At 68.1% G+C, this 55,361-nt stretch carries 57 protein-coding genes (2 of these 57 running past the window's edge); 26 read left to right on the forward strand and 31 right to left on the reverse strand.

What is annotated here, in order from left to right:
- A protein-coding gene (locus J2753_RS00875; protein WP_209489528.1) for a hypothetical protein crosses the window boundary here: on the reverse strand, positions 1 to 155 show its 5' end (the start). The gene continues 367 nt to the left of window position 1, outside the view; only the first 155 of its 522 coding nucleotides appear in the window; it begins with the start codon at positions 153 to 155; the stop codon falls past the left edge of the window.
- A 39-nt stretch (positions 156 to 194) separates the two neighbouring features.
- Positions 195 to 1,313: a pyridoxal phosphate-dependent aminotransferase gene (locus tag J2753_RS00880; protein WP_209489530.1), complete on the reverse strand. Its 1,119-nt coding sequence runs from the start codon at positions 1,311 to 1,313 to the stop codon at positions 195 to 197.
- A gap of 223 nt (positions 1,314 to 1,536) precedes the next feature.
- Here J2753_RS00880 and J2753_RS00885 point away from each other — a divergent pair, with 223 nt between their 5' ends.
- Genes J2753_RS00885 through J2753_RS00895 form a run of 3 tightly spaced genes read left to right on the forward strand, consistent with a single transcriptional unit; the run spans position 1,537 to position 4,111 of the window.
- Positions 1,537 to 2,577, forward strand: coding sequence for an ABC transporter substrate-binding protein (locus J2753_RS00885; RefSeq protein ID WP_209489532.1), 1,041 nt, complete (start codon positions 1,537 to 1,539; stop codon positions 2,575 to 2,577).
- Positions 2,574 to 3,359, forward strand: coding sequence for an ABC transporter permease (locus J2753_RS00890; protein ID WP_209489534.1), 786 nt, complete (start codon positions 2,574 to 2,576; stop codon positions 3,357 to 3,359). Before J2753_RS00885 ends, J2753_RS00890 begins: the two co-directional genes overlap by 4 nt.
- On the forward strand, positions 3,356 to 4,111 hold the full coding sequence (locus J2753_RS00895) for an ABC transporter ATP-binding protein (RefSeq protein ID WP_209489536.1): 756 nt from the start codon (positions 3,356 to 3,358) through the stop codon (positions 4,109 to 4,111). The genes J2753_RS00890 and J2753_RS00895 overlap by 4 nt, the downstream gene beginning before the upstream one ends.
- 17 nt (positions 4,112 to 4,128) lie before the next feature.
- On the opposite strand, the gene J2753_RS00900 is transcribed toward J2753_RS00895, so the two are convergent.
- Genes J2753_RS00900 through J2753_RS00910 form a run of 3 tightly spaced genes read right to left on the reverse strand, consistent with a single transcriptional unit; the run spans position 4,129 to position 5,299 of the window.
- Positions 4,129 to 4,569 (reverse strand): RDD family protein, encoded by a 441-nt coding sequence (locus J2753_RS00900; protein ID WP_209489538.1) that lies wholly within the window; start codon positions 4,567 to 4,569, stop codon positions 4,129 to 4,131.
- A gap of 60 nt (positions 4,570 to 4,629) precedes the next feature.
- Entirely contained in the window at positions 4,630 to 5,112 is a 483-nt protein-coding gene (locus tag J2753_RS00905; protein WP_209489540.1) for an RDD family protein, read from the reverse strand.
- 34 nt (positions 5,113 to 5,146) lie between these two features.
- On the reverse strand, positions 5,147 to 5,299 hold the full coding sequence (locus J2753_RS00910; protein ID WP_209489542.1) for a hypothetical protein: 153 nt from the start codon (positions 5,297 to 5,299) through the stop codon (positions 5,147 to 5,149).
- 81 nt (positions 5,300 to 5,380) lie between these two features.
- On the opposite strand from J2753_RS00910, the gene J2753_RS00915 reads away from it, so the two are divergent.
- Positions 5,381 to 6,805, forward strand: a complete 1,425-nt coding sequence (locus tag J2753_RS00915) for a DEAD/DEAH box helicase family protein (RefSeq protein ID WP_209489544.1) — start codon at positions 5,381 to 5,383, stop codon at positions 6,803 to 6,805.
- Here J2753_RS00915 and J2753_RS00920 read toward each other — a convergent pair.
- Positions 6,802 to 7,206 (reverse strand): hypothetical protein, encoded by a 405-nt coding sequence (locus J2753_RS00920; RefSeq protein WP_209489546.1) that lies wholly within the window; start codon positions 7,204 to 7,206, stop codon positions 6,802 to 6,804. The two genes, J2753_RS00915 and J2753_RS00920, sit on opposite strands and share 4 nt — an antisense overlap.
- 120 nt (positions 7,207 to 7,326) lie before the next feature.
- Between J2753_RS00920 and J2753_RS00925 the strand changes: the two genes are divergently transcribed.
- A complete protein-coding gene (locus J2753_RS00925; RefSeq protein WP_209489548.1) occupies positions 7,327 to 8,862 on the forward strand; it encodes a DUF790 family protein in 1,536 nt (511 codons plus the stop codon).
- 22 nt (positions 8,863 to 8,884) lie between these two features.
- Here the strand turns inward: J2753_RS00925 and J2753_RS00930 are convergent, their stop codons facing one another.
- From J2753_RS00930 to cdd, 5 genes are all read right to left on the reverse strand, one after another.
- Positions 8,885 to 9,403, reverse strand: coding sequence for a DUF7122 family protein (locus J2753_RS00930; protein WP_209489550.1), 519 nt, complete (start codon positions 9,401 to 9,403; stop codon positions 8,885 to 8,887).
- Positions 9,400 to 10,404, reverse strand: a complete 1,005-nt coding sequence (locus tag J2753_RS00935) for an RsmB/NOP family class I SAM-dependent RNA methyltransferase (protein WP_209489552.1) — start codon at positions 10,402 to 10,404, stop codon at positions 9,400 to 9,402. Before J2753_RS00935 ends, J2753_RS00930 begins: the two co-directional genes overlap by 4 nt.
- A gap of 53 nt (positions 10,405 to 10,457) precedes the next feature.
- Entirely contained in the window at positions 10,458 to 10,955 is a 498-nt protein-coding gene (locus J2753_RS00940) for a hypothetical protein (RefSeq protein WP_209489554.1), read from the reverse strand.
- Positions 10,956 to 11,139: 184 nt separating this feature from the next.
- Positions 11,140 to 11,718: a GNAT family N-acetyltransferase gene (locus J2753_RS00945; RefSeq protein WP_209489556.1), complete on the reverse strand. Its 579-nt coding sequence runs from the start codon at positions 11,716 to 11,718 to the stop codon at positions 11,140 to 11,142.
- Positions 11,719 to 11,786: 68 nt separating this feature from the next.
- On the reverse strand, positions 11,787 to 12,212 hold the full coding sequence (cdd, locus tag J2753_RS00950) for a cytidine deaminase (protein ID WP_209489558.1): 426 nt from the start codon (positions 12,210 to 12,212) through the stop codon (positions 11,787 to 11,789).
- 233 nt (positions 12,213 to 12,445) lie between these two features.
- On the opposite strand from cdd, the gene J2753_RS00955 reads away from it, so the two are divergent.
- Positions 12,446 to 12,676, forward strand: coding sequence for a UPF0058 family protein (locus tag J2753_RS00955; protein ID WP_209489560.1), 231 nt, complete (start codon positions 12,446 to 12,448; stop codon positions 12,674 to 12,676).
- A 48-nt stretch (positions 12,677 to 12,724) separates the two neighbouring features.
- Here J2753_RS00955 and J2753_RS00960 read toward each other — a convergent pair whose 3' ends face one another.
- Complete coding sequence (locus J2753_RS00960; RefSeq protein ID WP_209489562.1) at positions 12,725 to 13,168, reverse strand: DUF555 domain-containing protein; 444 nt, start codon at positions 13,166 to 13,168, stop codon at positions 12,725 to 12,727.
- 80 nt (positions 13,169 to 13,248) lie between these two features.
- Between J2753_RS00960 and J2753_RS00965 the strand changes: the two genes are divergently transcribed.
- The 5 genes from J2753_RS00965 to J2753_RS00985 all read left to right on the forward strand — a co-directional run bounded on the left by J2753_RS00965 (position 13,249) and on the right by J2753_RS00985 (position 19,653).
- Positions 13,249 to 13,701, forward strand: coding sequence for a bifunctional nuclease family protein (locus J2753_RS00965; RefSeq protein ID WP_209489564.1), 453 nt, complete (start codon positions 13,249 to 13,251; stop codon positions 13,699 to 13,701).
- Between the two features lie 84 nt (positions 13,702 to 13,785).
- Entirely contained in the window at positions 13,786 to 17,052 is a 3,267-nt protein-coding gene (locus J2753_RS00970) for a tetratricopeptide repeat protein (protein WP_209489566.1), read from the forward strand.
- A 74-nt stretch (positions 17,053 to 17,126) separates the two neighbouring features.
- The gene (locus J2753_RS00975) at positions 17,127 to 18,488 is read left to right on the forward strand and encodes an outer membrane protein assembly factor BamB family protein (RefSeq protein WP_209489568.1); all 1,362 of its coding nucleotides are present in this window, start codon (positions 17,127 to 17,129) and stop codon (positions 18,486 to 18,488) included.
- Positions 18,489 to 18,490: 2 nt separating this feature from the next.
- Positions 18,491 to 19,099 carry a hypothetical protein gene (locus J2753_RS00980; protein ID WP_209489570.1) on the forward strand — a complete coding sequence of 203 codons (609 nt, stop codon included), beginning with the start codon at positions 18,491 to 18,493 and terminating at the stop codon, positions 19,097 to 19,099.
- A gap of 71 nt (positions 19,100 to 19,170) precedes the next feature.
- Positions 19,171 to 19,653: an acyl-CoA thioesterase gene (locus J2753_RS00985; RefSeq protein WP_209489572.1), complete on the forward strand. Its 483-nt coding sequence runs from the start codon at positions 19,171 to 19,173 to the stop codon at positions 19,651 to 19,653.
- 96 nt (positions 19,654 to 19,749) lie between these two features.
- Here J2753_RS00985 and J2753_RS00990 read toward each other — a convergent pair whose 3' ends face one another.
- Positions 19,750 to 20,802: a S1C family serine protease gene (locus tag J2753_RS00990; protein ID WP_209489574.1), complete on the reverse strand. Its 1,053-nt coding sequence runs from the start codon at positions 20,800 to 20,802 to the stop codon at positions 19,750 to 19,752.
- A 175-nt stretch (positions 20,803 to 20,977) separates the two neighbouring features.
- Between J2753_RS00990 and dph2 the strand changes: the two genes are divergently transcribed.
- A complete protein-coding gene (gene dph2, locus J2753_RS00995) occupies positions 20,978 to 22,024 on the forward strand; it encodes a diphthamide biosynthesis enzyme Dph2 (RefSeq protein ID WP_209489576.1) in 1,047 nt (348 codons plus the stop codon).
- Positions 22,025 to 22,047: 23 nt separating this feature from the next.
- Here the strand turns inward: dph2 and J2753_RS01000 are convergent, their stop codons facing one another.
- Together J2753_RS01000 and J2753_RS01005 are read right to left on the reverse strand one after the other, a co-directional pair.
- The gene (locus J2753_RS01000) at positions 22,048 to 22,968 is read right to left on the reverse strand and encodes a hypothetical protein (protein WP_209489578.1); all 921 of its coding nucleotides are present in this window, start codon (positions 22,966 to 22,968) and stop codon (positions 22,048 to 22,050) included.
- A gap of 47 nt (positions 22,969 to 23,015) precedes the next feature.
- Positions 23,016 to 23,576: a hypothetical protein gene (locus J2753_RS01005; RefSeq protein WP_209489579.1), complete on the reverse strand. Its 561-nt coding sequence runs from the start codon at positions 23,574 to 23,576 to the stop codon at positions 23,016 to 23,018.
- A gap of 104 nt (positions 23,577 to 23,680) precedes the next feature.
- On the opposite strand from J2753_RS01005, the gene J2753_RS01010 reads away from it, so the two are divergent.
- Genes J2753_RS01010 through J2753_RS01020 form a run of 3 tightly spaced genes read left to right on the forward strand, consistent with a single transcriptional unit; the run spans position 23,681 to position 27,225 of the window.
- Positions 23,681 to 24,850: a M24 family metallopeptidase gene (locus tag J2753_RS01010; protein ID WP_209489581.1), complete on the forward strand. Its 1,170-nt coding sequence runs from the start codon at positions 23,681 to 23,683 to the stop codon at positions 24,848 to 24,850.
- Positions 24,851 to 24,892: 42 nt separating this feature from the next.
- On the forward strand, positions 24,893 to 25,675 hold the full coding sequence (locus tag J2753_RS01015) for a prephenate dehydrogenase/arogenate dehydrogenase family protein (RefSeq protein WP_209489583.1): 783 nt from the start codon (positions 24,893 to 24,895) through the stop codon (positions 25,673 to 25,675).
- Positions 25,672 to 27,225, forward strand: a complete 1,554-nt coding sequence (locus J2753_RS01020) for a small ribosomal subunit Rsm22 family protein (RefSeq protein WP_209489585.1) — start codon at positions 25,672 to 25,674, stop codon at positions 27,223 to 27,225. Before J2753_RS01015 ends, J2753_RS01020 begins: the two co-directional genes overlap by 4 nt.
- A gap of 186 nt (positions 27,226 to 27,411) precedes the next feature.
- Here the strand turns inward: J2753_RS01020 and J2753_RS01025 are convergent, their stop codons facing one another.
- Both J2753_RS01025 and J2753_RS01030 read right to left on the reverse strand, forming a co-directional pair.
- Positions 27,412 to 28,575 (reverse strand): Fic family protein, encoded by a 1,164-nt coding sequence (locus tag J2753_RS01025; RefSeq protein WP_209489587.1) that lies wholly within the window; start codon positions 28,573 to 28,575, stop codon positions 27,412 to 27,414.
- Between the two features lie 139 nt (positions 28,576 to 28,714).
- The gene (locus J2753_RS01030; RefSeq protein ID WP_209489589.1) at positions 28,715 to 29,275 is read right to left on the reverse strand and encodes a DUF1684 domain-containing protein; all 561 of its coding nucleotides are present in this window, start codon (positions 29,273 to 29,275) and stop codon (positions 28,715 to 28,717) included.
- 180 nt (positions 29,276 to 29,455) lie between these two features.
- Between J2753_RS01030 and J2753_RS01035 the strand changes: the two genes are divergently transcribed.
- On the forward strand, positions 29,456 to 30,670 hold the full coding sequence (locus J2753_RS01035; RefSeq protein WP_209489591.1) for a metal-dependent hydrolase family protein: 1,215 nt from the start codon (positions 29,456 to 29,458) through the stop codon (positions 30,668 to 30,670).
- Here J2753_RS01035 and J2753_RS01040 read toward each other — a convergent pair whose 3' ends face one another.
- The 10 genes from J2753_RS01040 to J2753_RS01080 form a co-directional block, all read right to left on the reverse strand.
- Entirely contained in the window at positions 30,671 to 31,582 is a 912-nt protein-coding gene (locus J2753_RS01040) for a DMT family transporter (protein ID WP_209489593.1), read from the reverse strand. It lies immediately after the preceding gene.
- Positions 31,583 to 31,637: 55 nt separating this feature from the next.
- Positions 31,638 to 32,126: a CBS domain-containing protein gene (locus J2753_RS01045; protein WP_209489595.1), complete on the reverse strand. Its 489-nt coding sequence runs from the start codon at positions 32,124 to 32,126 to the stop codon at positions 31,638 to 31,640.
- 132 nt (positions 32,127 to 32,258) lie between these two features.
- Positions 32,259 to 33,797: an ABC transporter ATP-binding protein gene (locus tag J2753_RS01050; RefSeq protein ID WP_209489597.1), complete on the reverse strand. Its 1,539-nt coding sequence runs from the start codon at positions 33,795 to 33,797 to the stop codon at positions 32,259 to 32,261.
- Positions 33,790 to 34,980 (reverse strand): ABC transporter ATP-binding protein, encoded by a 1,191-nt coding sequence (locus J2753_RS01055; protein WP_209489599.1) that lies wholly within the window; start codon positions 34,978 to 34,980, stop codon positions 33,790 to 33,792. The genes J2753_RS01050 and J2753_RS01055 overlap by 8 nt, the downstream gene beginning before the upstream one ends.
- Before the next feature lies 1 nt (position 34,981).
- Positions 34,982 to 36,025 carry an ABC transporter permease gene (locus J2753_RS01060; RefSeq protein WP_209489601.1) on the reverse strand — a complete coding sequence of 348 codons (1,044 nt, stop codon included), beginning with the start codon at positions 36,023 to 36,025 and terminating at the stop codon, positions 34,982 to 34,984.
- Entirely contained in the window at positions 36,022 to 37,020 is a 999-nt protein-coding gene (locus tag J2753_RS01065) for an ABC transporter permease (protein ID WP_209489603.1), read from the reverse strand. The genes J2753_RS01060 and J2753_RS01065 overlap by 4 nt, the downstream gene beginning before the upstream one ends.
- On the reverse strand, positions 37,021 to 38,679 hold the full coding sequence (locus J2753_RS01070; protein ID WP_245334405.1) for an ABC transporter substrate-binding protein: 1,659 nt from the start codon (positions 38,677 to 38,679) through the stop codon (positions 37,021 to 37,023).
- A gap of 172 nt (positions 38,680 to 38,851) precedes the next feature.
- Positions 38,852 to 41,107 carry an NADP-dependent malic enzyme gene (locus tag J2753_RS01075; protein ID WP_209489605.1) on the reverse strand — a complete coding sequence of 752 codons (2,256 nt, stop codon included), beginning with the start codon at positions 41,105 to 41,107 and terminating at the stop codon, positions 38,852 to 38,854.
- 72 nt (positions 41,108 to 41,179) lie between these two features.
- Positions 41,180 to 41,302 (reverse strand): hypothetical protein, encoded by a 123-nt coding sequence (locus J2753_RS14505; RefSeq protein ID WP_281064168.1) that lies wholly within the window; start codon positions 41,300 to 41,302, stop codon positions 41,180 to 41,182.
- Positions 41,303 to 41,311: 9 nt separating this feature from the next.
- Positions 41,312 to 42,463, reverse strand: coding sequence for a M24 family metallopeptidase (locus J2753_RS01080; protein WP_209489607.1), 1,152 nt, complete (start codon positions 42,461 to 42,463; stop codon positions 41,312 to 41,314).
- Positions 42,464 to 42,569: 106 nt separating this feature from the next.
- Here J2753_RS01080 and J2753_RS01085 point away from each other — a divergent pair, with 106 nt between their 5' ends.
- Genes J2753_RS01085 through J2753_RS01105 form a run of 5 tightly spaced genes read left to right on the forward strand, consistent with a single transcriptional unit; the run spans position 42,570 to position 46,406 of the window.
- Positions 42,570 to 43,412, forward strand: a complete 843-nt coding sequence (locus tag J2753_RS01085; RefSeq protein ID WP_209489610.1) for a COX15/CtaA family protein — start codon at positions 42,570 to 42,572, stop codon at positions 43,410 to 43,412.
- Positions 43,413 to 43,466: 54 nt separating this feature from the next.
- On the forward strand, positions 43,467 to 44,306 hold the full coding sequence (locus J2753_RS01090; RefSeq protein WP_209489612.1) for a basic amino acid ABC transporter substrate-binding protein: 840 nt from the start codon (positions 43,467 to 43,469) through the stop codon (positions 44,304 to 44,306).
- 3 nt (positions 44,307 to 44,309) lie between these two features.
- Positions 44,310 to 45,149, forward strand: a complete 840-nt coding sequence (locus tag J2753_RS01095; protein ID WP_209489614.1) for an amino acid ABC transporter permease — start codon at positions 44,310 to 44,312, stop codon at positions 45,147 to 45,149.
- Positions 45,146 to 45,883: an amino acid ABC transporter ATP-binding protein gene (locus tag J2753_RS01100; RefSeq protein ID WP_209489616.1), complete on the forward strand. Its 738-nt coding sequence runs from the start codon at positions 45,146 to 45,148 to the stop codon at positions 45,881 to 45,883. Before J2753_RS01095 ends, J2753_RS01100 begins: the two co-directional genes overlap by 4 nt.
- A gap of 40 nt (positions 45,884 to 45,923) precedes the next feature.
- A complete protein-coding gene (locus tag J2753_RS01105; protein WP_209489617.1) occupies positions 45,924 to 46,406 on the forward strand; it encodes a hypothetical protein in 483 nt (160 codons plus the stop codon).
- On the opposite strand, the gene J2753_RS01110 is transcribed toward J2753_RS01105, so the two are convergent.
- Both J2753_RS01110 and J2753_RS01115 read right to left on the reverse strand, forming a co-directional pair.
- Complete coding sequence (locus tag J2753_RS01110; protein ID WP_209489619.1) at positions 46,403 to 47,863, reverse strand: replication factor C large subunit; 1,461 nt, start codon at positions 47,861 to 47,863, stop codon at positions 46,403 to 46,405. The genes J2753_RS01105 and J2753_RS01110 overlap by 4 nt on opposite strands.
- 298 nt (positions 47,864 to 48,161) lie before the next feature.
- Entirely contained in the window at positions 48,162 to 49,235 is a 1,074-nt protein-coding gene (locus J2753_RS01115; RefSeq protein ID WP_209489621.1) for a DUF2891 domain-containing protein, read from the reverse strand.
- A 103-nt stretch (positions 49,236 to 49,338) separates the two neighbouring features.
- Between J2753_RS01115 and J2753_RS01120 the strand changes: the two genes are divergently transcribed.
- Together J2753_RS01120 and J2753_RS01125 are read left to right on the forward strand one after the other, a co-directional pair.
- Positions 49,339 to 49,974 carry a GNAT family N-acetyltransferase gene (locus tag J2753_RS01120; RefSeq protein ID WP_209489623.1) on the forward strand — a complete coding sequence of 212 codons (636 nt, stop codon included), beginning with the start codon at positions 49,339 to 49,341 and terminating at the stop codon, positions 49,972 to 49,974.
- Positions 49,971 to 50,603, forward strand: a complete 633-nt coding sequence (locus tag J2753_RS01125) for a GNAT family N-acetyltransferase (RefSeq protein WP_321168762.1) — start codon at positions 49,971 to 49,973, stop codon at positions 50,601 to 50,603. The genes J2753_RS01120 and J2753_RS01125 overlap by 4 nt, the downstream gene beginning before the upstream one ends.
- A 1-nt stretch (position 50,604) precedes the next feature.
- Here the strand turns inward: J2753_RS01125 and J2753_RS01130 are convergent, their stop codons facing one another.
- A complete protein-coding gene (locus J2753_RS01130; RefSeq protein WP_209489625.1) occupies positions 50,605 to 51,120 on the reverse strand; it encodes a GNAT family N-acetyltransferase in 516 nt (171 codons plus the stop codon).
- A gap of 68 nt (positions 51,121 to 51,188) precedes the next feature.
- The gene (locus J2753_RS01135) at positions 51,189 to 51,830 is read right to left on the reverse strand and encodes a metal-dependent hydrolase (RefSeq protein ID WP_209489628.1); all 642 of its coding nucleotides are present in this window, start codon (positions 51,828 to 51,830) and stop codon (positions 51,189 to 51,191) included.
- A 96-nt stretch (positions 51,831 to 51,926) separates the two neighbouring features.
- Here J2753_RS01135 and J2753_RS01140 point away from each other — a divergent pair, with 96 nt between their 5' ends.
- The 3 genes from J2753_RS01140 to J2753_RS01150 form a co-directional block, all read left to right on the forward strand.
- Positions 51,927 to 52,778, forward strand: coding sequence for a TatD family hydrolase (locus J2753_RS01140; protein ID WP_209489630.1), 852 nt, complete (start codon positions 51,927 to 51,929; stop codon positions 52,776 to 52,778).
- Positions 52,779 to 52,861: 83 nt separating this feature from the next.
- Positions 52,862 to 53,449 carry a DUF2150 family protein gene (locus J2753_RS01145; protein ID WP_209489631.1) on the forward strand — a complete coding sequence of 196 codons (588 nt, stop codon included), beginning with the start codon at positions 52,862 to 52,864 and terminating at the stop codon, positions 53,447 to 53,449.
- A gap of 39 nt (positions 53,450 to 53,488) precedes the next feature.
- Positions 53,489 to 55,361, forward strand: partial view of a hypothetical protein gene (locus J2753_RS01150; RefSeq protein WP_209489633.1) — the 5' portion only. The gene runs 242 nt beyond the window's last position; the window shows 1,873 of its 2,115 coding nt (coding positions 1-1,873); its start codon is at positions 53,489 to 53,491; its stop codon lies beyond the right edge, outside the window.

Raw genomic sequence — 55,361 nt, forward strand, 5'->3', positions numbered from 1 at the left:
ACCGCGGTAGGACTGGCGGCTGCCGCCGTGGGCATCTCCACCCACCCGCCGAGCGTCGGAAGCAGACAGAGCACGCCGAGGACGGCGCCGCCGGCGACGACGGCGCGCCAGTCCGGATCGATCTCGCTGCCGGGGACCATGTTTCCAAGCGACATGGAGCCAACTAACTGACGAACTGTCAAAAAACTACCCCTTTATATGACGGATTCGTAGGCTTCCGCCATGATCGCCAGCGCCTCCTCTAACTCCTCGGTGCTCGTGGCGTAGGAGATCCGGGCGTACCCCTCGCCGGCGTCGCCGAACGCCTCGCCCGGCACGACGACAACGCCGCGGGCGATACACTCGTCGACGAACCCCTCCGGGACTTCGGGCATCACGTAGAACGCGCCCTCGGGTTCGGGCACGTCGAGGCCGATCTCCCGCAGGCCGTCGACGACCAGATCCCGCCGCGCTTGGAACGTTTCGGCCATCTCCCCGACCACGTCCTGCGGGCCGTTGAGCGCCGATGCAGCGGCGTACTGGGCCGGCGCCGACGCGCAGGCCTGCACGTACTGGTGGGCGCGCAGCATGCGCTCGACGCGTTCCGGGGCGCCCGCGACCCAGCCGAGCCGCCAGCCAGTCATCGAGTACGTCTTCGAGGCAGAGTCGACGATCACGGTCTGCTCGGGCGCGAACTCGGCGGGCGAGCGGTGCTCGCCCTCGAAGAGAATCCGGCCGTACACCTCGTCGGAGATACAGAGCAGGTCGTGCTCTTCCGCGATGCGGCCGAACGCCTCCACGTCCTCGACGGGCGAGACGGCGCCGGTGGGGTTGCCGGGGCTGTTGACGACGAACGCCGCGGTGTCCTCGGTGATGGCCGCCTCGATGGCTCCGGGGTCGATGGTGAGATCGTCCCGAACGGGGACCGGAACCGGTTCGGCGCCCGTCAGCTTCGTCAGCGCGTCGTAGGCGACGAAGCCGGGATCAGGGATGATGACTTCGTCGCCCGGGCCGACGTGGGCCTCCAGGGCGATGTGGAGCGCCTCGCTGCCGCCGGCAGTGGCAATGATCTGCTCGGGGTGGTACTCGAGGCCGAGGTCGCGTTCGTGTTTCTGGACGATCCCCTCGCGGAGTTCGGGGACGCCCTTGTTGCCGGTGTAGGCGTCGGTTTTTCCGGCCTCGATGGCGTCGATGGCGCCCTGCCGGGCGTGCTCGGGCGTCGGGAAGTCGGGCTGGCCGAGGCCGAGGTTGATCGCGTCCTCACCGGCGGCTTCGAACACTTCCCGGATGCCGGAGATGGCGATGCGCTCCACGCGGTCGGAGAACTGGGGCATACCCCGACGTTGGCCGGGATCGCGTTAATGGTTCGCTCTCCGGTGCGGGGACGTAGCGGCAGAAAATTCCGGTTTCGACGACGGGTCGATTCGGCGTCCATCGACGCCATCGGCGCTACGAGCGTCGTTCGCTCCGTATCCCGCCGAGAACCGCCGTCACCGACGAGCCGAGGTTCTCGCCGACGACAGGCCGGAGTTAAGCCGGGAGCGACAACCGTACGTAATGAGTGAGCGACTTCGCAGTTTCTCGCGGCGCGACGCACTGAAAGCGACCGGCACGGCGGCGACGTTCGGCCTCGCAGGCTGTCTGGGCGGTGGCGGCGGCACGGACGAACTTACCGTCGCGTACATGCCCATCTACCCCGACATGCAGTATTTCGTGATGCAGGAGGAGGGGTACTTCGACGAGATGAACGTCGGCATCGACGGCCAGGAGTTCTCCAGCGGCCCCGACATCGTCAAAGCGTACGCCTCCGGCGACATCGACGTCGGCCTGTTCGGCATCGTCCCGGCGATGATCGTGATCGACCGCGGCATCGCCGCCAAGGTCGTCGCCGCCAACATCCAGGAGCCGATGGGAATCATGGCCCACCAGGAGTTCGCGTCGATGTGGGACCCCGAGAACCCCGCCGACGCCTTCGCCCAGTGGCAGTCCGAGAAGGGTCGGCCCTTCGAGTTCGGTACGTTCCCCGAGGGCTCGGTGCCGGACATCCTGCTGCGCTACTGGCTTAGCGACGAGCACGGGATCGACCCGAGCAGCAACGAGAACGTCAAGATCACCGGACTCGGCGGCGCCAACGCGGTGTTCCAGGGGCTCGCCAACGGCGAGGTCGACGGCACCTCGATCATGGAGCCGGTGCCGACGAAGATCCAGAACGCCGACATCCCCTACGAGTTCATCGCCACCTCCGGGGAGTTCATGCCCGGCCAGCCAGCGGCGGTGACGCTGATGACCGACGAGGTCCGCAACAGCGACGCCGGCACGGAGTTCGTCCGCCAGCACCAGCGCGCGACCGAGTTCGTGCAGGCGAACCGTGAGACCGCCGCCGAACACGCGAGCACCGTCATCGGCGAGTCCTCCCTCTCGCCCGAGACGGCGAAGCAGGCGATGGACTCGCCGCTGTCGAACTTCGTCACCGACCCCCACGTCATCGAGGACGGGACCGAAGTGTTCGCGGAGTACGCCGCCGAACTCGGCAAGACCGACGCGCAGCTGAGCATCGATCAGATCTTCGACTACTCGCTCTACGACAGCCTCGAATGAGCACACTGGAGACCGACCTCGGCACCGATTTCGGCGGCGACTACGACCGACGACGCCTCGCTCGGGGCGCGCTGGGCGTCGTCGCCTTCCTCCTCGTCTGGGAGGTCGCGTCGTGGTTCAACCCCGCGTACGTGCTGCCGTCGCCGCGGGCCGTCGCCGAGGTGTTCGTGGTCGAACTCCGGTCGGGCGCGATGCTGACCGCGCTGACCGCGAGCGTCACCCACTGGCTCCCGGGCACCGTCGTCGGCACGACGCTGGGGATCGCACTGGGCGTGACGATGGCCTACAGCGACCTCGCTGACGACGTGGCGACGCCGCTTGTGCGGGTGCTCCGCCCGGTGCCGCCGCTGGCGCTGATCGGCTTCGCCATCGCGTGGATCGGGCTGAACCACGCCGGCGCGGCGTTCATCATCGCCGCGGGCGCGTTCTGGATCAACTACTACGCGGCCTACGGCGGCGTCGACGGCGTCCCCGAGGAGTTCCTCGACGTCGCGAAGTCGCTGGGCGTCGACACCGACCTGGGTCTGGTCCGGAAGGTGGTGCTCCCCTCGGCGCTCCCGGAGATCATCACGGGGATCCGCACCGGGATCGGTCGGTGTTGGATGCTCATCATCGCGGCCGAACTGATGGGCGTGCCCGGCGTGGGTCGGGAGCTCTACACCGCCTCACAGAACCTCTCGGTCGACGCGGTGCTCGCGTACATCCTGCTGATGAGCCTGGTGTATCTCGTGCTCGACACCGGCGTCAAGAGCGTCCAGAACCGGGTGTTGGCGTGGCAATGAGCGGGAGCGACCGACGCGTCGCCGTCGATGGCGTCTCCAAGACCTACGACGGTGAGGACGGCGGCGTCCGCGCGCTGGCGGACGTGAGCTTCGACGTCGAGGACGGCGAGTTCGTCTGCATCGTCGGCCCCTCAGGCTGTGGGAAGACCACACTGTTCCGGATCATCGGCGGGCTAGAGCCCCTGACCAGCGGCGAGGTCCGTCTCTCGGGTGAGCCAGTCACCGGCCCCTCGCCGGATCTCGGCATCGTCTTTCAGGAGTACCACCTGTTCCCGTGGCGGACCGTCCGCGGGAACGTCGCGTTCGGGCTGGAACAGCAGGACCTCGACGCCGGCGCGCGTGAGCAGCGGGTCGCGGAGATGCTCGACCTCGTCGGCCTCGAGGCGTTCGCCGACAGCTACCCCAAGGGGCTCTCCGGCGGGATGAAACAACGCGTCGGCATCGCCCGCGCGCTGGCGGTCGACCCCGAGATCCTGCTGATGGACGAGCCGTTCGGTAGCGTCGACGCCCAGACGCGCTCGATGCTCCACGCCGAGCTCCTGTCGATCTGGCGGGAGACCGAGAAGACCGTGCTGTTCGTCACCCACGACGTCGACGAGGCCGTAACGCTGGCCGACCGCATCGTCGTGATGGAACCCAGCCCCGGCCGGGTGCAGGAGATCGTCGACGTGGACCTCGACCGGCCGCGCGAGCGCACGGACGAGGCGTTCGCCGAGCAGGTCGAGTACGTGCGCGGCCTGATCAGCGAGTAGCCCGCTGATTCGGGCGGTTACTGGCCGGTGTCGCGGACGACGTACGTGTCCGCCAACTCGTCGAACAGTCGCTGATTGTCGTCGTTCGCCGCGATAGCGACCATCCCCACGAACCACGTTGGCCAGCCGCCGAACAGCGCCGGGATGTTCCGGCCGAACGCCTGTCCGTAGTCGATCTCGCTCCCGTCGCGACAGACCACGCGGACGTTCGTCGCCATCTTTCCGAGTGTCTTGCCGTAGGTCCCCTCGAGTACGGTTCCGTAGCCGAGTGCGACGCCGACGAAGGTGAGGACGCCCAGCAACTCCGCACCGGCGGCGTCCACTCCGGGGAAAACGACGACGAGCGCGACGATGGCCACGAGCATCAGGAGGAACATCGCCACGAGGTCGATCAACTGCGCGACGAGGCGAGCGCCGAGGACGTTCACATTGCCGGGGTAGGTGGAGGAGCGGGGCATGGTCCCACCGTCGCCCCGGCGTTCGAAAAGACTACCCCTCAAACCGGCCGCGCCGCCTGATCAGCGAGTGAACTCGGGCGATCGTTTCGCCGTCGTCGCCGGGGCGCTGCTTCCGTCCTTCACGACGTACGTCGCCGCCGCCTGATCGAACAGTCGCTGATTCTGCTCGTCCATCGCGATCACCGCGATCCCGACCAGCCACGTCAGCCAGCCACCGAACAGCGCCGGGATGTTCCGGATGAGCGCCTGCCCGAAACCGATCTCACGGCCGCCCCGACCGACGACGCGGATGTTCGTCGCCATCTTCCCGACGGTCTTGCCGTAGACGCCTTCGAGAACGGTTCCGTAGCCGAGGCCGACGACGAGGACGCCGAGGAAGACCACCCCTTCGCCGGCATTAGCGCCGGCAGCGGCAACCCCGGCGACCGCGAACCCGACCAACAGCACGAACATCAGGACGTAGTCGACGATCTGTACGACGATCCGGTCGCCGACGACATCGACGTTGCCGGGACCGCGTCCGCTGGAGGGCCGCGTGGACATAGTTCCCAGTTAGACCCCGCCGTCAAAAAGCCAACTACTCCTCGAGTTCGTCCCGCAGCGTCTCGATCCGTGTCTCCAACTGCGAGAGCGCCACGTCCGCGTTCATGTAGCCCTGATCGTACTCGCTGTACACTTTGTCGGCGGCGTCGAGGAACTCCTCGACCGCCTCGTCGGTATCGTCGCTCATGGCCGTCGCTACCGGGCGCATCCGGGTAAGCCGTTCGGAGCGCCCCGAAATCCACAAACGTCGCGGCGGCGAACGTCAGGTATGACGCTCGCGCTCCGGTTCGAGGACGGGACCGTCCGGGCCGTGAGCAGCGGGAGCGAAGCTCCCGCGAGCCAGCCGGAACCGTCGTTTGGCGGTTCCGGCGATAGCTCCGGCGACGACGATTCAGTGCTCGCCGCCCTCGCCCACGAACGCGAGTACCTCGAACGCGACGAGCGCAGCGGCGGCTACCGCACTCCTGCGTACCGCTACGCCGACCTCCGGGACGCGCTCGACGACCGCGGCGTCGCGTACCGGGACCGCGTGCTCGAGACGAACTCACTCGAACTCTCCACGCGCTACCAGCTCCGGGAGTACCAGCAGGAGGCGCTGGACGCGTGGCGCGAGGCCGGCGACCGCGGCGTCGTCGAACTCCCCACCGGGGCTGGGAAGACCGTGCTCGCCATCGCCGCGATGGCGGAACTCGGCCTGCCGACCCTCGTTGTGGTTCCCACCATCGACCTGCTGGCGCAGTGGCGCCGCGAACTGGAAGCCGAGTTCGACGTCCCCATCGGCCAGTTCGGCGGCGGCGAGCAGCGCCGGGAGCCGATCACCGTCTCCACGTACGACTCGGCGTACCTCAAGGCGGATGACGTAGGCGACCAGTTCGGCTTCGTCGTCTTCGACGAGGTCCATCACCTCGGCGGCGAGGGCTACCGCGAGATCGCGCGGATGCTCGCCGCGCCCGTGAGATTGGGGCTGACCGCGACGTTCGAGCGCCCCGACGGCGCCCACGAGGAACTCGTCGACCTCGTCGGCCCGCGGGTGTTCAGCCTCGACGCCGACGACCTCGCCGGCGAGCATCTCGCGGACTACGAGATCCGGCGGATCGAGGTCGATCTGGCCCCCGAGGAGCGCGAGGCCTACGAGGAGGCCCAGAGCACGTTCGTCGACTACCTCAATCGCTCCGGCATCTCGATGCGGCAGGGAAGCGACTATCAGGAACTCGTGAAGCGCTCCGGCCGCGATCCCGAGGCGCGGGAGGCGCTACTGGCCAAACAGCGCGCTCGCCGAATCGTCCGCGAGGCCGACGAGAAAGTCGCGGAACTGGGGACGCTGCTGGACCGCCACCGCGACGACCGCGTGATCGTTTTCACTGCGAGCACGGATCTGGTGTACCGACTCTCCGAGCGCTACCTCCTGCCGGCGATCACCAACGAGACCGGCGCGCCCGAGCGCCGGGAGATTCTGGATCGGTTCCGCTCGGGGGAGTACTCCCGAGTCGTGACCGCGAACGTGCTCGACGAGGGCGTCGACGTGCCTGACGCGAACGTCGCGGTGCTGCTGGCCGGGTCCGGGAGCGAGCGGGAGTTCACCCAGCGGCTCGGCCGGATCCTCCGCCCGAACGCCGACGGCTCACAGGCGCTGCTCTACGAGGTCGTCAGCGAGGAAACTGCCGAGGAGCGCGTCGCCGAGCGCCGGCGCTAGAGCTGACCCTGCCAGCCGTAGGAGATACCCCCGTTGCCGGCCCACTGCTCGTAGGCCACATCGAAGACGAGGTCGAACTCGGCCTCGGTGTTGCCGTCCAGCGAGACCTGCCGTCTGGCCTCGTACTCAGTCGACCCCGACTCGCCCTGGACCGTCGCAATCCCCACGAGCGTGTCGCGCTGGCTGCTGGCGGCGGTGTTCTCGACGGTGACCGCGAAGACGAGCGAGCCGTCCTCGCCCTCGCGGGGGACCGCGTCGACGATCCGGAGGTTACGCCCGCCTTCCGGCGTCGGGCCACCTTTCGGCGTCAGCGGCGGGGTTCGCGGCCCGGACTCGTCACGGGCGCCGAGACAGCCAGAGAGGGCGACGGCGGCCAGCGGGAGGAATCGTCGGCGTTTCACGCTCCCCAATAGACCGGGGGACACAATCAGCGTTCCCCCTGATGGCCGAGAGACGTCCCGCGTCGAAGCCCCGAAGGCCCGCTCCGGCGGCGTTTTAGGGGCCCACCGCCTACCTCGACTGTGCTGCGGAAGGACCACCTCCGAGTGTCGCGAGCGGGTGGCGGCTACCACCCGCAGTTCACCGACGAGGGCGACCGAGCGCTGGCAGCGAGCCTGCTCGGGACGTTTCAGGGCCACGTCGGCGAGCCGCGCTCGCGACTCCGGGACGCGCTCGAGACGGCCGAGCGCGAGGCCGATTCGTTCAAACTCGTCCGCGGGCTGGCGGCGCTGCTGGAGCGCGAAGCCGTCTTCGAGACCCAAGCTGACGTGCCGCCGCGTCGGACCCGCCGGGCGGTCTTCGAGAGCGCGGAGTCGGTCGGCGTCGCCAGCGACGGCGAGCGAGCCGAGGCGCTCTCGCTGGCCGCGGGTCGGCTGGGCGTCGACGCCGGCGCCGTCGAGTCGTCGCTGTATGCCGACCGCAAGGAGAACCAGATCCTCGACGCGTTCGAACCGCGCTGGGACCCCGAGACGCTGCTCTCCCAGTACGACCTCTCGCTGGCCCAGACGGCGCTGTTCGACGCCACGGAGGTCCGCGTGCGCTCCTCGGAGCCCGCGGATCTGGTCAGTGCGGTCAAACGGCTGGGACTGATGTACGAGGTCCGGCGGACCGACGAGGGGCGAGAACTCGTCGTCACGGGCCCGGACACGCTGTTCTGCGCGACCCGGCGCTACGGCACGAGCTTCGCCCGCCTGCTGCGCTCGGTCGCCAAAACCGACGACTGGCGGCTCTCGGCGACCATCGACGACCGCGGGCGCGAGCGGACGATGACGCTGATCGACGAGGACGTGTCGGTACCGGGCGTCGACCCCGTGGCGGAGCCGACCTACGACTCCGCGGTCGAGTCTGAGTTCGCCGCGGCGTTCGAGAGCCTCGACACCGACTGGGAGCTGCTCCGGGAGCCGGAGCCGCTGGCAACCGGGAACCGGGTGATGATCCCGGACTTCGCGTTCGACTACGCGCCGGCGGGGGCCGAGGGGGAGGCCGTCGCCGACCGCTTCCGGGTGTACTTCGAGATCATGGGGTTCTGGACGCCCGAATACGTCGAGAAGAAGCTCTCACAACTCGAAACCGTCGAGGACGTGGAACTCCTTGTCGCCGTCGACGAGTCCTTAGCCGCAAGCGAGGCTATCGAGGCCCGCGACCACCGGGCGATCCCCTACTCGGGCTCGGTTCGCGTGAAGGACGTGCTCGACGCCCTCCGGGAGTTCGAGGCGGATCTCGTCGCCGACGCGGCCGCCGATCTTCCCGAGCAGATCGTCCCCGACGCAGGTGCCGTAGGCTTGGAGGAACTGGCCGCCGAACAGGGCGTGAGCGTCGACGCCGTCGAGGGGAAGTCGTTCCCCGAACACCGACTCGTCGGGCGCACGCTCGTCCGCCCCGCGGTCCTCGAGGAAGCGGGCGAGGGAATCGAGGCCGGGATGGACCTCGCTGCGGCCGAAGAGTGCCTCACGGAGTTCGGCCTCACCGACGCCTCGGCGGCGCTCTCGGCGCTCGGCTACCGGGTCGAGTGGGAGGGGCTCAGCGGCGGGACGGTTCAAGAGAAAGACGGGGAGTAGACGGGAAGAGGCGTCGTCGCGGTCAGTCCAGCACCGCGAGCTCTTCCTGATACCCCTTCGGGATCCGTGAGCGGAGTTCCCCGTGGAGGTAGAGGCCGACGCCGATGGGTTCTCGCTCGCCGGCGAGTTCGTGGGCGGCGATCAGGTAGCCCCAGTCGCCGTCCCAGCGGCCGATCTGCTGGTCGTGACCTGCGGCGAACGCCGCCGCCTCACCGGGTCCGAGGTCGATCACGTTCTCCGTGGCCTCCTGGCCGAAGCGCTTCACGCCGGTCGTGGTGGGCTTCCAGTGTTCCTGTCGGGTCCGGAGGACGGTGATCCCCAGCCCCTCGACCTCGACGGGCGAGGGGAGGTTGGCGCTGAACGCCCAGATCTTCCCGGAGCCCTTCTCCCAGAACGTCACGTCCTCGAACGTCTCGGACGGGACGCCGAATCGCTCGTCCCACCAGTCGACGACCTCCTCGCGGGAGGCACGGCCCTCGACTTCTCGCTCGTCGGGGGTAGGGGGTAGACGGTCGAAGCGCTGGCCGTCGTTCTGGGTCATGCTTCCACCTCCGTCGTCTCGTCGGCGTCGCCGGTAGCGTCGGACTCAGCGCCGCCCACGCGGAGTTTCGCGACGAAGAACCCGCCCGTGTCGTTCTGGTGTGGGTAGACGCGGTGAGCCTTCTGCAGCGACTCGTCGAACGTCTGGTCCTCCCACTCGGTGATCCCGGGCGCGGTTTCGAGCGGCGCGTCCCACTCGACCATCTCCGCGTCGGTCGTTCTGATGGCGTGGTCGACGACGGCCTCGTTCTCCTCGGGCGCGAACGTGCAGGTGGAGTAGACCACGTCGCCGCCCGGGCGGGTGAGGTCGATAGCGCGCCGGAGAACCCCCTTCTGGATGCCGACCAGCCCCTTCACGTGGCCCATCGACCACTTCTCCAGCACGTCGGGGTTCTTCCGGCAGGTGCCCTCACACGAGCAGGGTACGTCGGCGACGGCGCCGTCGAACTGCGTTCGACTGGCAGCCGGACTCCGTCCGGCGACGCCGTCCAGCGAATCGACCCCGAGGTTGTCGGTGGTGAAGTTCCGTGCGTCGTCGTTCGTGACGACGAGGTTGCTCACGCCGAGTCGCTCGGCGTTGTGCCGGAGCGCCGAGAGCCGGCCGAGGTTGTTGTCGTTGCCGATCAGGACCCCGGAGTTATCCATCAGATCCGCGAGGTGGCAGGTCTTGCTCCCGGGGGCCGCACAGGCGTCCCAGACCCGGTCGCCGGGGTCGGGGTCGAGCGCCAGCGCGGGCAGGGCCGAGACCTCCTCCTGGCCGTGGAGCCAGCCGTGGACGTAGGGCCACGACGTGCCGGGCGAGCCGTCGGGCAGGCGGAACAGCCGGTCGTTCCAGTCTACCTGCTCGTAGGTGACGCCCTCCTCCGCGAACGCCGCGCGGACGCGCTCGGGGGTGGCCCGGAGTTCGTTCACCCGGACCACCGAGGGCAGCGGCCGGTCGCAGGCGTCGCGGAACGCCTCGACATCGTCGACGAGGCGCTCGTAGCGGTCGAGCGGGTTCATACCCGAACTGGCGCCCGGCGGCGCTTGTCGGTTTCGGAGCGCTACGGCGCCGGTCAGTCGGTGGTGATCCCTTCCAGTAGCGGATCGCCTCCGAAGAGCCGAACCGTCGCGGTACCGACAGCCAGCAGCGCCGTCAGGAGGAGGCCGACAGCGCCACCAACGACAGCACCGAGCCAGGTGAACGCGTACGTTCCCGTCACGACCGGAGGCATCGAGTCGGGGAGCAGCCAGCCAGCAACTAGCAGCAGGAACACGAGCGCCGCGAACGCGCCGGTCGCCGCTGCGGCGCGGACGACCGCCGGTCGGTCGGCCAGCGGGCCGAACCGGAACCGACCGATCCCGGCCGGCAGCGCGTAGCCCACGTGCGCGAGAACCGCGCCCACGGACTGGCCGATGAGGATGAACGCGACGGCGAACCCAGTGGGCAGGCCGTCGCTGTTCGGCGGCGGTTCGGGCAGCGTCGCGCCCGTGTAGACCGCCCAGCAGAACGCGACACCGCCGGCCAGCAGGAGGACTGCGCGGAGGACACCGAAATATCGTCGGAGGGACACGATCCGAACTCGGCGGGTGTACAGCATAGGCTTTGTGCCGAACCCGGCGTGCCCGGAGTTTTGACGCGATTCTTGGAGGCGGGGCCGATGGGGAGGATCCAGCAGGCGAAAGAACGGCTCGTTCGGCGGTAAAAGCGGGAGGTGAGTCCGGGACGACGCTGCCCCAGATTCCCCAGTCGGGGGCTTAGCTTCCGGTATCGTACTTGTACGTCGCCTCGTCGGCGTCGATACCGAAGTCCTCGGCGCTCTCCTCGGGTTCGGTCTCCTCGTGGCCGCCTTTCTCGGCGTTCTTGAACCGCTCGCGGAACGCCGGCGGCATCTCGAAGGCGTCGGTATCGACGGCGAGGGCGACGACATCCTCGCCGACCTCCTCGCGTTTCTGCTCGAGGCGGTCCTCGATCACTGGCGGTCGCTCCTCGGGTTCATCGAAGCCGAACTGCCGGAGGTAGTCGTCGCTGTCGGTGATCGAGTACACCGTGTCGAACCCCTCGTCGGCTGCGAGGTCGATCAACCGCTCGACGACGTGAGCGCCGACACCTTGCCCGCGCCAGCCCTCCACGACGCCGATGCCCGTGAGTTCACAGACCTCCCCCTCGTCGGTCTTGTGGATACGGTAGCGGCCAAAGCCCGCCCGCTCGTTCGAGCGCTCGTCGACCGCGATGACGTAGTCCCGCGAGCGGAAAGCGGCGCTGTCGAGCCCCATCTCCTCGATCCGGTCGAGTAGCCACGCCTCGTCCCGGTTTCGTGCATCGCGGACGTACATACAGGCCCTTAGACCCCGGGGGGGCAAAGGGCTGTCGCGGGTCGCAGTGCCGCCCGGGGCGCCCTGACTCAGTCCTCAGCCTCGGGGTCGACGCCCAGCATCCCCGGCGTGATGGTGTCAGGAATGAGTTCGCCGAGCCGGTACTCCCCGTACTCGCCGTCGTCAGTGTCACAGTACACCGGCACGTCATCGTCGCCGAACTCCGCGAGCGTCTGGCGGCACATCCCGCAGGGGGTGAGCCCCTCGCGGTCCTCCGAGGTGACGGCGACGGCCGCGATGGAGCGGTGGCCCGCCCGGACCGCGCTGCCGACCGCGACCTCCTCGGCGTGGAGCGCGTTGCTGTAGTTCGCGTTCTCGATATTGGTGCCGGTGAAAATTTCGCCGTCGCCGGTCAGAATGGCGGCGCCGACGGGGAACTCCGAGTAGGGGACGTAGGCGGCCTCGAGCGCGTCGCGGGCCTGCTCGATGAGCGCGGTAGGGTCGTGACTCTCCATACCCGAGTCAACGCCTGAGCCGACTTCAAACGACTGGAACCGGCGCTGATCGTGGTAACGACCCGCACGAGGGCGACGGCGTGGGTTCTGCGTCGGCGACGATGGCCCAAAGGGTTATCCCACGCGTCCGCCGATTCTCCCGATATCGGCCGGAACAGCCGCTCTTGTGCACACCATTGTTAACAATACTCAAAGTACTCCTATAACCCTCGAGACTGTACACAATGATGGATATGAAGAAACAAGAGCTCATTCACCTCCACGGCCTTCTCTCGGAGGTACGGGCCGAGTACGAGGAGTCCGAGGGGACGGATCTCGACCTCGAGGGGTACGAGGATTACGGCGTCCAGCCCACCTCGATCCACCGCTCGAAGACAGACCACAAACACGCCGTCTTCGAGTTAGTCCACGGCCTCACTGACTCCCTCTCCGAGCAGGAGACGATCACCGCCGCCGCCGACTGAGTCGGACAGCCGGCCGTTCTCCGGAGCCCACTCCCCAGTAGCGACGCGTCACTCGTGTTCGCGCTCGACCATCTCCTCGAACTCCGGCAGCAGCGACGCTTCCTCGTCGTCCGTCGACGCCGCCGGCGCCGCCTCCGCTTCGCTCGCCTCTTCCTCCTCGTCGGCCGGGCGGACCGCCACGCGTTCGAGCGGGATCCCCTCGAGTCGCTGGCCGATCTCCGAGCGCGCGATCCGGACGGCGTGGTCCTCGCTCTCGACATCGTAGACGGTCATCCCCAGTTCGAGCGCCACCAGCCCCTCGCCGGCCGCGACGGTCGCGGGCGGGAGTTCGGCACCACGGGGCGACCGACGGTTCCGGGGCTCGATGTCGACGTACGACAGATCGGGGTTGAGCTGTTCCCCCACCGTCGAGATGGCCGCGCCGACGGCGCTCTCGGGGGTCGCCACGTCGTAAACCGGCACAGCCGCTTCCAGCACCACGCGACAGTCCATTTGCGGGCTGTAGGCGGCCGGCGGCCATGAACGTTCGGCCCCGCGACAGCTATTTCCCGCCCCGTGGGTATCACCCACATATGACTCACGTCGCCGAAGTAACGGGAATCGCGACGGGCGAGACGCCGGGCGGCGAGGAGGTCCCGGCGGCGCTGCTGCGGGCCGACGGGACGTACCTGCCCATCTTCGTCACCGACGACCAGGCCGACGCCATCCGGCGAGGACTGGCCGACGAGCCGTTCGACCGGCCGCTGACCCACGACCTGTTCGTGGGGATGCTGGCGGAGTTCGGCGGCGCGTTCGACCGGGTGCGCATCGACGACCTGCGCGAGGGGACGTTCTACGCCAAGGTCGACGTCCAGCGCTACGAGGAGGGCGAGCCCCGGTCGCTCACGTTCGACGCCCGCCCCAGCGACGCCATCGCTATCGCCATCCGGGCGGACTGCCCCATCGAGGTGAGCGACGAGATCCTCGACGCGGCGGGCCGCAGCGGCGAGGAACTCGGCGTCGACGGCGTCGATACCGAGGAGTAGGCCGAGGGGGAGCAGTGCAGCGGCGGTCGAGTCCCCTCGCGGTGAAAGTATTTACACCCACCCGACACATCCCCTATCGTCACGATGTCGTCCGACACCGGAATCGACGAACTGCTGGCGCTCGTCGGCGACCGTGTGGAGTTCCTCGGGGCGCTCCGTGACGGGCCGCTGTTCAAGCGCGACCTCATCGATCGCCTCGACACCTCTCGCTCGACGGTCGACCGTGCCATCGAGGCACTCCTCGACGCCGGACTCGTGTCGAAGGTCGACGGCGGCTACCGAACGACGAGAACCGGACGACTCGCACTTTCACGGTACGAGACGCTACGCTCGGACATTCAGGGCGTCCTCGACGCCAGCCCCGTCGTCGACGCCATCCCGGCGGACGCGAGGCTCTCGCCGCTCCCGGTCGCCAAGTCGACCGTCCACCAGGTCGATCCACACGAAGTTCCCGACCTCCTGAGGGACGCCCTCACCGGATCGACCAGCGTCGCCGCCGCGCTCCCGGGACTCTCGGACTCGGTGGTGCTCGACACGTACTGCGAGCATGCCGGCCCGGAGACGACCACCCGACTCGTGCTCGCCCCGGCGCTCGCGGACGCACTGGGAGAGCGACTCCCGGCACAGTCCCGGCGGCTGGCGACCGCCGACGTCCGCGTGTTCCGGGGCGACGTGCCGAAGGTGGGGATCGTCGTCTGTCGGGGCGACACTGACTGCGCACTGATACTCGCCTACACTGGGTTCGGTGGGGTCGCCGGAGCGCTCGAACTGACGGACCCACAGGCGATCAGCCGACTCGCCAACCGAGTCGAGGACCGGATCGCCGACGCGACTGAATGCACCGAGGATCTCGCGGCCGTCGAGCCCACGCCGGAGGTTACGGCGCCGGCGACCGGCGACGTGCTCCCGGTTGATCTGGAGAGTGAGGGAGTGGTCCGGCTCACCGACGCACTGCTGGATCGGCGGGGCACGGCCTCCTTGCTCCAGGCGTGGCGAACCGGGATCTCCCTCGCGGACGCCGATAGCGGGTTCCTCATCGACCGCGCCTCGGCCGACGGAGCGGCGTCGGTGACAGCCGACGCCCGTCGACGCCTGCGTGCCGGCGAGGACGTCGTCCTCACCGGGCCGCCAGGCTCCGGAAAGAGCACGGTCTGTAAACGAATCGCGGTCTCGTGGCACCGGGCCGACCACGGGACGGTGCTGTACCGCCAGCCGGACGGTCACCGACCCCTCGAGTCAGTTCCGGCGCTCCTCCGGGCCATCGACGCGACGGCTGGCCACACCCTGGTGGTCGTCGAGGACGTGGTCGACCCGAACGCTCGACGCGCGCTGGATCTCCGGGCGGAGTTCGCCGGCCGGACGGACGTGAGCTTCCTGTTCGACGCCCGGACCGCAGCGTGGGAGCGCGCGGAGACGCCTGCTGAGCCGGGACCGACCGAACTGTCGATGCCGGGGCTGTCGGTCGCCGACTGCGAGGCGTTGCTCGCCCGTGCCGCCGAGAGTCGGGAGTCGGCACTCCCGCTCTCGGCCACGGCCCTCCACGAGTCGGTTACCGGCGACGACGCTGCCGGGGCGTTCGTCGTCGCGGCCCACCGAGTCGCACGGCTGGCCGACCCGCTAGCCGTCGCCGCCGGCGACACCCCGACCAGTCTCTCGGAATCGGCGGCCGACGCGTTCGACCGGCTCCAGTCCCGGGGGCGACTCGCAGTCGACCTCGGCATCTGGATCAATCTGCTGAACCTCGCGGACCTCCCGATTCGGTCCGCAACTGTCGACCCGCTGGGCGACACGGCGTTCCTCGAGGATGCGCTGAGTGTGTTGGACGGCGAAGTCCTGTTCGGCCGGCGTATGGACCCGCTCCGGGTCGGTGCGACCGTCCACGACGCCTGGTCGACCGCGTTTCTGGCCCACGCCGTCGAACGGCTCGGTGAGCGCGGCGCCCAAGAGGCGCTCGGACGGTCGCTCACGGCGGTACTCGACGGCGGCGCGCAGGCAGCCGCGGCGGAGTCGCCACTCCCAGACACCGACGACTGGCCGGAGTCGTTTGTCGCGGCGCTGTTCGACGCGCTACGGACACGCCCCCGGCTCGCCGGGCTGGTGGGTTCCCGCCTCCGGAACCGGATGCCCGAATCGGTCGCCACGCTCCGGCGCCACCGCTGGCACGGTCGGCTGGCGCTGAACGCTGGGAGCCCGGCGGAGGCCAGCGCCGCGTTCGACCGACTGCTGGAAGCCGCCCGAGCGGCGGAAAACCCCCACGCGACGGCGCGGGCGAGGCGCGGGCTGGGGAGCGCCGCGCTCCAGCAGTCCGCCTACGACGACGCCGTCGAGGAACTCGCCGCCGCGCTCGGTCTGGGACTCCGACTCGACGACGGGGAGACGGTCGTTCGGGCACTGATCGACCTCGGCACCGTGGCCCAGCGCCGCGGGGACCACGAGACGGCCGTGGAGCGGTACGACGCGGCACACCGTCGGGCGACGGCCGTCGACGACGACCTCCTGCTCGCGGTCTGTCGGCAGAACCTCGGCACAGCGGCGGCCGAACGCGCCGACTACGACGCGGCGGTCGCCCACGCCCGGGCCGCCCGGGAGACGTTCGAGGCCGCCGACGAGCCGCTCCGGGTCGCCAACTGCCTCGCGAACGCCGCCAACGCGATGGTGAATCTGGGCCAGTACGAGGCGGCTGCCGGCCGATACGAGCGAGCCATCGACATCCAGTCCGAACGAGGTGACGACCACGGCGCCGCGGCCACGCTCACTAGCCTCGGCGACCTCGAACGGCGGCGCGGGAACGACGAGCGGGCGCTGTCGTATCTCGAACGCGCGGAGTCGCTGTTCCACCGAATCGGCGACGACCACCGGCTGGCGATCTGTCTCAACAACATCGGCATCGTGCGCAAGGACCTCAGGGAGGTCGAGGCCGCCGTCGACACCCACCGAGAGGCGCTGGCGATCCGCGAGGCGATCGGAAACCCCCACGAGATCGGGATGAGCGAGCACAATCTGGCCGTCTGTGCGCTTCAGCGTGGCGACGTCGAGCGGGCCGAAACTCTCGCTCGTGAGTCGATGGAGCATCTCTCCGCGGCCGGAAACCAGCGCTCGGTCGGCGTCACTCGGTCACTGCTGGCGGACGTGTTGGTCGAACGCGGCGAGTACGACGACGCCATCGACCAGCTCGAAACCGGGATCGAGGAGCTCCGCGACTGCGGTGCCGACCCGCAGGCCGACACGCTCACGTCGGAGCTAACCGCGCTCTATCTGGAGGTGGGCGACACTGAGGCCGCACAGGCGCTCGCTCGAACCGCACACGGTCGAGCGCGCGGCGAGACCGACGTGGTCGCCGCCGACGACTGAGCGACCCAGTTCGCCGGGGTGCGGCGAACATCCTCACCCGATGAACCGATGACCTGCGGGAGTGTGGAGCCACTGTGAACCGACGTGACTACCTCAGAGCGCTTGCGGTGGCCGGAACGGCTGGTCTGGCCGGCTGTGGCGGCAACAGCGAGGGGACGTCTACGCTCCCAGAGACGGTGCAACAGGCGATGGAAGAGGCCGAAGAAACGGACACGGAAACGGCGACGGCCACAGAGACGCCGACGGAGCCGTCGGCCGTCCCCCTCGACTGGCGAACGTACGCCCGGGATGCCACGAACGCGAGATACGTCGCCGAGCAGCCGGATATCGCCGGCGAGTACGAGGTCAACTGGGCGGCTGACGTATCCAGCACGAGCCGGGTCGTCGCCGGCGGCGAGACGCTGTTCGTCCAATCGGACCGCGATCACGTCGCGAGTTCCCTGAGCGCGATCGACCCGAACGGCGAGGTTCGCTGGACGTGGGATGCCGGCGAGATCGGCGGGACGGTGTACGCCGACGGCGCCGTCGCCGGCCTCACCCGGGACGGCGACGTGATCGTACTGGACCCGGAGACGGGTGAGCGGACGGCCCTCGTCAGCGATGTCGGGACCGAACCCGACGTGTCGCTGAATCAAGTGAGCGAGTCGGGGCTGTTCGTGACGGTGAGCAGCGAGTCGTACGATCCATCCGAGTTGGCAATCGTCGATCTCACGGCGGGTGAGATGGTCCACCAGAGCACCGTCGAGAGCATGGCGGGCGTGTACGAGACGGTGATCAGCGACGGCGAGATCATCCTCATCGGCGCGGCGCCCGTCGAGTCGACGTGGCAGGACAACCCAATGATGGTTCAGCGCCGCGATCTCGAGACGGGCGAGGTTCTCGGCTCGTTCGAGCGGAACTGGCTCCGCGAGGCGGACATGGGGTGGGCCCACTGGACGACCGTCGACGGGAGTACCGTGTTCTCCGTCACGAACCGGAGCGGGATGCAGTACGACGAGTCGCGCTACGGGATGGTGGCCTACGAGAGCGACGGCAGCCGCCACTGGCAGCGGCCGGAGCTGTTCGTCAACACCGCCGTCTCCCCGCCGCTTCTCGACGACGAACGTGTGTACCTGATCGGGGGCGACACCATCCTGGCACTGGATCGCGAGTCCGGCGAGGAGCAGTGGCAGTACGAGACCACCGGCGCGTTCTCCCCGGGGTCGATCATCACCGACGAGGCACTGCTCGTCCCGGATCGGTTCCAGGAAGGCGAGATCAGGGTCCACCGCATCGACCCCGCGAGCGGCGACGCCACCCGGGTGCCGATGTACACCAGCGACGGTGAGGGCGGCCTGTACGACCAGCCCGTGGTTCGCCTGCGGCCAGCCAGCGAGGGCATCTACGCCCGGGGAACCGAGCTGCGGCATCTGACGCCGGTCGACGGCGACGAGTAACCGTGCGCCGACGCCGACTGCTGGTGCTGCTGGCGGCGCTGGGACTCGGTGGCGGTGGGGTCTGGGCCACCACCGACCCGCCACTGCCGGCGCGGGAGCAGATTCCCGAACCCACCGAACGGCCGTCGACCGACACCGCCACAGCGACCGCGACGGCGACGGCGACGCCGGTCCCGGAGTACTCGGAAACGAAGACCTACGGCGGGAAATCGCTCACCGTCGCCGCCCCGGAGACCAGACGAACTCTGAAGTTCGAGGACGAGACGGTGACAGCCGAGGATGGGTCCGTGTTCCTGCTCCTGAAGCTGACCACGACGAACGTCGGGGATCAGTCCATGAACGTCCCGTCGATGTTCGGAGTCCGCACCGAGGAGGGCGAGACCGAGATTCGGGAGCAGTACGTGGCAGACTCCCGCGAACGAATCCTGTCTCCCGAACGGAAACTGTTCGGTGAGGTGGCCGTCTACTGGCCGGAAGCGACCAACGGAGGGTGGCTGTACGCCGAGATTCCGGCGGACGCGTCGACAGTGACGTTCGTCTGGTTCTTCACCACTCGCGTCAGAGACGAGGAAGACCGGGAGATTACCTATCGCGTACCGGTTCCGGACTGAGGCGGTGGTCGCTCACGCAGGAGGGACCGCCGACCGGCGGCTTTGAGTGAGCCCCGCCCCCATCGCCGTACATGACGGAGAACGCCACGCTCGCGGAGTCCTACACCGAGATGACCGAACTGCTCCTGCCCAACGACACGAACAACCTCGGGCGGGCGCTGGGGGGCGCGGTTCTCCACTGGATGGACATCTGCGGCGCCATCGCGGGGATGCGCTTTGCCAACAAGCAGGTGGTGACGGCGTCGATGGATCACGTCGACTTCATCTCGCCCATCGACCTCGGCGAGGTGGCGGTGGTGCAGGCGTACGTGTTCAACACCGGCCGCACGAGCATCGACGTGAAAGTCGACGTGCGCGCCGAGGACCCCCGGGAGGGCGAGGAGCGCAAGACCACTGCCTCCTACTTCACGTTCGTCGCCCTCGACGAGGACGGGAACCCGACGAACGTGCCGGACCTCGAGTGCCCGAGCGACGAGGAGGAGGCGCTCAAACAGGAGGCCATCGACGGCCGCCGCGAGCAGTTCGAGGATCTGGTCGAGCGGATGGAGGGCTGAAAACGAGATGCGCGCTCACGGGTCGGTACACTCCCCGCTCGCGTTTCGGAACTGTTTACCGTCACGCCGAGAGCGCGACGTTTGCCAGTTCCGCGGCTATCGAGGATCGGGCCGCGTCCCCAGCGTGACCTCCACGGTCTGCTCCTCGCCGTCGCGGATCACCGTTACCCCGACGGTATCGCCGGGGCTGGTCTCCAGCGCGAGGTAGGTGCCGAGTTGGCCAGTGGTGTCGATAGTGGTCCCGTCGAGCGCGACGATCACGTCGCCGCCGGTCGGTTGCGGTGATCCCCCGACGGAGACGGTCTCAGTCCCGCCCTGAAGCACGCCGTCGGCGGGGCTCCCCGCCGGAACCGCGGCCAGATAGACGCCGCGGGCGTCGTCGAGGCCGTTCGCGTCCGCCAGCAGCGGCGTGACCGGGAGGATTCGCACGCCGAGGTAGGAGTGCTGGTAGCTGCCGGTCTCGACCAGTTCGGGGATGACCCGTTCGGTCAGCGCCGAACTGACGGCGAAGCCGATGTTCTCGCCGCCGGCCTGGGTGATGACGCCGGCCACGGTACCCTCCAGCGTGAGCAGCGGGCCGCCGCTGTTGCCGGGATTAACCGCGGCGTCGGTCTGAATCGCGCCGGAGATGGTGAAGTTCCGGACCGAGGAGATGGTGCGGTTCACCCCCGAGACGACGCCGGTGGTGAGCGATCCCTCCAGCCCCAGCGGCGCGCCGGCGGCGGCGACCCGGGTGCCGACCCGCGGCTGCTCGTCCAGTAGTGGGAGCGGCGTGGCATCCATAGGTGGCTCGACGGCGAGCGCCGCGAGATCGCTGTACGGGTCGCTTCCGAGGAGTTCGGCGGTCACCCAGTCGCCGTTGGCGAACTGCGCGCGCACCGTCTCGCCGCCGGCGACGACGTGGGCGTTGGTGACCAGCACGCCGTCGTCGTAGAGCCAGCCAGAGCCCTCGGCGAGCACGCCGCGTGAGTCGTACACCCGGAGCCGGACGACCGAGGGCGAAGCCGCCTCGTAGAGCTCCGCGAACGGCTGATCGTCGGGCGCGTCGAGGCCAGCGACGCTGGGGTCGCCCTCGGGGGCGGTACAGCCCGCGAGCGAGGCGAGGCCGGCCCCCGCCGCGGCGAGAAACTGGCGTCTGGAGCCATCCATGGTCGGGGTTGGGAGGTCGTGTGAATAAACGTCGGGGTCCCGGCGGTCGTTGGGCGAGTTCCTCATCCGGGCTGAGAGGGGCCGTCCATTCACCCGCCGGAGAACGCATGAGCCGCGGGAGCACGGAACTGACGGAAGCGGGGGGATTATCCGTCCACACCCGGTAGCACCGCTAATGAGTCAGGACGCCGCCGGCGACGCCACGACCGAGGGGGACCTCCGAAACACGGGGATGTCCCTCAAGCACGACCGGGAGTGGGACTACGAACTGGAGCGCATCATCGACGAGATCGAAGAGAAAGACGCAAAGAAGGTCGGACTGCAGTTCCCCGAAGGCCTCAAGCGCCGCGGCCCCGCCGTCGCCGACGACCTGCGGGAGCTGGCGCCCGACGACGTGACGTTCATGCTGTCGGGCCAGCCCTGCTACGGCGCCTGCGACCTCGACACGTTCCTGATGCGCCGGACGGACGTGTTCGTCCACTTCGGCCACTCGCCGATGAAGAACTCCGAGAAGATCATCTACGTCCCGCTGTTCTCCAACGTCGACGTGTTCCCGATGATGGAGGACGCACTGGAGGAGCTGCCCGAGGACGACGTTGGGCTGGTCACAACGGCCCAGCACATGAACCTCTTCCCGGAGATGAAGGAGTGGCTCCAGGAGAAGGGCTACGAGGTCCACACCCGGAAGGGCGACGACCGCCTGACCAACGAGGGGCAGGTGCTCGGCTGCAACTACGCCTCCGCGGACATCGACGCCGATCAGGTGCTCTACGTCGGCGGCGGGAAGTTCCACCCGCTCGGGCTGGCGATGGAGCATCCCGACAAAAAGGTCGTCATCGCCGACCCCGTGAACAACGTCGTCACCGTCGCCGACACGGAGAAGTTCATGAAGCAGCGCTACGGCGCCGTCCACCGCGCGATGGACGCCGAGAAGTGGGGCGTCATCTTCTGTACCAAGATCGGGCAGGGGCGCTGGGAGATGGCCGAGAAGATCGTCGAGGAGAACGATAACGCCTACCTCATCACGATGGACGAGGTCACCCCGGACCGCCTGCGCAACTTCGACATGGACGCGTTCGTCAACACCGGCTGTCCGCGGATCACCACCGACGACGGCCCGCAGTTCCACAAGCCGATGTTGACCCCCGGCGAGTACGAGATCGCGGTCGGTCACGAACCGCTGGACTCGCTGGAGTTCGACACGTTCCACGGGACGTGGTAGCCCGACCGTCAGCATCGACGCCGTCAGGGCGTCGTCGTCTCTGACTCCGTTCCGAGTTCTGTCGCCGTCACCCGATACAGCTCACCCCGGTACCGTACGCTGTACGGGTCGTTCACGCCGAACACGGGCCACGTGGTGTTCTCCTCGACGAACCGTACGCGGTCGGCGCCCGACTCGAAAAACGGGAGCGTGTTCCGGAGCCGGTAGTCGTAGACCGCCTGCTCGGGGATCAGCCGCCGCGGGTCGTCGGCATCGTCGACGCGCGTGAGAACGAACGCAGCGGGGCGGGCATCCTGAAGGTCACTTTCCTCGCCCCGAACCGTCACCACGTCGCCGTCGCGCGAGGTGCCGATCACCCGTGCGGTCGGTTCGAGCGTCAGTTCGGGTGCGTCAACGTCGAACAGGACAGCGAACCCGACTCTCCCCTCGTCGGCGTCGCCGAACCAGCCGCCGATCGTGAACGCGTACTCGCCGCCGCCGAGGCCGCCGACGGTGCCCGCAGACTCCCACGAGGTGTAGTCCCGGCCCGGCCGCGCTGGGAGCACGTGTTCGGCGGTGAGCCGCCACTCGTGTCTCGAACCGGGATTCAGGCGCATCAGGGGCTGCTGGACCACGTCCGGCACGATGTGGTGCCACTCGCCGTCGACGCGCTTCCAGAGGTTCCATCCGTAGTAGTTCGTGGAGAGCGTCTGGCCCGACCCGTTGGTGAGCGTGAACGCGAACGTCGTCGGGAGCGACCCCGAGCGCGAGTCGGCAGTCATCGCGACTGACGCGGACTCCGGATCAGACTCGGGGACACAGACCACGCGGTCACCGGGCGTCGGCGGGCAGTCCGACTCGTTCGCCGGCACGCCGACGTTCTCGGCGGGGTTCGATAGTCCGAGACAGCCGGCGGCGGCAGCGATTCCGGTGGCCGCAGTTCCGAGGAGGGCGCGTCGTCGCACACTGCCAGATCGCCCGGCCGCCGTAAATCCCTTCTCCCGGTTACGGGTCACTCTCCGACGATATCGAACACCGAAACCACGAGCACCGGTTGGTCGGAGAACCGCACCTCGTTCGAGACCGCGTAGCGTCCCGGGTCGATTCCGGCGAACGTCGGTAGATCCCCCTCGGTATCGATCTCGACGTCTCCCTGCCCAGTCCCGCGATTGTCGATCCGCAACGCCCACGAAATCGACTCGCCGGGGCGGAGCGCCGTCAGCGGCTGGAGGTAGCCATCGGGGTAGATTCCTCGCCATCCGTCGCTCTCGCGGCGCCAGAGCGCCCAGCCGTGGGGGTTCACTTGCAGCGGATCGCCGGTCCGGTTCACCAGCGAGAACGTCGCTGTGGCCGTCGGCAGGGTCAACGTCGTCTCGCTCGCGTCGATACCGGTTCGCTCCGCGCGGCCGCTGTCGACGACGACTCGGTCCACACTTTCGGTCCGCCAGTCTTCCCCCCAGGGCGTCTCGCTCGCCGGAACGCCAAGGAGACCGTCCGGTCCGGGCGCGCTCAGACAGCCAGCGCCACCAGCGATGCCGGCGCCGAGCGCTCCGAGGAGGGCGCGTCTGCGCATACGGGAACGTCGCCGGCCCGGAGGATATGTCTTCGGCCCAACCGAATCCCCACGGAATGACCGCGACGGTAACGCCTTTGCCTCCGCCGGCCGCCATCGCCGACATGGACATCGACACCAGTTCGCTCGACGAGTACCTCGCCGACGAGGGCCTCGACGGTTACGCGGTCTACGCCGACGGCGACGACTCCACCCAGCGCTACCTCTCGGGCTTCGACGCGCCCGACCCGTTTTTCACCGTCTACACGCCCGAGGAGACGGCGCTCCTCACCTCGGGGCTGGAGTACGGCCGCGCGAGCAAGGAGGCCCGCGGTACGGTCGACCGCACCTCGGACTACGACTACCAGCAACTCCGCGAGGAGCACGAGTCCAGAGTCGCCCGGGCGAAGATGCAGGCGGCGTTCCTCGACGCCCACGGCGTCGACGCGGTTGCCGTCCCGGAAACGTTCCCGGTCGGCGCCGCGGACGGCCTGCGTGAGGAGGGCGTCGCGCTCGCCGTCGATTCCGAGGGCGTCGTCGACGACATCCGCGCCGTGAAGACCGAGGCGGAGATCGAACACGTCCGCGAGGCCACGCTGGCCAACGAAGCGTCGATGCAGGCCTGCGAGGACCTGCTGGACGCCGCGGAGATCCACAACGGCACCCTCTACTACGAGGACGAACCGCTCACCAGCGAGCGCGTCGCCACCGAAATCGAGGTCACACTGCTCCAGCACGGCTGCGCGCTGGACGAGACCATCGTCGCCTGCGGCGTCGACGCCGCCGACCCGCACGACCGCGGCAGCGGGCCGCTGGAGGCCGGCCAGCCGATCATCGTCGACATCTTCCCCCGGGACAAGGAGAACGGCTACCACTCGGACATGACCCGGACGTTCGTGAAGGGCGCGGCCAGCGAGACGATCCAGTCGTGGTACGACCTCACGCAGGAGGCCAAGGAGGCCGCCTTCGACGCGCTGGAACCCGGCGCGACGGGCGAGGACGTCCACGCCGCCGCCTGCGAGGTGTACGAGGACGCCGGCTACCCGACGCTCCGGCAGGACCCCTCGGCGGAGACGGGGTTCATCCACAGCACCGGGCACGGCATCGGCCTCGACGTGCACGAGGCGCCCTCGCTCTCGCCCCGCGGCGGCGAACTGAAGCCGGGCCACATCGTGACCATCGAACCCGGCCTCTACGACCCGGACCACGGCGGCGTCCGCATCGAGGACATCGCCGTCGTCACCGAGGACGGCTACGAGAACTTCACTGACTACCCCGAACGACTCGAGCTGTAGAGAACCGACCGCTTTTCACCCGACGCCGCCCTCCATCCGGTAATGACGCTCTGTATCGTCGGCGCCGGCGCGATGGGCCGCTGGTTCGCCGAAACCGTCTCGGCCGCGCCAGCACTCGACGCGGACCTCACCTTTGCCGACACCGACGGCGACGCCGCGCGCGTCGCCGCCGCCGAGTTCGACGACGCCGAGGCCGTCTCGCTCGCCTCGGGCGTGCCCGAGGCGGATCGCACGTTCGACACGGTCTGTCTCGCGGTCCCGATTCCGGCCGTCGAGGCCGCCGTCGCCGACTGGGCGCCCCGCGCCGAGTCCGCGATGCTCGACCTCTCGGGCGTGATGGGCGCCCCCGTGGCCGCCATGCGTGAGCACCTGCCCGACCGCGAGCGCGCGAGCCTCCATCCGCTGTTCGCCCCGCCGCGAGCACCCGGCAACGTCGCGCTCGTCGCCGACTCCGTCGGCTCGACGCTCTCGCCGCTCCTCGACGCGGTTCGTGAGGCCGGCAACGACCTGTTCGAAACCACGCCCGAGGAGCACGACGAGGCCATGACCACCGTGCAGGCCAAGAGCCACGCGGCCGTGCTCGCGTGGACGCTGGCCGGCGACGACGTGCGCGAGGAGTTCCACACCCCCGTCTCGGCGGGCCTTTCGGACCTCGCTGAGACCGTCACCGAGGGCGACGCGCGCGTGTACGCCGACATTCAGGAGCGGTTCGGCGGCGCCGAAGCCGTCGCCGAGGCGGCCCGCGAGGTCGCCGACGGCGACCGAGAGGCGTTCGCGGAGTTGTACGAGCGTGCCGCTGCGGCACGGCTGGAGGGCGAGCGATGAGCGTCGACCGCTCGCGGCTCCGGGACACCGTGAACTACCTCCGGGAGGTCCGGCCCATCGACCCCGGGGAGATTCAGGAGTACTTCGACGAGACACCCCACCCCGCGGTCGTCAGGCAGGCGCTTCAGGACGAGGCGTTCGACCTCGACCTGATCGAGCGCGGGGACGGCACGTTCGTCCCCGCGGACGACGCGCCCGTCGATCCGCCGGGCTGGTCGGCCCAAGAACTGCCGAGCCAGTACGAGTCGGTCGTCGTCGACCGCCTCGTCGAGCGGTTCGGCCTCAACTGGGCCGACGGCGAGTCCGGTGACCGTCTCCGGGGGGCGATCCGCCGGCTGAAGGAAGACTACTACCACGGCAACCCCGTCGAGTACGACGAGGTGGCGGCGCTGGGCTACGCCATCTACCACCTGCCGGACTACTACGCCGCGATGGGCTACGTGCTCGACGATCTGGCGGAGAACGGCGACCTGCCCCGAAAGCTCCGCGTGCTCGACGTGGGCGCCGGCGTCGGCGGCCCCGCGCTGGCGCTGATCGACTACCTCCACGAGGCAGCGGGCGAGACCGGCGGCTCGCCGGCACAGGAAGCCGGCGAGGACGAGTCCCCGCCGCTGATCGAGTACCACGCGCTGGAGCCCTCCCCCGCGGCGGACCTGCTTTCGGATCTGCTGGAGGAGACCCCGCGGAACGTCCGGACGACGGTCCACCGCGAGACCGCCGAAGATTTCGACCCGGAATCGCTCGGCGAGATCGACCTGCTCACGTTCTGTAACGTGCTTTCGGAGCTCGACGACCCCGCGCACACCGCCGAGCGCTACCTCGACGCCGTCGCCGGTGACGGGTCGCCGGCAACGGGAGCCGGCGACGCCGACGACGGCACGCTGCTCGCCATGGCGCCCGCGGATCTGGAGACGGCGACGGGACTCAGGGAGGTCGAGCGCACGCTCGCGCGACCCGACTCCGGGCCGTCGGTCTACTCGCCGACGCTGCGGCTCTGGCCCGACGAGGCGCCCTCGGATCGGGGCTGGTCGTTCGACGTCCGCCCCGAGGTCGAGGCGCCGCGGATGCAGCAACAGTTGGCGGCGGGGGAGCGCGGCGTCGACGCCGTCGAGGAGGACGACGACCGGGACCCGTTCCTCAAGACGACGGTGCAGTTCGCCTACACCTTGCTTCGTCCGGACGGGAAACGGCGAACCCAGATCGCCGCCGCCGCCGACCGCCACGCGAAGGCCGCGGAGATGGAGCGCCACGTCAGCAACCGCATCGACCTGCTGACGGTGAAGCTGAGCCCCGACCTGAGCCGGCAGGGCGAGCGCACGCGGGAGTACGGCGCCGACCCGAACCCGGTCTTCAAAATCGGCGACGGCAGCGAGGACGTCGAGCAGTACGCCGTGCTCACCCGCCCCTCCGGGCTGAACCAGGACCTTCAGGAGGCGCCCTACGGGGCAGTGCTCTCCATCGAGAACGCGCTGGTACTGTGGAACGACGACGAGGCGGCGTACAACCTCGTCGTCGACGGCGAGACGGTCGTGGATCTGGTTGTTCCGTAAACGGCCCGTCTTCGAGTCGGCGCAGCCACCCAGGACAGTCTACACAGATAGTGTAGTAAAGGAGCCCAACTCTGGGCGGTAGCTTCATTGAGAGGCCCTAAACGAAGCTAACACGGGTGTCGAGGAGCCTCAGTGAATTCTGAGCGCTCCATCGAACCGCCACGGTCGGCGCAGTAGTCGCAGCGATCAGTAGGTTTCCGGGGGCTTTTCGAGGATCTCGAATATCTCCTTCGCTCGGTACTCCTTGTTCCGATCCCGTCCGGTCGTTTCTTCGAGAACACCGTCCGTGACGAGACGGTCAATCGCCCTGTATGCGGTCGGACTGGTTACGTCGAGCATCTCCTCGACGAGCGAGGCGGTGAAATACGGCTGTTCGAACAGGGTACACGCGAGTCGTGCGTCTGTTCGTGCACGGCCACCGTACTCCTGCTCGTAGTTGCGCTGGAGGTCGCGTAACTCGCGCGAACGCCTCAAGGATTCCTCCGCTTGGTGGCGCACTCCGGTGACGAAAAAGTCGATCCAAGCTTCCCACTCCCCGTGGGTACGAACCGCCTCCATTCGGTCGACGTACGTCGCCTTGAATCGGTTGAAGTACTCGCTGAGGTAGAGGTTCGGTTCCTCGAGATAGCCGGCATCGGCCAACTGGAGCGTTATCAGAAGCCTGCCGAGTCGACCGTTCCCGTCGCCGTACGGGTGTATCGTCTCGAACTGGTAGTGGACGAGTGCGATGTCGATGAGGGGGTGGTAGCTCCCGCCCGTTCTGATGTAGGTAATGAGCGCCTCCATTAGCCCCTCGACCGTTTCAGGAACAGGGGGAAGGAACGATCCGAGGTGGTTGGGCGTCGTTTTGAACTCCCCGATAGTGTCGGTTTCGCGTCGCTGATCGGGTACATCCGTAAGCAAGGTCTCGTGAAGCGAGTGTAGCAGATCGAGAGAGATCTCTTCCCCACGTTCGATTTTCTCGATCCCGGCCCGTAGCGCGTCCTCGTAGTTCAGAACCTCCCGTACGTCCTTCTTGTCGCTATCGTCGACAGCCCTCACCTGATCGGAGGCAACACCCGACCGTGTTTCGTGACCGTAGAGTGCATCGTAGTCGACCTCCGCCCCCTCGATCTTGGAGGACTCCATCGCCTCCTTCCGGAGTAGTGAGGTGTACACGACAGGAGCGAAATCAACAGTTAGTGAGAACCCACCGAGCTTTCCCAGCCAAAACGTCGCCTCGGATAGAGTCTCGTAGAACCCCTCGTCGAACGATAGCCCCCGGGCAGGTGGGAGTGGCTCGGGTTTGTAGTACGGCTTCCTCCCGTACGGGACGTTCGTACCGGGCGCCGTCTCAGGGAGCTCACTCATCGTTGTTTATCAGCTGTTCGGTACGGAGTTAGTTATATTCGGTGGTGGTGTATTTTCTTTGGGGAGGTATTGGTCGGCAACAAGCAAAAATAGGAAGTCAGTTCGTATCTAGCCGAGATGGCAGCCAGAAACGCCACCGCTACGCTTCTTCGGGCGTCTTCTCGCCGGCCGGAACGATCACTTCCAGCCAGTTCTCCTCGGGCGGGAGCGGGCAGGAGAACGTGTCGCTGTACGCGCAGAACGGCGTGTACGCGAGGTTGAAGTCCAGCGTGATGGTGTCGGCCTCGTCGAGGTCCTTCTCCGGTTCGAACTCCATGTAGCGCCCGCCCGAGTACGTCTGCTGGCCCGTGGTCTTGTCCCGCAACGGGACGAACAGGCCGTCGTGTTCGGGGTTCTCCTGGCGGTAGCCGTGGAGTTCACAGTCCTCGCCGCGGAGTTCGAACGCGAACGTGACGACCCGAAGGTAGCGCACGGGCGGGCCGTTGGTGGTCTCCATCTCGACCGGTTCGGGGTCGTCGTGGACGGTCACGTCGGCCTCGACGCGGAACTCGGGGTCGGGATCGAAGTACGACAGCGACTCGAACGCGTCGCGTTCCTCCGGCGGGATCGGCGACTGCGGGTGTTCGGCGAAAAAGCGGTCCTTCTCCTCGCGGTTCGCTTGCAGTCGTTCGGCCCAGTCGGCGGCGTCGGATTCGCTCATGATCGAAGGTTGGACCCGCGCGGGGATGAGTCCGGCGCTCCGCACGGCTGACAGTCGCCGTGCCGTCCAACGCTCCGCACGGCTGACAGTCGCCGCGGGGCCCAGCGCGCGACCCAGTCGACCGCTCATCGACTGCCGGGAGGCGAACCCCTAACACACGTCACTAGCTACCAAAGAACGATGAAGGTTATCGACTGCGGCACGCTCGTGGACGGAACCGGGAACGACCCGATCAGTGACGGCCGGATCCTCGTCGAGGACGGCCGGGTCGTCGATGTCGGTCCCGCCGAGGCCGTCGACGCGCCCGAGGCCGCCGACCACGTGGACCACTCCGACGCGACCGTGATCCCCGGCCTGATCGACGCACACCTCCACCTGAAGGGGACACGCTCGATGGAGCCGTTCGACTGGATCCAGGAATCGACCGAGTTGAACACTGCCCGTGCGACCGCCGACGTGCGCACGCTGCTCGAAACGGGCTTTACCGCCATCCGGGACGTGGGCAGCGAGGCCGGCCTGCCGATCCGGAAAGCCATCGACGACGGCACCATCCCGGGGCCGCGGGTGTTCACCAGCGGCAGTAGCTTCTCCCAGACCGCGGGCCACGGCGACCGACATTACCTCCCCTACGAGTGGGCGACCAGCGACGACGCCGGCGGCAGTCAGATCGTCGACGGCGCCGACGAGTGCCGGAAGGGCGCCCGCGAGCGCATCCGCGAGGGCGCGGACCTCATCAAGATCATGACCACCGGCGGCGTGCTGAGCGAGAAGGACGCCCCGAGTCAGAGCCAGTTCACCGACGCCGAGATCCAGGCGTTCACCGAGGAGGCCCACCGCGTCGGCATCCCGGTGGCCTCCCACGCGCAGGGGACACCCGGGATCAAGTCCGCGCTCCGGAACGGCGTCGACACCATCGAGCACGGCTTCTACATCGATCAGGAGTGTCTGGACCTGTTCGAGGAGACCGGCGCGGTCTTCGTCCCCACGCTGGCCATCATGCACCGCCTGATCGAGCGCGGCGACGAGTTCGGCGTCCCGGAGTACGGGCTCGAGAAGGCTCGCAACGCCAGCGAAGCGCACTTCGACGCCACCCGGCGAGCCTACGAGGCGGGCGTCCCCATCGCGCTCGGGACGGACTTCCTCGGCCCGGAGCCGATGGCCCACGGCGAGAACGCGCTGGAGGCCGAACTGTTCGTCGAGGAGATCGGCATGACCGAACACGAGGCTATCGTCGCCGGCACCGGGACGGCCGCGGAGACAGTTCCCGCCAACGACATCGGCACCCTCGAGGTCGGCAACCACGCCGACATCGTTGCCTTCGAGGACTCGCCGCTTTCGGATATCGCGAACCTCTACGAGCCGACAGCGGTGTACAAGGGCGGCCGGAAGGTGTAGTCAGAGCCGATCCAGTTCGGCGGCGATCTGTCGACGTTTGAGCAGGGAAAAGCCCATAACGATCAGGAGAAAGCCCACGCCAGTCTCGGGTGTGACCACTTCGCCGAGCACCAGCCAGCCCGAGATGGCGGCGAACACCGGCGCGACGTAGGAGACGAGGTTGATCTCGATGGGGCCCAGTCGGTCCAGCAGGTCGAAGTAGATGAGGAAGCCGAGCGCGCTGGCGATCACCGAGAGGTAGAGCAGGCTGGCGACGATACCGGGCGTGAGTTCGAGCGTCGCGGGCGATTCGCCCAGGCCGAGGCTCAGCACGTGCATCAGCAGCGCGCCGAGCAGCATCGACCAGCCCTCCATCGACTCGACGGGGAGGTCGCTGTCGATCCGACGGGTGAGGACGCTCCCCAGCGCGAACGAGGCCGCCGCGGCGACGATGAGCAGTTTTGCGCCCATCCCGCCCGACAGCAGCGCGTCGGGGTCGGGGTTTGCGAGCACGACGGCGCCGGCGAGGCCCAGCAGCAGGCCGAACAGGCCGACGATTTCGAGGCGCTCCTCGGGGAGGAACAGCCGGGCGAACCCGGTCGTGAGTAGGGGGCTCAGACTGACCAGCACCGCCGCCGAGCCGCTGGTGACGGATTCGTCGGCCTCGCCGATGAAGAGGAACGCGTGGTAGGCCGCGATCAGCAGCACCGCGCCGACGGCGACGGTCGCCCACTGGTCACGGCCGCGCGGGATGGGGTCGTCGACGACCCACCACGCGTAGCCGAGCATCAGTACGCCGGCGATGTCGTAGCGCACCGCCGCGAACAGCACCGGGGGGAAGCCGGCATCGAGGCCGGCCTTGATGGCCATGAACGCCGAGCCCCAGATGGCGGCAAGCAGGAGGAACAGCGCGAGGTTCCGGTAGCGAGACACGGGAAAACTGAGCGCGACGCCGGGCTTAGAGCTACTGCTTTCTTCCCAGATCCGCCTACGCCGCGCCGCCGGCGTCGCGCTCCCGGTTTAGGCCGCGAAGCAGGTCCTGTCGGGTGACGATTCCGACGAGTTCGCCGGCCTCCAGCACCGGAAGCCGGTTGATGTCCGACTCGGGGTCCGCCAGTAGGTCGAGGAGCGCGTCGATGCTGTCGTCGGCGTCGACGGTCACGGGGTCGGCCGTCATCACCGAACTGATCGGGTCCTCGGCGTGGGCGGCGATATCCACGTCGTCGCCCGGCAGGTCGAACGCGTAGGTCAGCGTGTCCGCCAGCGGCGGGAGGCCGATCGGGATCCAGAGCACGCGGTCCTCGACCTCGAACAGGTCCACGAGGTCGCCCTCGGTGACGACGCCGACGACGCGGCCGTCCTCGACGACCGGGAAGCCGCTGTAGTTCACGTCCGCGAGGCGGGCCAGCACTTCGCCAACCTCGTCGTCGGGGGCGACAGTTTCGACGTTACCGGTCATCACGTCTGCTGCGTTCATACACGGACGGTGGGGCGGGGGCTACGTCAACGTTGCTGCCGGACTATGAGGCGGCGACGGTCAGCCGGTGTGTGACTGGAAGGCGGCGACGGTCAGCCGCCGGTGTGTGAGCAAAAAGGCGCCGGCGCCGGGTCAGTCCTCGAGGTGGCAGGCGACCACGTCGCCCGACGCATCCGGCGTCGCGTCGGGTTCGGTCGTCTCACACACCGTCTCGAAACGCTCCCGGAGCGTCGCCGCGGCGGCCGCGTGGTCGCCGTCGGCGACGGCCTCGAGCGCCGAATCGACGACCGCGGCGTTCTCGCCATCGAGGGCCGGGAGTTCCTCCTCCCGGTAGCGCTGCGCGCCGACTTCCTGCACGGCCTCGGGATCGAGAGAGCCCGCCTCGACCGTCTCGCGGAGGTTCATCACTTCGCGGAACGTCGACTGCTCGATCTCGATATCCTCGGGCGGGATCACCTTCGGACACCGCGTCCGGAACCGACAGCCGGAGGGCGGATTCCGCGGCGAGGGGACGTCGCCGGCCAGCGTCGCGACGCGGCGACCCTGTTCGGCCACCTCCGCGCGCGGGACGCTCTCCAACAGCGCCTTCGTGTAGGGGTGATCCGGGTTCTCGAAGATCTGGTCGGTCGGGCCCAACTCGGCGATCTTGCCGAGATACATCACGGCCACGCGGTCGCAGATGTGCCGGACGACACTGAGGTCGTGTGCGATGAACAGGTAGGTGAGGCCGAACTCCTCCTGCAGGTCGTCGAGCAGGTTCAGCACCTGCGCCTGCACCGAGACGTCCAGCGCGGAGACCGGCTCGTCGAGCACGATGAACTCAGGGTCCAGCGCGAGCGCCCGGGCGATGCCCACGCGCTGGCGCTGCCCGCCGGAGAACTCGTGGGGGTAGCGGTCGACCTGATCCGAGGAGAGGCCGACGCGTTCGAGCAGTCGGCCCGCCTTCGCCCGGCGGATCTCGCCCTTCGATCCGGTCACTGTCACCTCGACGTGGAGGTCGGCTTCGCGCTCCTCGACGGTCGCGCCGAGCAGGTCGTGATCGACGCTCGCCTCGGGGCTCTTCTCGCCCATCCGGACCGACACCGGGACGCGGGCGACCCCGTCGTCAGCATCGATCACGCGGTCGAGGTCGTCGGCGACGGTGACCTCAACCATCCGGTCGATCCCGTCGCCGACGGAGAGTTCCGCGGCGGTCGCGACCGTCGGGTCGGACTCGGGGAGCCCGTGGATCCGCATCCCCTCGGCCACGATGGCGCCGACGGTCATCCGCGGGTCGAGGCTGGAGAACGGGTCCTGAAACACGATCTGGGCGCGCCGGCGGAACGAGGCGATGGACTCGTCGTCCATGTCGAACACCTCCTCGCCGTCGAACGCGACGGTGCCGCCGGTGGCCTCGCGCAGGCGCAGCAGCGTCTCGCCGGTCGTGGACTTCCCACAGCCGGATTCGCCGACGAGGCCGAGGGTCTCGCCCCGGCGCACGTCGAAGTCGATGCCGTCGACGGCTTTGACGCTGGTCGCTTCCCGACCCAGCACGCGGTCGAGCAGGCCACCGCCGTCCTGGTAGTGCTTCCTGAGGCTCCGTACCTCGAGCAGCGCGTCGGCGTCGTCGGCCGCAGTTCGATCCGTGGCCGAACCGGGCTGGTCAGCGTTGTCTGGGGCAGTCTCAGTCATCGGTCACCTCCGGGGCCGTGGCGCCGTCGAGCGCCTCGGATTCGTCGTACTCGCGGTCGGCGAGCACACAGCGCACTTTGTGGTCGACGCCGTCGAGCGTCGACGGCGCGTCGCGTTCGTCGATGCGGTGGAGACAGGACTCCATCGCCTTCGGGCAGCGATCCGCGAAGTAGCACTTCTCGCCCATCTCCGAATCCAGCAGGCTGGGGACGTTCCCCTCGATGGGCGAGAGCCGCGGCGCGGGGTCCTCGAGGTCCGGGATCGAGCCCAGTAGCCCCTCGGTGTAGGGGTGGACCGGGTTCTCGAACACGTCCTCCAAGGATCCGCGCTCGACCACCTCTCCGGCGTACATCACGCCGACGCGCTGGCACATCCGGGCGATGACGCCCAGATTGTGGGTGATCAGCACGACGCTCATGTCCTCTTCCTCCTGCAGTTCGGTGAGGAGGTTCAGGATCTGGGCCTGAATCGTCACGTCGAGCGCGGTGGTCGGTTCGTCGGCGATCAGCACGTCGGGTTCGCCGGCCAGCGCCTGCGCGACCATCGCGCGCTGGAGCATCCCGCCCGAGAACTCGTGGGGGTACTCCTCGGCGCGCTGCTCGGGGTCGGGGATGCCGACCCGGTCGAGCAGTTCGACCGCCCGCTCGTGGCTCTCGTCGGAGACGTAGTTCCGCGAGGGGATCACCGAGTCAATGAGCAGGCGGCCCAGTCCGTAGCCTTGGGTTCGCGAGCGAGTGCGTCGCGGGTTCGCGCGGGCACGGCGCTGGACCTCGACGGCCTCGGCGATCTGTTCGCCCACCGGGATGGTGGGGTTGAGGCTGCTCATCGGGTCCTGGAAGATGGTCGCGAACGCCGGCCCGCGGAGCCACCGGCGGGTAGTTTCGGGCAGTTGGCGCACGTCGACGTAGTCGCCGTCGACGGCCTCCGGGTGAGAGTCGCGATGTTCATCGGCCAGTTCGGCGTCGCGGTACCAGACCTCGCCCTCGGTGATGCGGCCCGGCGTCTCCACCAGGTCGATCAGCGAGAGCGCGGTCACGGACTTCCCGGATCCGGACTCGCCGACGATGCCGAACACCTCGCCGTCGCGCACGTCGAAGTCGACGCCCTCGACGGCGTTGACCTGCCCCTCCTCCGTGAAGAAGCGGGTCGTGAGGTTCCGTACCTTGAGGATCTCGTCGGCCATCTCAGACACCCCCCTCCCCTTCGATACCGGGGTCAAGCGCGTCACGGAGCCAGTCGCCAACGAGGTTCACACCGATCACGGCGAACACGATGGCGAGTCCCGGGACCGTCGCGATCCACCACGACGTCGAGAGATACGCCCGGCCCTGGGAGATGTCGAACCCCCAGGAGAGCGTTGTCCCCGAGAAGCCGAGGAAGGAGAGCGACGACTCCAGCAGGATGATCGCCGCGACCTGGATCGTCGCGAGCACCAGGATCGGCGTCGTCGCGTTCGGCAGGACGTGCCGGCCGATGATCCGGAGGTCGCTCGCGCCCAGCGCGCGGGCGGCCTTGACGTACTCCTCCTCGCGGATGGAGAGCGCCTCGCCGCGCGCGATGCGGGCGAACCAGACCCAGTTCACGAGGCCGACGACGACGATGACCGTCCCCGGCAGCACGAAGGAGTCGGGCATTCCCGTCGATAAGCCCAGCGCCGACCGGACGGGATCGACTACCCCCAACATCACGAACGGGTCGGGAATATCGACGGCTGCACGGCCCCAGAGGCCGATGAGCGCGATGGCGAGCACCAGCGAGGGGAACGCCAGCGAGATGTCCGCAAAGCGCATCAACGCGTCGTCGACGCGGCCGCGGTAGAACCCCGCGATGAGGCCGACGCTCACCCCGAGTATCGCGGCGAGTAGCGTCCCCAACACGCCGACCATCATCGACGTGCGGGCGCCGTACACCGCGCGGGAGTAGACATCCTGCCCGAGCGAGTTCGTCCCGAGCGGGTGGCTCGCGGACGCGTTGACCAGCACGGTCTCGTTTTTGATGACGAGCGAGCCGTTCTGCATCTCGGAGGTGGTCTCCTCGGTCGCGCGGCTGAAGCCCAGCGGCGGGAGGTTGTTCTCTTCGAGGTTCTGATTGGTCGGGTTGTGTAGCGCCATAAAGGGCGCGAGTGTCGCGACCAGCAGCATCGCGAGCACGAGCACGATGCCGATCTTGGCGAGCGCGCTCGAGCGGAGTTCTTTGCGGAGGTTTCTGAGCGTGCGTGGAGAGATCATTCAGCGACCACCTGTGGGTCGAGATACGCGTAGACGGCGTCGACGACGAGGTTCACAAGCACGAATCCACAGCCGATGACGACCAGCGTCGCCTGTAGGATCGGCCAGTCACGGACGTTGATCGCGTTGATCAGCGTCGTCCCGAGACCGGGCCAGGAGAACACGGCCTCGGTGATGACGGCGCCACCGATGAGCGTCCCCAACTGCAGGCCGAGCACCGTGATCACCGGGATGAGGGTGTTCCGCAGCGCGTGTTTGTAGCGGATCAGCGACTCCGGGAGCCCCTTCGCGCGGGTCGCCTGTACGTAGGACTGGCCCAACTCCTCGAGCATCCCAGAGCGCGTGAGCCGGGTGATCAGTGCCGTGAAGTACGTTCCCAGCGTCACCGCTGGGAGGAAGATATGCCGGAGCCACTGCCAGAGCGCGTCGAGGCCCGGCGAGACGCCCTGGGCGGCGAGGATGCGGAACGCCTCGATGAAGCCGTAGGCGCGGCCGCTGGTCGGGAAGAGGCCGAACTCCACGGAGAGCAGGAGCACGAGCATGATCCCCAGCCAGAAGTTCGGCGTCGAAATACCGACCAGCGAGAACGTCGTCGCCGCGTAGTCCGCAGGCTGGTGGCGCCGGGTCGCGCTGATGACCCCCAGCGGGATCGAGAGCGTGATGGCGACGAGGCTGCTCGCGACGGCGAGTTCGACCGTCGCTGGGAGTTTCGTGAACACCATCTGGCTGGCCTCGATGCCCGAGATGTAGGAGTAGCCCATGTCGCCGTGGAGTAGCGCCCAGAGGTAGTCCAGATACTGGACGTACAGCGGCTGGTTCAGCCCCAGCTCCTCGGCGATGCGCTGGCGGAGTTCCGCGCTCGCGTCGAGTGGCGCCACCGCGTCCACCGGGCTGCCGGGGGTGATGAACCGCAGCATGAACACGATGCTGACGACGCCCCAGACGACCAGGATCCCCTGAAAACCGCGTTTCAGCAGGAACCGTCCGTACGACATCTACTGTTCGCTGGGCAGGCTCTGTGCCTCCTCGACGAGGCGGTCGAACTCGTCGTTGGAGTAGCTTGTGAGGTTGCCCCCGCTAGTGAGCAGCGGGATGATGGTCTGGCTCGCGTCGAACGTCGTGTTACCCCAGCCGAGGAGGTACCAGTGCGGACTGCTCTCGATGTTACCGTCGGTGACCTCGCCGGCCAGCGTCTGGAAGTCACGCTGTTCGACGCTCGCGGTCACGTTCGGCAGGTCGTCGACGTAGGACGCAACCGCCTGCGCGATCTCGACGTCGTTGAGGTAGCGACCCACCGGTGTCTCGAGCGTGATCTCGGCGCCCGCGTAGCCGGACGCTTCGACCAGCGCCTCGGCCTCGTCCGGGTCGTACGGGTACGGATCGGTGTCGCTGTTGTAGCCGAAGAACCCATCGAGAGTCGGCTGTCCCGTGGCGTCACCGAACGTGCTGAGCACGTTCTGGATGATGCTCTCGAGGTCGATGGCGTAGTTGATCGCCTGTCGGAACTCGGGGGAGTCGAACGGCTCCACGTCGTAGCGCATCGCGTTGAAGATGACCCGCGTCGACGGCGCCGCGGCGATGCTCGTCCCGTCGTTCTCCTCGACCCGGCTGACCTCCTGTGGCGGGACGTTAACGATGATGTCCGCCTCGTCGGAGAGCAGCGAGTTCACGCGCGTGCTGGACTCGCTGGCGGACGTGATCGTGAGCGAACTGATCTCCGCAGCGTCTCGCCAGTAGTTGTCGTTGCGGTTGAAGACGACCTGGACGTTCTGCTCGTAGGTCTCGAGCAGGAACGGGCCGGTCCCGTCGATGTTCTGGTTGATGTAGGAGCTGTCGTTGGACTGGATCCAGGACTTGTTGACGATCGGGCCGTAGCTGGCGAACAGCGAGAACAGGATGGGGTTGAGCCCGTCGCTCATCACGTCGACGGCGCGCTCGCCGTCGACCACTTCGGCGCCGGTGACGCCGGCGAGCTGGTCCTGCTGGGGACTCGCGAGGCCGCCGACGTCGGGGTCGACGATACGGTTGATCGAGAACGCGACGTCCTCGGGCGTGAGGTTGTCCCCGGAGTGGAAGGAGACGCCGTCGCGGATCTGGAACCGGACGCGGCCGTCCTCCTGCCGGCTGTAGTCGTCAGCCAGCGAGTCGACGATGCCGCCCTCCAGGTCGCGGTCGAGCAGCTTTTCGTAGGCCTGCATCACGACGTTGTCCGTCGGCGTCGCGCGGTGGTCCTGCGGGTCCAGTCCGCTGTCCATCTGGGACTGGTTGATCACCACGTCGTCCCCGCTGTCGGTGGCCGGCGAGATGGCGTAGGCGTCGATGAACTCGTCGGCGCGGGCCTGCCACTCGATGTCGGCGCTCTTGCCGTACACGGAGTACTGACGGTTCAGGAACACCCACGGCGCCTGCTCGTTGGCGTGGCGGTTCGCCCGCTGGAGGTAGCCGTCCCGGGTCGTCGGTTCCGGCCGGTCGGTCGGCGTCTCGTCACCGCCGGAGGGGGTCGGCGTGTCGGTGTCGCCCATCCCCGACTCGGTGTCGGTCGCGGTATCGGTGTCGCCGCCACCGCCACAACCGGCCATGGCTGTCGCAGCCGCCGTCCCGGCGAAGCCGAGGAACTTCCGTCGATTGACGCCTTCCCTGTCTTTGTCAGACATAGACAGTCGGAAGAGGCGGACTGACTTATACCCTGCGCCCGTATGGCATGCATCGAAACCGGGTGCCGTCCCCGAAATCGGGGCAGTCTGTCAGGGCGGGTCGCGGAGAAAGAAGGTGTGTGGGCGGGTCGCGGAGAAAGAAGGTGTGTGACCGCGTCTATGGCCGAACGGGCTACTCCTGCTGTGCGTCGACGGCGGCGACGCCGGCGAGGTTGACGATGTCCTTGACCTCGTCACCGCGCTGCATCACGTGGACCGGCTTGTCCATGCCGACGAGCATCGGGCCGATGGCCTCGGCGCCGCCGAGGCGCTGGAGCAGTTTGTACGCGATGTTGCCCGCTTCGAGGTTCGGGAAGACGAGCACGTTCGCGGGCTCGTCCAGCTCCGAGAACTCGTAGGTGTCCGTGAGTATGTCCTCGACGACGGCCGTGTCGGCCTGCATCTCCCCGTCGACCGGGAAGTCGGCCTCTGTGTCTGCACGCAGGCTCGCGGCGGCCTCGCGGGGTTTGCGGGTCCCCTCGTTCTCGACGGAGCCGAAGTTGGAGTAGGAGAGCAGCGCCGCGCGGGGCTCGACGTTGAACCGCCGGGCGAGCTCCGCGGTGTGCTTGGTGATCTCCTCGAGCACTTCCTCGCTCGGGTTCTGGTTCACCGTCGCGTCGGCGACGAACACCACGCGGCTCTTGAACGTCAGCATGTAGACGCCAGCGGCGTACTCGGCGTCGTCGGCGGTGCCGATCACCTCAAGCGGCGGCCGGAGCGCCGACGGGTAGTGGTGGGTCAGCCCCGTCAGGAGCGCGTCGGCGTCGCCCTGCTCGACCATCGCGCTGCCGAGGTAGTTGGTGTCACGCCGGACCAGTTCGTCGGCCTCGCTGCGGGTGACGCCCTTGCGCTGCCGGATCTCGTAGAGCCGGTCGGCGTAGTCGCCGGTCTCGTCGGCGCGCGGGTCGACGATGTCGGGTGCGAAGTCGAGCCCCAACTGCTCGACGATCCCCTCGATCTCCGGGCGGTTGCCGAGCAGCACCGGCTCGGCGATCCCCTGCTCGTTGATCTGGGCGGCCGCACGGACCATCTTCTCGTCGGCGCCCTCCGCGAGCGCGACGCGCTGTTTGTTGTTCTTGGCCTTGTTGAGCACGACCCGCATCATCTCGCGGGACTTGCCGAGACGGGCCTCGAGTTCCTCGGCGTACTCGTCGACATCGATCTCGGTGCGAGCGACGCCCTCGTCCATCGCCGCCTCGGCGACGGCGGGCGCGACCTGGAACAGCACGCGCGGGTCGACGGGCTTCGGGATGACGTACTCCGGGCCGTACTGGAGGGGCTGATCGCCGTAGGCCTTCACGACGGCGTCGGGCACGTCCTGCCGGGCCAGATCCGCCAGCGCCTCGGCAGCGGCCATCTTCATGTTCTCGGTGATGTCGGTCGCGCGCACGTCCAGCGCGCCGCGGAAGAGGAACGGGAACCCGAGCACGTTGTTGACCTGATTCGGGTAGTCCGAGCGCCCCGTCGCCATGACCACGGTGTCGTCGCGGGCGTCGCGGGCCTCCTCGTACCCGATTTCGGGTTCGGGGTTGGCCATCGCGAAGATGATGGGGTTGTCCGCCATCGACTGCACCATCTCCTGGGAGACGATGCCGCCGACCGAGAGGCCGACGAACATGTCCGCGCCGTCCATCGCGTCCGCGAGGTCGCCCTCCGGCAGGTCGCGGGCGAACTCCTTCTTGTACTCGTTCACGTCGTCGTTCGCGGCGCGCTGCTCGGTGATGATTCCCGAGGAGTCACACATGGTGATCTTGGCGGGGTCGGCGCCGAGTTCGACGTAGAACCGCGCGGTCGCCAGCGCCGACGCGCCGGCGCCGGAGAAGGTGATCTCCATCTCGGAGATCTCCTTGTCCAGCACGTCGACGGCGTTCAGCAGACCCGCGCCGCTGATGATGGCGGTCCCGTGCTGGTCGTCGTGGAACACGGGGATGTCCATCGACTCGCGGAGTCGCTGCTCGATCTCGAAACACTCGGGGCCGGCGATGTCCTCTAAGTTGATCCCGCCGAAGGTCGGCTCCATCGCCTCGACCGAACGACAGAACGCGTCCACGTCGGTCTCGTCGAGTTCGATGTCGAACACGTCGATGTCGGCGAAGCGCTTGAACAGCACGCCCTTCCCCTCCATGACGGGTTTGGAGGCCTGCGCGCCGATGTCGCCGAGGCCGAGCACCGCCGTCCCGTTGGAGACGACGCCGACCATGTTCCCCTTCGCGGTGTACTCGAACGCGCGCTCGTCGTCGTCAGCGATGTCGAGACACGGCGCCGCCACGCCTGGCGAGTACGCGAGCGAGAGGTCACGCTGGGTGTTCGTCGGCTTTGTTGTCGAAATCTCGATCTTCCCCGGCGGGTCCGTTCGGTGGTACTCCCGGGCGTCGTCATCCAGTCCCATACTCCCGCGGTTGCCCCGGCGTCGTCAAAAGTCTATCCACCTGCGTCGTAATCGAATTCGACGCATGTCGAACTACTCCACGACGGCGCCGAACTGGAACGCGCCCGAACTCTCGTCGTCAGCGTCGTCGGCGTCATCAGTATCGTCCTCGGCGTCGCCGCCGTCGCCGCCAACAGCATCGCACCTCCCCGACACAATCCCAATTCAGGGCGAGTACGGGGCGTGGCGCTCGACGGTCCGGTCGTAGCCGACCGCCTCGACGTCGAACGCCGGCCAGTTCGGCGTCGCCGTCAGGCATTCGAAGGGGTCCTCGCCGGTCTCGACGAGGTAGGTGTCCTCGCTGCGCGCGCCGCCGATGACGGGGTTGTACGCGTAACCCATCGGTGCCCGAACCGGGTCCTCGCCGTCGGGCGCGGCCAACCATTCCCGGCGGGCGAACCCCGCGGCGCCGCCCTGCTCGCCCTCTTGCCACGCATCCGGGAAGCCCACTTCCTCGTAGGCGGCCTGTATGGCCTCGAACACGTCGCCGGCGTCGCCACCGGTCTCGACGGCCTCGTTGGTCGCCGCCAGCGCCGTCGCCTCGACCCGCGCCGCGGCGCGGAACTGCTCCTCGAAGCGCCCCGGCGGGTCGAACGCGACCGTCCGAGTGAGCGAGGCGTGGAGGCCGCGGCGCTCCGCGGTGACGCTCACGACCGCGTAGTCGTCGAGGTCGCCGGCGCCGGCCGGAGGACTCCGGTAGGTCTCGGCGCGCTCACGGCCCGCGACCCGGACTGTCGGCGCCGACATCTCGCCCGAGGAGAGCGCGATGCGGAGCGCGGAAGCGACCTCGTGTTCGGTGTCCTCGGGGGTCAACTGCCGGCAGACGCGCTCCACGGCCGCCGCGGTCTCCTCGGCCAGCGAGCGGAACCGCTCCACGTCGCCGGCCGCGAGTGGCTGTCGGAGCGGCGCGGCGTCGATGCGGTCCAGCCCCGGCACGTCGAAGTCCGCCGCAGCGAGGGACGACGTCCCTCGGGCAACCGGGCTTTGCCCGGTGACGCCGGCGCCGATGGACTCCGTGGCGACGGCGTCCGCGAGCGAGTCGTGCCACGGGACCGTCTCGACCGCGAACGAGTCAGGTAGCTCTTCGGCAGCGAGTCGGTCGGCTTCGCCCGCGGGCGCGATGGCGCGGAACGCGGGCGCGTCGCCCGGGACGTAACCCGCGGCGGCGACTCCCGTCCCGCCAGCCGCGGCGCCGACGGTGTTGTCCCCGCCGGTGAGCCACGCGAAGGCGTCGCGACTGGCGAACCAGACGGCGTCGTAGCCCGTCGCCGCCAGATAGGCGTCGAGGCGCTCGGCGCGGGCGTCGATGTCGACCATACGGCCGCTGGCGGCGGCGGCGACTTCAACGCGCCGACTCGACCGCTCGCGCGCGAGCGCGCCTGTAACGGAATATCCAAGTGTGCGGGAGTCCGACATCCCGCGAATGAGGCGTCCCAGCTACCGGCAGTTCGCGCTGTTCACGACGGCCCTGACCGGGCTTCTGATCGCGCTGGGGATCTACACCTCCGCGACGGGCTCCGGGCTGGCCTGCTCCCAGCAGTGGCCACTGTGTGACGGCGGGGTGCTGCCACAGACGCTCCCCAGTTTCTTCGAGTGGTTCCACCGACTCGTCGCGATGATCACCGGGTTCGTGATCGTCGGCCTCGTCGCCGCCGCGTGGCGCGGCGATCAGGAGCGCCGGACCGCGCTGTACGCCACCGCGGCGCTGGTGCTGCTGCCGTTCCAGATCTCGGTCGGCGCGATCACGGTGACGTTCAACGGCGCGATCCCGTGGGGCTACTCGGTGCCGACCCACGCCGCCCACCTGCTGTTCGCGCTGTCGATCTTCAGCGCGCTGGTGCTCTCGACACTGTCGGCGTACCGCGGTCACTACGAACGCTCGGCGTTCGACCGGAGCCGCCTCGCACTGGGCGCCGCGCTCGTGCTAGTGTCGGTGAACTTCCTCGCCAGCCGCGTCACCACGCTGATCGAGTACGGTCCGGCCGGACAGGCCGTGTTCATCCTGACGGCGCTGGCCGCGTTCGCCGCCCTGCTCGCCGCCATCGTCTGGCTGCCCGAGACGCCGCTGGCCCAGTACCGCCCTGGTGCCATCGTCGCCGCCGGCGCGATGTTCCTCGTGATGTTGCTGGGCCGGGATCTGGTGATCTACACCGACGAAGCCCGGCTGGTCAACGGCCTGCTGTACCTGCTCGGCTTTGCCGCCACCGCGGTCGTCGCCTACGCCGCACGTGGCGGATCGGGCGGCGATAGGCCCTCTGCGGTCTGATTCTTCGCTTCCGGAATCAGGAGGTATTTAACCTGCCCTGCCTTCGCGGACATCGTGCGACGACGAGATTACCTTCGAGCGGCGGGCGGAGCAGCGGCCCTCGGCCTCGCTGGCTGTATGGGCGGTGGTGACGACGGTACCGAGAGCGAAACCGATGGGACGCCAACGGAGGCTGAGACAGTCCGGGTTGCCTCCGGCATCCCGTACCCACCGTTCGAGATGATGGAGAACGGCGAGCCCACCGGCTTCGACTACGACATGGGCGCCGCCATCTTCGAGGAGCAGATGGGCCGGGAGATGGAGTTCCTCGACCGGTCGTTCGACGGCATCATCTCCGGGCTCCAGAACGGGAACTACCGGGTCATCATGTCGGCGATGACCATCACCGAGGACCGCAAGGAGAACATCGACTTTTCGGATCCGTATTTCACGGCGTACCAGACCGTCGCGGTGCTCGAGAACTCCGACATCAGCTCGAAGGCGGGGCTCCGCGGCAAAACCGTCGCCGTCCAGAAGGGCACGACGGGCGCCGAAGCCGCTGACGACCTGCAGACGGAGTTCGACGGCGACCTCACGGTCAGCCGGTACGACAGCAGCGCGTCGGCGTTCAACGCGGTGCTCAACAATCAGGCCGTCGCGGTGATCAACGACAACACCGTCAGCGCGGAGTACGTGAATCAGAACGACGAGGAGCTCCGGTTCGTGATGGGCGACGGCGTCGCCGCCGAGCAGCGCGACGATCCGCCGGAATACCTCACGCTGAGCATCGAGGAGTACGGCATCGCCTTCCGGAAGGACGACGACGAGTTCCGCGAGCGGATCAACGAAATCCTCGCGACTCTGCGAGAGAACGGCACATACGACGATATCTACTCGACGTACTTCGCGGGCTGACGGATGAGCGAAACCGGAACCGGGGGACCGATCGCCTCCGACGAGACGTTCCGCCGACTGGGGATGGCCGCGGCACTCGTGGTCGCCCTCTCCGTCGGGGCGTTCCTCGCGTTGCTGTTCCTCTCGGGACACGTCATTCCCGGGCGACAGCTCATCAACTACGGCCTGCTGGCGGAGCTAGCACAGCCCTCCTCGGACTACTACGGCGCCTACATCAACATCCTACAGGTGTTCCTGTTGACGGCAGTCATGTCGGTGATCTGTGGGGTGTTCGTCGGACTCGGGCGCATCTCCAAGACCCCGCTGACGGCGGGGATCGCTCGGCTCTACGTCGAGTTCTTCCGTGGGACGCCGTTCCTGTTCCAGATCATGGCGATCTACTACGGCGTCCCCGCGTTCTTCGAGCCGGGGACGTTCCCACTGACGAACTTCACGTGGCCGGCGGCTATCGTCGCGCTCACGCTCAACCACGCCGCCTACTCGGGGGAAGCACTCCGGGGCGGGATCGAGTCGCTGCCGACCGGCCAGATGGAGGCCGCCCGCTCGCTGGGGATGAGCTACGTACAGGCGATGCGGAACGTCGTGCTCCCGCAGGCGTGGCGCAACGCCGTCCCCGCCGTCGGGAACGACCTCATCATCCTCGTGAAGGACACCTCGCTGCTGAGCGTCATCGCGTTCCCCGAACTCATCTCGCAGTTCCAGTACACCTACTCCCAGCAGTTCGAGGCGTGGGCACCGCTGGTTCTCGTCGGGGTGTTCTACCTCACGATCACGGTGCCGCTATCGGCGCTGGTGAACTACGCGGGCGAAGTCGCCGACCCGAGCCGGAGGGCCGAGCCATGAACGAGGCACCGCTGTTGGCGTTCGAGAACGTCCACAAGTACTTCGGTGAGACGCACGTGCTGAAGGGGATCGACCTCGGGGTCGACGAGGGCGAACTGGTCGTCGTCATCGGCCCCTCGGGCTCCGGCAAGTCGACGCTGCTTCGGTGTGCGAACCGGCTGGAGGAGATCCAGGAGGGGGAGATCCGACTCGCTGGCACCCCCCTGACCGCGTCCGACGCCGACGTGAACCGCCTGCGCCAGCGCATCGGGATGGTGTTCCAGTCGTTCAATCTCTTCCCGCACAAGACCGCGGCGGGCAACGTCACGCTGGCGCCCCGGAAGGTCCGCGGTATCGCCGACGAGAAGGCCGAGGAGCGCGCCGAAACCCTGCTCGAACGGGTGGGGTTGTCCGATCAGCGCGACTCCTACCCCGCCGAGCTCTCGGGTGGGCAGCAACAGCGGGTCGCGATCGCCCGCGCGCTGGCGATGGACCCGGACGTGATGCTGTTCGACGAGGTGACGAGCGCCCTCGACCCCGAACTGGTCGGCGAGGTGCTCGGCGTGATGCGTGACCTCGCCGCGGAGGGGATGACGATGATGGTCGTCACCCACGAGATGGGGTTCGCCCGCGAGGTCGCCGACAGGATCGTGCTGATGGCCGACGGCGAAATCGTCGAGACCGGGGAGCCCGAGCGGTTCTTCACCGATCCCGAGACCGAGCGTGCCGAGCAGTTCCTCTCGAAACTGCTGTAGCTCCCAAACCCTCTTCTCTCCGCCCCCATAGCTACCGACCATGCAGCGGTCACGCCGCGCGGTTCTCGCCGCCATCCCGGTCGCACTCGCTGGCTGTGGTCGCTCGCTCCGGGAGAACACCGTCCCGGGCGGGCTTCAGCTCCGGAACAGCCGGTCCGAGTCGGCGACCGTCGCCGTCAGGGCCGCCCTGCTCCCGCCGCTCCCGTCGGCGACCGACGACGATATCGGCGAGGTGACGGCGACGGCGACGCCTGCGACCCCACGGGACGCCGATCTCGATCCCCCGGATGCGACCGGGGAGTACACCGTCGAACCGGGGGAGGAGCGTGTCGTCCCGGACTTCTTCGGAGAACCCGGCCGATGGGGCGTCGAAGTCGTCCTCGACCCCGACGCGGAGGCCGCGAGCGACCGCACCCGGATCGATCTCTACGCGTCGCTCCCGGGGCCGACTGGTGCCGATACCGTGATCGTCGAGATAACCGACGACGGGATCACCGCCGAGGCGACGACCGTCGACGACTAGACGAAGTCAGAGAGGCCCGCCTGCGAGTCGTCGGCTTCTTCTTCCGGATCGTCCGCTGGCTCCGGTTCGGGCTCTGGCTCCGACTCATCAACGGACCGCTCCCCCTCGACCGCTCCCTCCGTCTCCTCATCCTCTTCACGCTCCGGTAGCTCCCCGGCGAACGCGCCGCCGGCGTGCTCCTCGAGTGCGTCCTCCCGGAGTTCCGCGGCGTCCTCGACGATCCCCTGTACCTTGTTGGTGGATTCGCCGCTGCCCGAGACGGCCGCGAGGTCCTCCTCGTCGAACTCGAAGGAGGCGGTGACGGCGACCGCGAGGTCGCGGGGTTTGCAGTGATGGATCATCGCCGAGAGGAACGGCAGCACCTCGCGGCGGGCGGTCTCGATGCTCAGGCCGCCCGAGACCGCGATCTTCCGGCAGATCTCGTCGATGGTGGCGTCCGAGGCGGGCCACATCTGGGGCCGGCCGCCGTACTGGGTCCAGCCACCGTAGGTGTCGTCCCGGGAGGCGGCGACGCCCGCGGCCGCGTTGTCGGTGACGTAGCGCCAGTAGGAGTAGTCCTGCGTGGCCTGCACCCGGCCGAGCCAGCGGTCGGCGTTGGCGATGAACTCGTAGGCCCGGACGGTTTCTTTGGGCTCGTACACCTTCATCACCTTGTCCTCGATCCACGCCGTGAGGTCGTCGGGCGTCTCGTCGGCGTCGTAGCTCACGTGGAGCGCGTCCTGGGCGCTTTCCTCCTCTTTCAGAACCGCGTCGAGGACGGCGAAGATGCCGACAGTGGTGTCCCGGTCGCCGGTGACCACGTCCTCGACGGTGAGGTGGTCTTTCCCCTCGGCGGTGGCCTGGAGGTCCTTGACCCCGCCGCGCAGGTCGCCGCTGTTGGCGTCGGCGATGCGCTGGAGCGCGTCGGCGTCGAACTCGATGCCTTCCTTCCGGCAGATGTCCCGGAGGACGGGCACGATGGAGCGCGCGGAGACGTCCCGGAACTCGATGTCCTGACAGGCGTTCCGGAGGCCGCGACTCATGTCGTAGAACTCGTTGGCGATGAGGACGATGGGCTGGTTCGCCTCCTTGACGAGGCTGGTGATCGCTTGCGCGCCGCCGCGGTCGTAGTTGCCGTGGATGTTGTCGGCCTCGTCGACGATGATGAGTTGGCGGCCGCCCTCGGCGGTGGAGTCGCCGCCGAGGGTTTCGTTGCGTGCCGCGCGGCCGGCGAACCGTTCGATAGCGTCGGCGGTCCGCTGGTCGGACGCGTTGAGTTCGACCGTCTCCCAGCCCATGTCGGCGGCGAGTGCGTGAGCCGCGGAGGTCTTGCCGACGCCGGGGCTGCCGTAGAGGATCACCGCCTCCCGGTGGTCGTCCCACGTCCGCCCCCAGTCCTCGAAGGCGTCGCGGGCTTTGTCGTTCCCCCGGACCGCTGAGAGCGTGTCGGGCCGGTAGGACTCGGTCCAGTCAGCCATTACTGGAGGGTGGTGGTTGTGGTGGTTAGTTGTTCCGGAGCAAGAGTTCGGTGTGAGTTTTTTGAGTCAGTGATTGTCCGGTTTTGTGGCGTTGGTCGCACTCTCTGCGACGGCGACCGCTTCCGCGACAGCTCCGGCGACAGCAACGGCATCTCGATGCTTGACTACTTGTAACCGCACCGCTGACCACTCTGCGGCCTCAGTCCTCCCCAACCGACTCGCTCCTTTACAGTCGCTCGTCCCTCGCGCTGGCTCGTCCACGGAGGGACTCGCGATCCGCGCCACCGCACAACAGAGACTACTCCTCGTCCACGTTCCGCGTCAGCGCATACAGCACGAACGAGGAGAGCCAGTGCGACCCGGCGTAGTCGTCGGTGAACGCGCCATCGAGGCCCGCCTCGAGGTGGCGCTCGGCACCCGCCGCCAGCCGGTCCGCCCGATTGCCGTCGACGGCCTCGGCCACCTCGGCCAACCCCCATCCCTTCGCCAGATTGAGGCCGACGAGGTGGAGCGCGAGACCGCCGTCGCCGTCGGCGCCCGCGTCGACCGGCGCGAGGAACCCCTCGTTTCGGGGCGCGGTGAGATCCGGGAGGAAGTCGTCCAGCCAGTCGCCGAACGCCGCCGGCGCCAGCGCGCGGCGCATGAGGTTCGCCTCCGTCAGCGTTGGCGAGAGGAAGTCCCATCCCAGCGGCTCGTAGGCGACCGGTGCGTTCACGTCATCGTCGTAGAACCGCTCGGCCGTGCTGGCTGCATCGGCGGCGAGAGCGTCGTCGCCGATTGCTCGCGCGTAATCTACGACCGCCGAGAGCGCGAACGCCGAGTTACCGTGCGTGCCGACCCGGAACGGCCGGGACTGGGTGAGGAACTCCGACTCGACGAGATCGACGATCCGCGCCTCCAGCGGCGCGAGCGCGTCACCCCAGCGCGCGGCGCGCGGGTCGTCCCAGCGGTGGAGTTCCGCGGCGAGGCGGAGCAGCCACGCCCAGCCGTACGGCTGCTCGAAGGTCGGGTGCTTGTCGAAGTAGTCGACCTCCCCCTCGACGTTTTCGGGGGTGAGTCGGGCGTCGATGCCGTCGACGATGGCCGCCTCATTGGGGTGGTCGTCGAACAGCCGAAGCTGGCGGATCAGCGCCCAGTGGCTGTGGACCGCGGAGTGCCAGTCGTAGCAGCCGTAAAACACCGGGTGGTCCTCGCGCGGGCGGACCGTCTCCTCTGGCCCGCCGACGGCGCCGGCGTGGTGAGGGTACTCCTGCCCGACGGACTCGAGTGGGTGCCGCGCAAGTCGCCGGAGGGCGTCGTTGTCGAGGCTCGTCACAGTGCCGGCGAGCGCGTCCGTCGCATCGACGACGGCGAGTGCGTCGGGGGTCTCCATTGTCGGGTCCGTCCGAGGGCCGCCGCATCAATCGTTCGGTGAGCGTGCGACCGCCTGCCACAGCCGAGACAAGCTTTTTGAGTCCCCACACCACGGTCCGGGTATGTTCCCCGTGATCATCGAGACCGAGCGGCTCAGACTGGAGCCACGGACGCCGGAGTACGTCGATACGCTGGCGGTGTACGAGCACTGCAAGCAGGGCGCCCCAGAGATCGACGAGGTGACCGAGTACCTGCCGTGGGACCCCCACGCGACCCCGAACGACACCGCGGAGTTCCTCGAACGCGGCGCGAAAGGGCGCGAGGAGCGGGAGGGGATCGACTACGTGATCCGTCCGAAGGAAGGCGAAGAGGGCGCGGGCGAGATTGCCGGCTTCGGCGGCCTCACGTTCGACTGGGACACCGACAGCGCCGAACTCGGCACGTGGCTGCGCAAGCGGTTCTGGGGCCGCGGCTACTCGGGTGAGCGCGCGCTAGCGCTGGCAGAACTCGCCTTCGAAAACCTCGATCTCGAGGTGGTGACGGTGACCCACGATGTCGGCAACGAGAACTCGGAACGGGCGATCGAGAAGTACGTCGACCGCATGGGCGGCCGCCGCGAGGGAACGTTGCGGAACTACCACGCCGGCGACCCGCCGGTCGACGCCGTCCGGTACAGCGTCACGCAGGACGAGTACCGCGAAGCCGATCACGAGCACGAGGTCGCGTTCTTCGGGGAGGACGGCGAGCCGTGGCCGTGAGCGATCGGCTGTTCCCGGACGTGATCGAGACCGACCGCTTGCGGCTGGAGCGCGTCAGCGCCGACGGGGCCGAGCCACTCGCCCTCTACGAGCACTGGGGCGAGCGAGCGCCGGATATCGAGGCGACGACCAAACACGTCTCGTGGGATCCCCACCCCCATCCGTCGAGCGTCGCCGAGACGCTCGACCGCGCCGCGGAGCGCGCCGAGGACGGTGACGGGGCGATGTTCCTGCTCCGGCCGCGCGAGGGGGAGCCGAAAGCCGGCGAAATCGCCGGGACGGCCGGACTGTTTCTTGGATGGGACCAGCGGATCGCCGTGTTCGGGATGTGGCTTCGCAAGCCGTTCTGGGGGCGGGGCTACTCCGGCGAACGCGCCGATGCCCTGTTCGAACTGGCGTTCGCAGGGCTGGATCTCGACGTGGTGCGCGTCTCTCACGTCCCGGAGAACGAGAACTCCGAGCGCGCGATCACGAAGTACGTCGAGCGCCACGGCGGTCGCCGCGAGGGGCGGTTCCGGAACCGCGTCAGCTTCGAGGACGGCTCGGTCCACGACACCGTCGAGTACTCGGTCAGCCAGTCGGAGTGGCGCGACGCCGACGGCGCCCGAACCGCAGTTTCGTTCGACTAACTCAGAGATCTCGAGCGACCAGTTCGCCCCAGTGGTCGAACCCGTGGCGCTCGTAGAACGCCTGCGCCTGGTCGTTCTCCTGATCGACGTCGAGGACGAGGCGATCCAGCGGCAGGTCCTGATCCCGCGCGAGTTCGACCGCGGCGGCCATCAGGTCGTCGGCGATACCGGTGCCGCGGTGGTCGGGCGCGACGAATATCTCGTTGAGCACGGCCGAGTCCCAGATAAAGCGGTGGCTCTCGGGGAGGACGAAGACGTAGCCGACGACCTCGTCGGTCTCGTCATCCTCCGCGCCGTCGTCGCCCTCAGCGACAGCGACAGTGACACACCGCGGGTCCGAGTCGACACAGCACTCGACCCACTCGAACCACTCCGTCCGGTAGCTCTCGTCGAGTTTCCCCGCGTACTTCGCTTCCTTCTCGTCGCCGCCGGTGCCGGCGCCGAGGCCGAGTTCGAACGCGCGCTTGCAGTCCCACAGCCCGGCCTCGTCGCCGGGTTCGTACGGGCGGATCTCCATACCGCGACTGCTCCCGGCGCGCTGTTGAGGCTGTCGCTCTCGCGGGGCGTCGTCGCCCGCTACGCCGGTCACCGGCGCGCGACGCGGGTCTGCCACGACCGCACGCTAACCGTCGCCGCCGAGAGGCCGACGAGCATCAACTGCCAGCCCGCAGTGACGACGGGGAACACCCGCTCGTCCGGGCCGTCGTCCTCCTTCCACGGCGTCGGGTCCGAACCGGTGCTGTACCGGGTGTTCTCGGTCGTCGACGGCTGCGACGGTTCCGCGGGCGAGAGGTCGACGAACGTCTGGACCACCCCCTCGGTCGTCGAGAGTTCGAGTTTCCCGTTCACCGTGTAGAACTGGTCGTGGAGCGGCCAGAGCGCGTTCACCCCGTTGGTCGCCAGATCCGGCAGGATCCCGCCGGCCAACAGGCCGGCGGCAATCGTGACGCCGGCGACGAACGACGCATCCGGGCCCCAGCGCGCCCGAATTCGCGAACGGTCGAGTCGGGCGTCGGCGTACACCGCGGCGCCGAGCAGCGCCGGGAGGAGTAGCGTGTGCAGCGTCGAGCGGTGGCCGCCGGCGATCACGGGGGCGAGAAACGTGTCCAGATCGGGGACGGCGGCGGCGACGAGCACGACGGCGATGGCTTTCGGCGTGAAGCGGTCGCCCAGCAGCGCGGCGCCGACGAGGCCGCCGATGGCGACGTGGACCAGCGTCGAAGGCACGTGTGGGAGTGAGATACACGCGAATATAGCGTTTGCGCCGGGGGCGCGGCGCGACGACAAGGTAGCGTTGAAGGGCCGCTCGCCCCGGGTTCGGGTATGGACGAACTCGACACGCCGGTGCTGGACAACCACCTCCACCTCGACCCCGAGCACGGCCGGGGGATGGACGCCGTCCGGGATTTCGTGCGACTCGGCGGCACCCACCTCATGGTGCTGAACAAACCCTCTTGGCACCTCGGGCCGGTGCCGAGCGAGCGCCCGGACTTCCGGACGGCGTTCGAGGCGACCATCGACGCCGTCGCCGACGCGAACGAGATCCTCCCGGGAACGGCGTGGCCCGTGCTGGGCGTGCATCCCGGCCTCGTGAGCCATCTCGTCGACGAGGGGTACGACCCCGAGGAAGCCCGGGACCTGATGCAGGCGGGGTTGGATCTGGCTGCCGAGTACGTCGACACGGGGCGCGCGCTGGCACTCAAGACCGGGCGCCCGCACTACGACGTGAGCGACGCCGTCTGGGAGGCCTCGAACGCGGTGCTCAAACACGGCCTCGCACTGGGCGCCGAACACGACTGCGCGGTCCAACTCCACACCGAGGGTACTGACGACCTGACCGAGGTGGCCGAGTGGGCCGAGGACCGGGGGCTGCCGGTTGAGAAGGTCGTCAAGCACTACGCCGGCGGGGAGCTAACGGGCCCAACGCCGAGCGTGATGAGCGAGAAGGACCGCCTCCGTGTCGCCGTCGAGAGCGACGACCCATTCCTGATGGAGACCGATTTCGTCGACGACCCGGAGAAGCCGGGGATGGTGCTGGGGCCGAAGACCGTGCCGCGCCGCGTACGGTGGCTGCTGGAGGCTGGCCACGACGACGCCGTCGCCCGAGCGCACGTCGAGACGCCCGAACTGGTGTACGGCGTCGACACCGTCGGGACGCTGGATCGCAGCGAGTAGGGGGCTTCGAGACCGGTGACAGGCGTTCGCAGCCGGTGGGGCGATAGGAAAACCCTTTGCGTCGTCGGGGAGCACATAGGGTCATGACCGACGAGGACGACGCAATCGAGACGTTCTACACCGAAGAGCGCTGGCAGAACTGGATCGACCGGCTTCGCGAGGAGGATCTGGACCTCGAGGACGAGGACTCCGCGCGCCTGCTGATGAACCTCCAGGAGGACACCGCCATCGCCGTCGCGAAGGTACTCGAGTCCTACGAGGAGGACCTGATCGACGAGGAGCGCGCCCACGAGGAGCTGTCAGAGATGCAGGAGATCGTGCTCGCGGAGGCGCCCCTCGAGGACGACGAGAAGGCGATGCTGCTGGAGAGCGTTCAGATGAGCCTCGAAGTCGTTTTCTACGCCGCCCAGGAGTACGTCGCCGCCGGTGCCGCCGACGAGGCGTCGCTCGATGAGTACATCGACGCCGCGGCCCAGGCCGAGGCCGAGGAGGACATCGACACCGCCATCGGCTACATCGTCCAGGCCGGCACGCTCGTCGTCGATGGCGAGGAGATCGACCCCGCGCTGGCCGAGGAGATGGAGTACGGTCTCGTCGCCGAGTGGGTCAACGGGCTGGAGTCGCTCCAGAACGCGATGGCCTCGCCCGAGACCGTCGAAGAGGACGACTGACTGCGCACCTTTTTGCGGCCCGGGCGTGTGAGACGGTGTATGGATTTCTGGGGTGACGACAGGGGGCAGTCCATCCAGGTCGGCGCGATACTGCTGTTCGCGTTCCTGATCATCGCGATGGCGACCTATCAGGCCCAAGTCGTTCCCTCCTCGAACACAGCGGTGGAGTTCGAACACACCCAGCAGGTCGAAAGAGAGTTCATCGATCTACGGAGTTCGGTACTGACCGCGGCCCGGACGGGGAACCCTCAGTCGACGGTCCTGACGCTTGGAATGCGGTACCCGCAGCGGACGTTCTTCGTCAACCCACCACCAGCAGCCGGTGCCGTCTCGACGAGTAGTGATCGGACACTGCGGATCGAAAACGCGAGCGTCAGCGGCGGCGGCAACGTCGAGGCGTTCTGGAACACACGAAGCCTCAGTTTCAACACACAGTCGATCCGGTATGTACCACGGTACAACGGGTACGATAATCCCCCGGAGTTGATGTACGAAAACTCGATGGTCGTCGCGGAGTTCGACCAGGCGGTGCTCGCTCGCGCTGGGCAGACCGTCGTCGAGAACGACGAACTGTCCCTGACGCTGATCGACGGGAACCTCTCGGAGACGGGGGTCGGGAGCCGTAGCATCGACACGCAAGTACTCTCCCAGAATACTCGGAGCGTCAACGTCGAGTCGACCGGCGGCCCGATCGTGCTGATCCTGCCGACGACCGTCGACGGTGCGGAAAAGCGTGCGACACTGGCCCAGGAGTGGGAGCGCGAGATCGAGACGGACGCGAACGTAACGGCGTTGGACAACGAGAGCGCGATTCGGATCGAACTCACGGACACGGACGTCTCGCTCCGACTTGCACAGATCGGTGTCGGCACGGATACGGCGCAGACAGACGAGGCGGGCGGCTACATCACTGTCGTCGGCGACACGACGGTCGCGCCAGGCGAAAAGTTCACCGTCGAGGTCAGGGATCGGTTCAACAACCCCGTTAGCGACGCTGAGGTGACCCCTGACAGCGGGCTGAGCCCGACGCGAACGGGCGAAAACGGCCGAGTGACGTTCTCACTGGATGAGCCCTCTGGCAACTCCGAGACGGTCGAACTGTCGGTCAACGACGGGAACGAGACATGGGAGACCGTGAACGTGACGGTCTCTCAAAGCGCCGGTGGCGGCGATGGAGGTGCCGGCAGCGGCTCGGTATCAAACTACTCCGAGGGCTCCACCAATGATACGTTTTCTTCTGCAAACGGCCGGTGGGTTGGCATCACGTGTACTGACCAGTTGCTTCTCTCGGATGGCCAGCCAGCGAGCAGGCCGAACGGGAACAAGCTCCAGGGCGATGTTATTCGGCTCAGTGCCTCGTTAAACGACAGCACGGGCGAGAGTTACACCATGGATATCAAACTCGCCCGGGCGAGCGACGGCTCTTGGAATAAGAAAAAGGTGGTAATCTACGACGGGAACGGGAACAACGTCAACGCAGAGCTCACAGTCGCCGCCGCCGCGCGCATTTATGAAAGCGGTGAGACAGACATATTGGAGCTCTCGACCTACAAAGACCCGGATACGGGGTCGGGCTCGTTCTCCGATTACATCAAGCGGATTCGTGCCCTCGACGACGATTCCCCGGTTGATTGGCAGACATCACGGATGACGGGGCGGGTCGACGTGGCCCTCGAATGTGACCCGCCACCGTCGTCCGGCGTCTCGACAGTCGATGGGACCACGCCGAGTGGCGAGTCATCGGCACTGCAGTTCGACATACAGGTCCCTTCGGGTACAACCGAGACCGTGACTGACATCAAGATCACGACGCCAGGTAACCGGAACAGCGACGTCCAAAGCGCCAATAAGCTCAAGCGTGGGTCCGGAAAAGAAGTGGTCCTCACCGTCTCGGACACGAGCGGTGTCAACC

Source organism: Halolamina salifodinae, from assembly GCF_017874235.1.
Taxonomy (GTDB): Archaea; Halobacteriota; Halobacteria; order Halobacteriales; family Haloferacaceae; genus Halolamina; species Halolamina salifodinae.

What these genes read in the sequence shown, in the direction of transcription:
- J2753_RS00880 (WP_209489530.1), bottom strand. Translation starts at nt 1,313, where the DNA reads ATGCCCCAGTTCTCCGACCGCGTGGAGCGCATCGCCATCTCCGGCATC.
- J2753_RS00885 (WP_209489532.1), top strand. Translation starts at nt 1,537, where the DNA reads ATGAGTGAGCGACTTCGCAGTTTCTCGCGGCGCGACGCACTGAAAGCG.
- J2753_RS00890 (WP_209489534.1), top strand. Translation starts at nt 2,574, where the DNA reads ATGAGCACACTGGAGACCGACCTCGGCACCGATTTCGGCGGCGACTAC.
- J2753_RS00895 (WP_209489536.1), top strand. Translation starts at nt 3,356, where the DNA reads ATGAGCGGGAGCGACCGACGCGTCGCCGTCGATGGCGTCTCCAAGACC.
- J2753_RS00900 (WP_209489538.1), bottom strand. Translation starts at nt 4,569, where the DNA reads ATGCCCCGCTCCTCCACCTACCCCGGCAATGTGAACGTCCTCGGCGCT.
- J2753_RS00905 (WP_209489540.1), bottom strand. Translation starts at nt 5,112, where the DNA reads ATGTCCACGCGGCCCTCCAGCGGACGCGGTCCCGGCAACGTCGATGTC.
- J2753_RS00910 (WP_209489542.1), bottom strand. Translation starts at nt 5,299, where the DNA reads ATGAGCGACGATACCGACGAGGCGGTCGAGGAGTTCCTCGACGCCGCC.
- J2753_RS00915 (WP_209489544.1), top strand. Translation starts at nt 5,381, where the DNA reads ATGACGCTCGCGCTCCGGTTCGAGGACGGGACCGTCCGGGCCGTGAGC.
- J2753_RS00930 (WP_209489550.1), bottom strand. Translation starts at nt 9,403, where the DNA reads ATGACCCAGAACGACGGCCAGCGCTTCGACCGTCTACCCCCTACCCCC.
- J2753_RS00935 (WP_209489552.1), bottom strand. Translation starts at nt 10,404, where the DNA reads ATGAACCCGCTCGACCGCTACGAGCGCCTCGTCGACGATGTCGAGGCG.
- J2753_RS00945 (WP_209489556.1), bottom strand. Translation starts at nt 11,718, where the DNA reads ATGTACGTCCGCGATGCACGAAACCGGGACGAGGCGTGGCTACTCGAC.
- cdd (WP_209489558.1), bottom strand. Translation starts at nt 12,212, where the DNA reads ATGGAGAGTCACGACCCTACCGCGCTCATCGAGCAGGCCCGCGACGCG.
- J2753_RS00955 (WP_209489560.1), top strand. Translation starts at nt 12,446, where the DNA reads ATGAAGAAACAAGAGCTCATTCACCTCCACGGCCTTCTCTCGGAGGTA.
- J2753_RS00960 (WP_209489562.1), bottom strand. Translation starts at nt 13,168, where the DNA reads ATGGACTGTCGCGTGGTGCTGGAAGCGGCTGTGCCGGTTTACGACGTG.
- J2753_RS00965 (WP_209489564.1), top strand. Translation starts at nt 13,249, where the DNA reads ATGACTCACGTCGCCGAAGTAACGGGAATCGCGACGGGCGAGACGCCG.
- J2753_RS00970 (WP_209489566.1), top strand. Translation starts at nt 13,786, where the DNA reads ATGTCGTCCGACACCGGAATCGACGAACTGCTGGCGCTCGTCGGCGAC.
- J2753_RS00985 (WP_209489572.1), top strand. Translation starts at nt 19,171, where the DNA reads ATGACGGAGAACGCCACGCTCGCGGAGTCCTACACCGAGATGACCGAA.
- J2753_RS00990 (WP_209489574.1), bottom strand. Translation starts at nt 20,802, where the DNA reads ATGGATGGCTCCAGACGCCAGTTTCTCGCCGCGGCGGGGGCCGGCCTC.
- dph2 (WP_209489576.1), top strand. Translation starts at nt 20,978, where the DNA reads ATGAGTCAGGACGCCGCCGGCGACGCCACGACCGAGGGGGACCTCCGA.
- J2753_RS01005 (WP_209489579.1), bottom strand. Translation starts at nt 23,576, where the DNA reads ATGCGCAGACGCGCCCTCCTCGGAGCGCTCGGCGCCGGCATCGCTGGT.
- J2753_RS01010 (WP_209489581.1), top strand. Translation starts at nt 23,681, where the DNA reads ATGGACATCGACACCAGTTCGCTCGACGAGTACCTCGCCGACGAGGGC.
- J2753_RS01015 (WP_209489583.1), top strand. Translation starts at nt 24,893, where the DNA reads ATGACGCTCTGTATCGTCGGCGCCGGCGCGATGGGCCGCTGGTTCGCC.
- J2753_RS01020 (WP_209489585.1), top strand. Translation starts at nt 25,672, where the DNA reads ATGAGCGTCGACCGCTCGCGGCTCCGGGACACCGTGAACTACCTCCGG.
- J2753_RS01025 (WP_209489587.1), bottom strand. Translation starts at nt 28,575, where the DNA reads ATGAGTGAGCTCCCTGAGACGGCGCCCGGTACGAACGTCCCGTACGGG.
- J2753_RS01030 (WP_209489589.1), bottom strand. Translation starts at nt 29,275, where the DNA reads ATGAGCGAATCCGACGCCGCCGACTGGGCCGAACGACTGCAAGCGAAC.
- J2753_RS01035 (WP_209489591.1), top strand. Translation starts at nt 29,456, where the DNA reads ATGAAGGTTATCGACTGCGGCACGCTCGTGGACGGAACCGGGAACGAC.
- J2753_RS01045 (WP_209489595.1), bottom strand. Translation starts at nt 32,126, where the DNA reads ATGAACGCAGCAGACGTGATGACCGGTAACGTCGAAACTGTCGCCCCC.
- J2753_RS01050 (WP_209489597.1), bottom strand. Translation starts at nt 33,797, where the DNA reads ATGACTGAGACTGCCCCAGACAACGCTGACCAGCCCGGTTCGGCCACG.
- J2753_RS01055 (WP_209489599.1), bottom strand. Translation starts at nt 34,980, where the DNA reads ATGGCCGACGAGATCCTCAAGGTACGGAACCTCACGACCCGCTTCTTC.
- J2753_RS01060 (WP_209489601.1), bottom strand. Translation starts at nt 36,025, where the DNA reads ATGATCTCTCCACGCACGCTCAGAAACCTCCGCAAAGAACTCCGCTCG.
- J2753_RS01065 (WP_209489603.1), bottom strand. Translation starts at nt 37,020, where the DNA reads ATGTCGTACGGACGGTTCCTGCTGAAACGCGGTTTTCAGGGGATCCTG.
- J2753_RS01070 (WP_245334405.1), bottom strand. Translation starts at nt 38,679, where the DNA reads ATGTCTGACAAAGACAGGGAAGGCGTCAATCGACGGAAGTTCCTCGGC.
- J2753_RS01075 (WP_209489605.1), bottom strand. Translation starts at nt 41,107, where the DNA reads ATGGGACTGGATGACGACGCCCGGGAGTACCACCGAACGGACCCGCCG.
- J2753_RS01080 (WP_209489607.1), bottom strand. Translation starts at nt 42,463, where the DNA reads ATGGTCGACATCGACGCCCGCGCCGAGCGCCTCGACGCCTATCTGGCG.
- J2753_RS01085 (WP_209489610.1), top strand. Translation starts at nt 42,570, where the DNA reads ATGAGGCGTCCCAGCTACCGGCAGTTCGCGCTGTTCACGACGGCCCTG.
- J2753_RS01095 (WP_209489614.1), top strand. Translation starts at nt 44,310, where the DNA reads ATGAGCGAAACCGGAACCGGGGGACCGATCGCCTCCGACGAGACGTTC.
- J2753_RS01100 (WP_209489616.1), top strand. Translation starts at nt 45,146, where the DNA reads ATGAACGAGGCACCGCTGTTGGCGTTCGAGAACGTCCACAAGTACTTC.
- J2753_RS01105 (WP_209489617.1), top strand. Translation starts at nt 45,924, where the DNA reads ATGCAGCGGTCACGCCGCGCGGTTCTCGCCGCCATCCCGGTCGCACTC.
- J2753_RS01110 (WP_209489619.1), bottom strand. Translation starts at nt 47,863, where the DNA reads ATGGCTGACTGGACCGAGTCCTACCGGCCCGACACGCTCTCAGCGGTC.
- J2753_RS01115 (WP_209489621.1), bottom strand. Translation starts at nt 49,235, where the DNA reads ATGGAGACCCCCGACGCACTCGCCGTCGTCGATGCGACGGACGCGCTC.
- J2753_RS01120 (WP_209489623.1), top strand. Translation starts at nt 49,339, where the DNA reads ATGTTCCCCGTGATCATCGAGACCGAGCGGCTCAGACTGGAGCCACGG.
- J2753_RS01130 (WP_209489625.1), bottom strand. Translation starts at nt 51,120, where the DNA reads ATGGAGATCCGCCCGTACGAACCCGGCGACGAGGCCGGGCTGTGGGAC.
- J2753_RS01140 (WP_209489630.1), top strand. Translation starts at nt 51,927, where the DNA reads ATGGACGAACTCGACACGCCGGTGCTGGACAACCACCTCCACCTCGAC.
- J2753_RS01145 (WP_209489631.1), top strand. Translation starts at nt 52,862, where the DNA reads ATGACCGACGAGGACGACGCAATCGAGACGTTCTACACCGAAGAGCGC.